A 56,473-nucleotide genomic window follows, 5' to 3' on the forward strand; every position below is an offset into this window, starting at 1 on the left:
GTGAGAACATTCCCTTGTCCCTCGCACAGTGCTGCGACGCCGTCAGATCGCTAAGGATCTGGCGGAAAAAATCTTTAAAAACTCATGATCTCGGCCAGCAGCGCTGGCCGAGACGGTACAACCATCAGCTGCGATTAAACGACTGGAGCACGCCAGTCATCGGAACCCGAAGTACCGGAGACTTCGTGGGTCCAGGTGATTTTGCGGTAGGTGAACTGCACTTCTTCCAGGTGGGTGAAGTGGGCGTTCGATGGATCCTGGCAGTTGTGCATCTTGTTGTTGATGGCGACGATAATCGCGTCTTCCAGTTTGGTGGTGTAGTAGTGCTCTTGGGTACCTTGAGCCGAAGTGCGGTACCACTGGATAACGATTTCGCTCATGCGCTCGCCGGAAGTCAGAGCGGCTTGCAGCAGCGGCGAAGCCTTGTCGTAGACCTTGGTGATCACGACTGGCTTGTGCACGCGCTGACCGGTTGGCTGACCGGATTGCGGGTCACGCGGGATGATCACGTCGTGGGTGAACGCCTGAACCATGACCTGGTCTTCATGACCTTCCTGGTAGGTGTTGCCAACGGAGTCGGCGGTGAAAGCGCCGGCAGTGATCAGGCCTTGTTTTTCGCCGGTAACCGACATGTACGCTGGTGTTGCCATGGGGTGTGCTCCTTGCTCAAAAGACAGGACCGGACGGCGTGATTGCCTGCCCAGGTGGCGAAGGAGTTATCAAAAGTCGTGCCAGCTATCACATGGCCATTACCCATCAAGGGTTTACCAAGTCCGCGTGGGATTTTTTCGATTTTTTCTGTAGGAAACAGCGAAAAAGTGCGCAAGAAGTTGCGCAGTGCTGTGCAACTTCTTGCGCACTTGGCTGGAGGCCTTGATCGGCAAGACCTCCAGCGTTTTTTACCGTGGTTTTATGACGGACTACTGCGCAACTTTTTGCGCAGTTCAGCCAATCCGATCAGAGCTTTGAAATCAGGCTTCCTGCAACGCCCGTGGACGTTGACTGCGCTGCTGCGCCGCCGCATCCGGCGCCTGCTGCAACTGGAAGTCGAACTTCAATTCGGCTCGACGTCCCGCTGCATCCTCCAGAAACTCGACCTCCCCGACCAACCCTTCACGGGTCGCATACGCAAAGTCATCCCACAGGTATTTGTCCCCCGACAGATTGATCTGCGTCGTCAGGTGCCGATGCCCCGGTGCGCAAATGAAGAAGTGAATATGAGCCGGGCGCTGGCCGTGGCGACCGAGCAGGTCGAGGCATTCCTGGGTCGGGCCTTGCGGGTCGCAGCCATAACCGGAGGGCACGATGCTGCGGGCGCGGTAGCGGCCTTCGGCGTCGGTGATGATCCGGCGGCGCAGGTTGTATTCGGACTGGCTCTGGTCGAAGAACGAGTACGTGCCCTTGGTGTTGGCGTGCCACAGGTCGACCGTGGCGCCAGCGAGCGGTTGACCCTGCGGATCGAACACCTGGCCTTCGAGCAACATCAGCGTGGCGACGCCCTCCTCGCTGCCGTCGTCCATCCGGCATTCACCTTCGTACAACGGCGCGCCGGCCACGTACAACGGGCCCTCGATGGTGCGCGGCGTGCCGCCGGTCAAGCCGATCTGCGCATCCTTGGCGTCTTGCAGCAGGTCGAGGAAATGCTCAAGGCCGAGGCCGGCCACCAGCAACCCGGCTTCCGAGCGGCCACCCAGGCGATTGAGGTAATCGACGGCTTTCCAGAATTCGTCTTCGCTGATCTCAAGGTCTTCGATGATCCGGGCGGTGTCCTGCAACACTCGCAGGACGATGGTTTTCAAGCGCGAGCTGCCGCCATCGTTGGCGAAACCGGCGGCTTCTTCGAAGAATTTTTGCAGTTCGGCAGTGTGGGCAATCTTCACGGTCATGGTGTTCACCTCATCTTGTTGTTGTGGGGTCGAGTCCGGGCTCAGCGGTCGTCGGCGTGGATCGACGAGGGGTGGCGGCAGAGGCCGTCGATCTCGATCTCCATGTAGGGAAACAGCGGCAACAGCATCAGGGTGTCGTGCAGCGCTTCGACGCTGGGCACGTCGAACACGCTGTAATTGGCGTAGTGCCCGGCGATGCGCCAGAGGTGGCGCCACTGTCCTTCGCGTTGCAGGCGCTGGGCGAGTTCCTTCTCGTCGGCCTTGAGCTTTGTGGCAACGGCCGGGTCCATGTCGGCGGGCAATTTCACGGTCATTTTTACGTGGAACAACATGGCGTTCTCCTTGGGGAATCAGTGCCGGCGAAAACGCGCCAGGCGCTCTTCATCCAGCGTCAGGCCCAGGCCCGGGGTGCGTGGAATGTGCAGGTGGAAGTCGCGGTACTGCGGGCGCTCGGTGACGATGTCTTCGGTCAGCAACAGCGGGCCGAACAGCTCGGTGTCCCAGGTCAGTTGCCTGAGCGTGAGGAACGCATGGGCCGAGGCCAGAGTGCCGACGGAGCCTTCGAGCATGGTGCCGCCGTACAGGGCGATGCCGGCGGCTTCGGCGATTTGCGCGGTGCGCAACACGGCGCGCGGGCCGCCGTTCTTGGCGATTTTCAGGGCGAATACGCTGGCGGCGCCGTCGGCGGCGAGACTGAACGCGTCCTCGACGCTTTCAATGGATTCATCGGCCATGATCGGCGCCGGGCTGCGCTGGTTCAGGCGAATCTGCCCGGAACGATTGACCCGCGAGATCGGCTGCTCGATCAGGTCGATACCATTGTCGCCGAGCACATGACAGCCGCGAATCGCCTGGGATTCGTCCCAGTACTGGTTGACGTCGACCCGCACACTGGCGCGCTCGCCCAGGGCTTTTTTGATCGCCACCACGTGTTTCAGATCTTGCTCCAGCGGGTTGGCGCCGATCTTCAGTTTGAAGATCCGGTGCCGCCGCGCTTCCAGCATTTGCTCGGCTTCGGCGATGTCGCGGGCGGTGTCGCCGCTGGCCAGGGTCCAGGCCACTTCGAGGCTGTCGCGGACCCGGCCACCGAGCAGTTCGCTCACGGGCAGGCTGAGGCGTTTGCCTTGGGCGTCGAGCAATGCGCTCTCGATGCCGGACTTGGCGAAGGTGTTGCCCTTGGCAATCTTGTCGAGCCTCTGCATCGCGGCGTTGATGTTGTCCGCGCCCAGGCCGATCAGCGCCGGTGCCAGGTGCGCGTCGATGTTGGCCTTGATGCTTTCCGGGCTTTCATAGCCGTAGGCCAGGCCGCCGATGGTGGTGGCTTCGCCAATGCCTTCGATACCGTCGCTGCAACGCAGGCGCAGGATCACCAGCGTCTGGTTCTGCATCGTGTGCATCGCCAGTTTGTGCGGGCGAATGGTCGGCAAGTCGACGATGATCGCCGACAGGTTTTCAATCAGGATCCGGTTCATTTCAGTGTCCATTCAAGCGTGATCAACCGAGGTCACCGCCACCGACCGGCAGGGTCACGCCGGTGATGTAGGAGGCGTCGTCCGAGGCGAGAAACAGGATCGCGCCGACCTGTTCGTCAATGGTTCCGTAGCGTTTCATCAGGCTGCTATCGAGGGTTTGCGCGACGATTTCCTGATACCAGGCCTGCTCCTGCGCGGACTGTTCGGCGGTGTTGCGCGGGATGCGCCGGGGCGGCGCTTCGGTGCCGCCGGGTGCGGTGGCGTTGACCCGGATCCCGCGCTCGGCGTTTTCAAAGGCCAGGCAGGCGGTCAGCGCGTTGATGCCGCCCTTCGCCGCGCCATACGGAACGCGGTTCAGGCTGCGGGTCGCAATCGACGACACATTGACGATCGCGCCGCGCCCCTGCTTGAGCATGTACGGCAATGCGGCGTGACAGCACCACAGCGTCGGGAACAACGAACGGCGCACTTCGGCCTCGATCTGCTCGATTTCGTAGTGTTCGAACGGCTTGGCCCAAATGGTGCCGCCGACGTTGTTGACCAGCACATCCAAGCGCCCGAACGTATCGACGGCGGCGCTCATCACCCGGGCGCAATCGGCGTATTGCTCAAGGTCAGCGGTCAGCGACAGCACACCCTCGCCTTGCAGCTCGTGAACCAGTTCGGAGCGGTCGACGGCAATGACCTGCGCGCCCTCCTCCAGCAATCGCTCACACACCCGGCGACCGATGCCCTGCGCCGCGCCGGTGACCAGCGCGACCTTGTTGGCGAATCTGTTGTTCATGACAACCTCGCAATTCAAAAAGAAGACTCAGGCCGCCGCGAATTTCTCGTAGTAGAAGTTCGCCGGCGTGATGCCCTGCTCGCGGATGTACTGACTGACCGCCTCGACCATCGGCGGCGGACCGCACAGGTACACGTCGACATCACCTTCATTGAGGTGGCACGGCTCGATGTGCTGGGTGACGTAGCCCTTGAGCGGGTGCTGGCTCTGCGGATTGGCCACGCAGGCGCCGAAGCTGAAATTCGGAATGCGCGCGGCGAAGGCTTCGAGGCGGTCGAGTTCCACCAGATCGAAATCGTTGGTCACGCCGTAGATCAGGTGAACCGGATGCTCGCTGCCCTGCTCGGCGAGCATCTCCAGCATCGCCGTGAACGGCGCCAGCCCGGTGCCGCCTGCTAACAAAAGCAGCGGACGCTTGATCTCGCGCAGGTAAAAACTGCCCAGCGGCCCGGCCAGATTCAGGCTGTCGCCAGCCTTGGCCAGCCCGGTGAGGAAGCTGCTCATCAAGCCGCCGGGAACATTGCGGATCAGGAAACTGACCTCGCCGTTCTTCTGCAGCGAGCTGAAGGAATAGGCGCGGGATTGCTCGCTGCCCGGTACTTGCAGGTTGACGTACTGCCCCGGCAGGAACGCCAGTTTGCTCAGGGATTCACCCTTGAGCGACAGCGCAATGGTGCTCTCGGAGAGCTGACGAACATCGCTGATCGACGCCTGATAACTCGCCTGTTCGGTCTTGCACACCTGCGAGCCCACCGGCACCCGCACCACGCAATCGCTTTCGGCGCGCATCTGGCAGGTCAGGACGTAACCCTGGGCCAGCTCGTCTTCACTCAAGGCGTCTTCGATGAAGTTGTCACCCATGTCGAAACGCCCGGCCTCGGCGAAACATTTGCAGGTGCCGCAGGCGCCATCGCGGCAGTCCAGCGGGATGTTGATGCCCTGGCGATATGCCGCGTCAGCAACGGTTTCTTGGCCCGAGGCCTCGATGAAACGGGTGACCCCGTCTTCGAAATTCAGTGCGATCTGGAAACTCATGGTGCACCTCGCTCACAGCGTCGAGCCCGGCTCGCCGCCGTCTCGATCAGATGTGGTAGATGTCGATGACCTGACGGACGTAATCGTTCTTCAGCACCACTTTCTTGGCCTTGATCAACGGCTGTTCGCCGCGCAGGTCAAGGGTGTAGAAACTCGTGCCGAAGTAACTGTCGGTGACCTGATAGCGAAAGCTCAGGGTGTGCCAGTTGAAGCGCACCCGGCATTGCCCTTCGCCCTGCTCGACGATCTCGATGTTGCTGAGGTTGTGCGAGGTGCGGGTGTCGGGAATGGTTGCGCTGGAGCGCTCGGTCTTGATCCGGAACACCCGGTCTTCGAGGCCGCCACGGTTGCCGTACCAGATCAGCGAGATTTCGCTTTGCGGGTCTTCGGTCAGGGTGTCGTGGTCGTCCCAGGCCGGCATCCAGAAACTGGCGTCGGCGGCGTAGAGTTCCAGCCACTGATCCCACTGGCCGTCATCCAGATAGCGCGCTTCGCGGTAGAGGAAATCGCGCACGGTGTCGTAGAGGTTGCTCATCACACGGCCTCCACGGGGATCAGGTTTTTATCGCTGACGGCGGCCTTGAGCATGGTTTCCTGCCAGTACTTGTGTTGCAGCACGAACAGGCCTTCGTCTTCGGTACGCATGCCGGACAACAAGGGTTTGAGGTCGATTTCCTCGGCCGCCGCGTCCGCGCCTTCGACCCAATGGGTCGCGCCACGGGACATGTCGTTCCAGCCGCGCCCGGCGCCGTACCCGGTCTGGCATGAGCGGAATTCTTCGAGGTCATCCGGGGTGGCCATGCCGCTGACGTTGAAGAAGTCTTCGTATTGGCGAATGCGTTTGGCCCGGGCCTCCGCGCTTTCGCCTTTGGGGGCGATGCAGTAGATGGTGATCTCGGTCTTGTCGACAGAGATCGGCCGGGCGATGCGGATCTGCGAGCTGAACTGATCCATCAGGTACACGTTGGGGTACAGGCACAGGTTGCGCGAGTTCTCGATCATCCAGTCGGCGCGGGCCTGGCCGAAGTCCCGGGCCAGTTCATCGCGTCGCTCGTAGGCCGGACGATCCTCGGGGTTGGCCCAGCGGGTCCAGAGCAGCAAGTGGCCGTGGTCGAACGAGTAGAAACCGCCGCCCTTCTTCGCCCAGCTGCCGGCGCTCATGGTCTTGATTTCTTCGCCGGCATCGCGCTGCTGACGCTGGTTCTGGGTGGCGGCGTAGTTCCAGTGCACGGAGCTGACGTGATAGCCGTCGGCGCCATTTTCGGCGGTGAGTTTCCAGTTGCCTTCATAAATGTAGGAGCTGGAACCGCGCAGCACTTCCAGGCCTTCGGGGGACTGATCGACGATCATGTCGATGATCTTGGCCGACTCGCCCAGATGCTCGGCGAGAGATTTCACATCGGCATTCAGGCTGCCGAACAGAAAGCCGCGATAGGACTCGAAACGCGCGACTTTGGTCAGGTCGTGGGAGCCTTCGCAGTTGAAGCCTTCGGGATAGCCGGCCTCGCTCGGGTCTTTGACCTTGAGCAGTTTGCCGCTGTTGTTGAACGTCCAGCCGTGGAACGGGCAGGTATAGCTGGAACGGTTGCCGGATTTGTGCCGGCAGAGCATGGCGCCGCGATGGCTGCACGCATTGAGAAAGGCATTGAGTTCACCGGCCTTGTTGCGGGCGATGAACACGGGCTGGCGACCCATGGTGAGGGTCAGAAAATCGTTGGCGTTGGGGATCTGGCTTTCGTGGGCGAGGTAGATCCAGTTGCCTTCGAAGATGTGCGCCATCTCCAGTTCGAACAGCCGCGGATCGGTAAACATCTCCCGCTTGCAGCGGTAGGCACCCTTTTCGGGGTCCTCTTCAAGCATGGCATTGAGGTAGTCGATTCCCAGGGACATGGCCGGGGCCTCCATTGTTATTGTTCAGGCCAGGTCAGATTAGGGAGGCAACGCGGGCGGCAATATCCGAATCCTGCAGAGCGCTATCCGTTTTGTGCAGGACGGCGCGGCAGGTGCTTCAGATTGTTTCGGGGCGGGAATTCAGTGACGGCGTTTGAAGGTCACGGACGGCAATTCGCCGAACTGCTGGCGATAGCTTTCGGAGAAACGCCCGAGGTGCAGGAAGCCGTAGTCCAGCGCCAGTTCGGTGAGGTTGCGCACCGGGCAGCTCGGATCGTTGAGACAGGCATGAATGCGTTCCAGCTTGCGCTGGCGGATGTACTGCATCGGGGTCACGCCGAGCTGGCGTTCGAACAGGGCGTACAGGGAGCGCGGGCTCATGTTCGCCTGGGCCGCCAGGTGTTCGGCGGGCAGATCCAGCTTCAGGTTGCGCTCTACATAGTCGAGGATCCGCTCGAAACTGACGCTCGGCGAACTCAGACATTCACGGCTGACGTTGGTGTTCATCAGCGAGATCAGTTTGCTGCCGACGATCTGCGCGTAATGCTCCTGCACCCGCAGCAACGGATCGCTGGCTTCGGCTTCCTGGCAGATCATGCCCAGCAGGTTGGTAAACCCTTCCAGTTCGTCGAGCCGGTAATGATTGCGCAGAAAACGGATGCCCCCGGCAGGATGCAGCCAGCGCTGCTCGTCGCACACCGACTCCAGCACGCTGACCGGCACTTTGAGGATGAATTTCTCGCAATCGTCGGAATAGGTCAGGTCGACCGGATCGTCCGGGTTGATCAACAGCAATTCGCCCGGCACCAGATGATGCTCGCGCTTGTGCCCGCGCCACAGGCAGTTGCCTTGCAGCAGGACTTGCAGGTGATACACGGTTTCCAGCGCCAGCGACGTGACGCGAACGCTGCCGCCATAGCTGATGCGGCACAGATCGAGGTCGGCGAGTTTGCGGTGGTTGAGGCTGGCTTGCGGGTGGGCGGTTTTGGACAGTCCGATGAAATGCTGACCGACGTGCTGGTTCACATAGTCGGAGACGGCATACGGGTCAGCGTGGCGAAACACGCTGCTGCGGTCGCTCAGCAGGCGGCTGTCCATGGGCAAGGCACTCGATCTTGTCGTTATGGTGATGGTCACGGTTTGCGCCATCACCGGTCACAGTACGCCGGCGTGCCGGATCGGGCAATTGGACGAAGGTTTGGCTGTCCGGTGACCGAACGGTTTCTTCGAGCAGATATGTTCAGGCCAATGTATGCCAGTAGAAATGAACGAATTCGTCTTCATATTCGGCGAAAAGCGAGACGATGAAATCCGTTTTCATCGAGTACATCAATAACGCACCGATGAAACCGGAAGGCTCGTGCAGTGGTTGTTTGAGCGGCACGATCAGTTCGACCGCCCGTTCTGCCACCAACTGGTTGAAAACCTCTTCGGAAATCGGTTCAAACTGCGCGCCGCCAACGTATTCCGGGAAGCTGTGATCCCCACCTGGTTGACGTTCGTGCCACTCGGCATTCAGCCACACATTCAAGCCGTTCGTATGATGCGATTTGCTCACACGGGTGATTCGAATGTACTCCTGACCGCAGGGGACGAGGAAGGCGCTCGATGGATACGTCAGGTAGTAAAGACCGGGACAATCGTTGTGACAGGGCCAAAAAAGCAGTTGTTGTCGCGTGAGTTGGTCAAAGTCGTTTCTGTCGAACATGGGAACCTTAGGCTGATAAAGGGAGCATACATTTGCAGCGCCAGAATGTTTTTCAGGTGGCAGGACAATGCAACTCTGCAAGGTGAACCCTGCCCCTGCCCCTCAAAGCAGACTCCACGACACCCCGACATACATCGCCATGCCCTCACCCGGCGTGGAGCGTGCGGCGTCCAGTCCTTTATCGTCATAGCCCGGTGTAACGGTAGCGGCGTAGTGCTTGTCGGTCAGGTTGCGCATGTCCAGCCAGGTCTGCCAGTCGCCCTTGGGTGCGTTGTAGCCCAGCGTGGCGCCGAAGGTGGCGTAAGGATCGGCGTAGTAGCTGTTGGCGTAATCCACTGCCGTTTTCGAGACCAGTTGCGTGTTGACTGCCGCGAAGAAGCCCTGCGGGAAGTCGTAGCGCAGTTCGCCCTGGTAGTAATGCATCGGCAAGCCCGGCAGGCGGTTGTCGCCGAAGCGGTCGTCGTCGCGGTAGTGAAAATCGCTGAAGGTGTAGGCCTGACGCAGGCTCAACTTGCCGCCATCGTTCGCTGACCACAGATTGCTGTTCAGGCTGGCTTCGACACCTTGGTGCACGGTCGGGCTGGCGTTGAGTTCGTAAGGCGTGGTCGCGTTGGCGTCCGGCAACACCGAAAGCAATTCGTGTCGCACCTGAGCGTAGTACCACGCCAGACTCCATTCGCCGAGCGCGCTGTCGCCTCGGCCGCCGAGTTCCAGGGTGGTGGCGGTCTGGTTTTGCAGTTTGACCGGATCACGCTGGGTGCCGGTGGCGGCGCCGCTGCCGGCCGGGAAGCGTACGTTGGAGCTGTAGATCAGCGACCACGGATGCGGCGCTTCGACCGAGCGGCTCAGGTTGCCGAACAGTTGCAGGTCCGGCGTCACCTGATAACGCAGGCCCAGACGTGGCGCGTAATCCCAGTCACCGAGGCTGGTCTTGCCGCCACCTACCGGGTAGGTCACCGCGCTTTCGCGGCGGGTGTAGATCGCGGCGAGGCCGGTGGTCAGCCACAGGTTGTCGGCGATTTCCAGGTCGTTGCCCACGTGCAGGACAGAATCCGAACCCTGATAAGTGAAGTTGCGCATGTGCGTGCCCGGCGCATAACCGGCGGTATTGCCGGTGGGAATCCGCACCCGTTCGCTGGCACCGTCGTTGGGCAGGTGTTTGGTCACTCGCAGGCCCACGGTGCTGTTGCTCTCCATTCCCCAGAGCGTGTCGCGGCGCTTGTAGTCGAACGTGCCGCTGACATCGGTGTAAGCGACCTTCAGGCGGTTGGGGCCTTCGCGCAAGTCCATCGGATAATCGTGATAGACCAGACCGGTCTGGATGCTCGAATCGTCATCGATGTAGTACGTGGTCTTGTTGCCGATGAAGGTGCTGCCAGGCTGATCGCGGCTGTCGTTGCGCGTCACGTAGGCCGGGTTGGCCGCGCGCGGATCGTGCTCGATGGAGTGCTTGGTCACCCGCCCGGCGAGGTCGTTGTCGGTCTCGCGGTGACGGATGTAGAAGCGGGTTTCCAGATTCGGATTGAAGCGATAACCGAAGTTGGCGATCACGCCCTGGCTCTTGCTGGCGGTGTGATCCTGATAACCGTCGGAATGCGCGTCGGTCATCGACAGGTAGTAATCGAAGTCGCCCAGCACCTGACCCGAGCTGACTTGCCGCTGGGCATAGCCGTGGCTGCCCATGACGTAACGCACATTCAACAGCGGCGCGTTATAGCCGGTGTGGCTGACGTAATCGACGGCGCCGCCAAGGGCCAGCGCACCACGATCAAAACCGTTGGCACCGCGCAGTACTTCCACATGGTCGAGCCACAGCGGCTCCAGTAATTCGTAAGGCGTGCCGCCGGGACCGGTCAGCGGCAGGCCGTCGAGCATCGTGTACAGCCCCGACGCGTGGGCGCCGGGAGCACGGTTGATGCCCGAGCCACGGATCGAGATTTTCGTCCCTTCGTTGCCCGCCGACTGGGCATAGACACCGGGCTGATACGCCAACACGTCCTGATTGCTCGCGACCCGGCCCTGCAACGGGCGGCGCATATCGACCACATTGGTGCCGCCGGGCACCTGCGCAAGCCGCGCCTCGGCCTCTTCAACCGACGCATCCTCCCCGCTCCGGTCCTCGGCGCCGATCAGCACCTGCCCCAACTCCAGGCGCTGGCTTTCAGCCAGGGCCGGACAGGCCAGGGCCAGCCCCAGCAAGGCAGTGGGCAGGGTTTTGAACGCGGGCATCGAGAGCACTCCAGACATACGGGAACGGGCAGTGAGAACTGCGACGTATGAATGGACGAATGGAGCACATGGGGATTTGGGGTTTTGCCCGCCAGGACTCAGTAATATCGCCGCGGATCCGAATCGATCAGGCTCGCCAGTTTGGTCAGGGCGAAGCGCAGTTCTTCCTGACTGGTCGGCGACATCAGCACCAGCCGCACGCAACGGGTGATCCCCGAGCGTTCCGCCTGGAACTGCGTACCACTGAGCACCAATACGCCGTTGGCCCGGGCGAGCATGGTGAATTCGTCGGCGGTCCAGGGTTCGGGCAGCGTCAGCCAGACGTGGTACGAGTACGGCTGGGTCTTGAGTCCGAAACCGGCGAAGATTTCCTGAGCAATCGCCTGACGGCCGGCGGCCTCGTTACGCTGGATGCGGATCAGTTTCTTGTCCAGGCCCTCGGTGATCACATTGCTGGCCAATTGCGCGGTCAGCGGCGACGGCATCCACACGCTGCTGCGCACCATCGAAGTCAGGCGCGACAGCAGTTTCGGCGGGCTATAGAGATAGCCGACACGCAACGCCGGCATGACCGATTTGGACAGACTGGTGAGGTACACCGAACGGTCCGGCGCGAACGCCGACAGCGGTTTGATCGACGGATCGGTGGCCAGAAAACCGTAGATGTCATCGTCGAGAATGATGAAGTCGAACTCCTCGGCCAGCGCCGCAATCTGCGCCCGACGCTTTTGCGACATGATCGACGCCGTCGGGTTCTGACAGGTCGCCACGCACACCAGCATCGCCGGTTTCTCCCGCAGGCACAGCTCGCGCAATGCTTCGGGAATGATCCCTTCGTCGTCCATGGCCACGCCACGCAAACGGCGCTCGAGGCCATGGGCCAGGGAAATGATGCCGGGGTAACAAAGCTCTTCGCAGAGCACCAGGTCGCCGGCATTGGTCAGGGCGCTCATCGCGACCATCAGGCCATGCTGGGCGCCGGCGGTGATCACCACTTGCTGCCATTGCGCGTCGGGCAATGAATGACGCAACCACTGTGCGCCCGCCTCGCGATGAGCCGGATGACCGCCGTCCGGTGCGTAATCCAGGGCCCGGGCGAAATCCGTGCTTTTGGCCATGCCCACCAGCGCGCCGCGCAGCCAGTACTCCAGGGTCTCGCTGTAGGGCTTGATGATCGACAGATCAAGCAGCTCCGACTGCCCCAGATTCAGCGGCGCGGCACTGTTGCTCGCCGGCAGTTCCAGCTGGCTCTGGCTCAGCACATACGTCCCGCGCCCTACCTCGCCCTGCACCAGACGCCGCCGATGGGCTTCGCTGTACGCCCGGCTGATCGTGCCCGGCGTGACATTCAGGGTGGTGGCCAGCTCCCGCAGGGTCGGCAGGCGATCGCCTTCGTTCAACACGCCGTTACTGATATCGCGCGCCAACGCATCGGCAATCGACAAATACATCGGCTGGCTGAACTCGCTTAGCTGGGGAACCCACATGAATGATCACTGCCCATCGTAGAAATGATGAATATCCGAGCATATCACACGGAGGTTAGGCAACTAATAAATCAACCCAATCGATCAATTGAGTCGATTGACGCCACGATTGAATCGATACGCACCGTGGCGATGAAATAATTGCTAAATAATTTATCGGCTTATTAATCAAATACTTAATCTGCTAATAGCGGAAAAACAGGGACTGATAGCAAAAAAACATCTCGTAACAACCTGGCGGACTATTGAATCAACTCAATTCATTCAAATACACTCATCTCGAATCGAATCAATCGACTCAATTCTCCTGACCACTGCGCGACTCCGCCGCGCCAAGCCGAGACATCATGGACACAATCAGAAAGGACCTATCCCTCTCAGCCGTCATTGCGGGCTTCATTGCCGTGATCATTTCCTATGCCGGCCCGCTCATCATCGTGTTCCAGGCCGCCAAGGAATCGCACCTGCCCAACGACGTGGTGTCATCGTGGATCTGGGCCATTTCCATTGGCAGCGGGATTACCGGTCTGCTGTTGAGCTGGCGTTTGCGGATCCCGGTGATCACGGCGTGGTCGACCCCGGGCGCGGCGTTGCTGGTGTCGATGCTGCCGACCGTCACCCTGCCCCAGGCCATTGGCGCTTATATAGTGGCCTCGCTGATCATTGCCATCGTGGGTCTGTCCGGCGCCTTCGACAAATTGATGAGCCGTCTGCCCAAAGCCATCGCCGCCGCCATGCTCGCGGGCATTCTGTTTCGCTTCGGCGCCGAGCTGTTCACCTCGATCAAGCTGCAGCCGGAGCTGGTGCTGTCGATGATCGCGGCGTACCTGATCTTCAAACGCGTCTCGCCGCGCTACGCCATTCTGTCGGTGCTGATTGTCGGCTGCGCCGTCGCCGCCTCGTTCGGCACCCTCAACAGCGGCTCGATCACCATCGCCGTGGCCCAACCGGTGTTCATCGCCCCGGAATGGAGCTGGCACGCGATCATCAACATCGGCCTGCCGCTGGCACTGGTGACTCTGACCGGCCAATACGTGCCGGGCATGGCGGTGTTGCGCACCTCGGGCTACAACACCCCGGCCCGCTCGATCATTTCGGTCACTGCAATCGGCTCGGTCCTGATGGCGCCGTTCGCCTCCCACGGTTTCAACCTGGCGGCCATCACCGCCGCAATCTGCACCGGCCGCGAAGCCCACGAAGACCGTGACAAGCGCTACATCGCCGGGATCGCCTGCGGGGTGTTCTATATCCTGATGGGCACCTTCGGCGCGACCCTGGCGTCGGTGTTTTCCGCCCTGCCCAAAGAACTGATTGCCTCCCTCGCCGGCCTCGCCCTGTTCGGCGCAATCAGCGCCGGCCTGACTGGCGCCATGGCTGACGAGAAACAGCGCGAAGCCGCCTTGATCACCTTCCTGGTGACGGCTTCCGGCATGAGCTTCCTCGGCCTGGCCGCCGCGTTCTGGGGCTTGATCTTCGGCCTTGTAGCTCACTTCGTGCTGACCTGGACCAGGGAAAGCAAAGCCGCCGCCATTGCCGAGGGCAGCCGTCCATGACCGCTCGTTACGATTTCATTGTGGTGGGCGGCGGCATTGCTGGTGTCTCGGCCGCTTATGAGCTGGCCGCTCATGGCAGCGTCTGCCTGCTCGAACAGGAACAGCAACTGGCCTATCACACCACCGGCCGTTCGGCGGCAATCTCGATGGAAAGCTACGGCAATCAGCAGATCCGCTCGCTGACCTGCGCCTCTCGGCGCTTCTTCGAAAACCCGCCGGAAGGTCTGGCTGAGCACCCACTGTGGGCGCCTCGGGGTGCCTTGATCGTGGCTCAGGCTGCGCGGGTGGACAAACTGGCCACGCGGTTCAATGCGGTACTGGCGCAAGTGCCAAGCGCCAGGTTCCTCGATGCCAAGCAGGTGCTGGAACTGGTGCCCTACCTCGCCGAAGGCGCCTGGAGCGCCGGAATCTACGAGCCCAGCGCCTTCGATCTGGATGTGCACGGTATCCATGGCGCCTACCTCGGCGGCCTGCGCGCCCGGGGCGGCGTGATCAAACGCGAGACCGAAGTGCTGCGCGGTGAAAGACGCGCCGGGCACTGGACCCTGCACACCGCTGACGGCCAGCAACTGCAAGCCGCCATCGTGGTCAACGCGGCCGGTGCCTGGGCCGATGAACTGGCCGAGCGCTGCGGCGTGCCCAAGGTCGGCGTGCGACCGTTGCGGCGTACCGTGCTGGCAGTCGATCCGCAGTGCGATGTGCACCACACGCCGTATCTGGGCACGGTCGACGAAGACATTTTCATCAAGCCCGAGGCCGGACGGCTGATCGTTTCGCCCTGCGACGAAAGCCCTTCTCTGCCCTGCGATGCGTTGCCGGAAGAACTGGATCTGGCGATCACCATGGATCGCCTGCAGAACACCACACGCCTGCGCCCACGCTCGATCATCAATAAATGGGCCGGCCTGCGCACGTTTGTCGCCGACCGCTCGCCGGTGCTCGGCCAGGATCCCGAAGAAGAAAGCTTCATCTGGCTGGCCGCCCTCGGTGGCTACGGCATTCAGGCCGCGCCGGCCATTGCCCGGCTGTGCGCCCACGCTGCGCTGGGTGTCGCCATGCCGGCGGATCTGGCGGCGCTGCAACTCAATTACCAGCACTTTTCCCCGGCTCGCTGCCGCGACGAGGCATTTGCCCGTCTGGCCGTGAAACAGGTTGCCGATTTGCACTAACCCACCACCCACCCAACAAGGATCGTCACCATGCAAACCAACGCTCAAATCCAGTCCGCCGCCAAACCATTCCTGGGCGAAGAGAACGTGATTTTCACCGACAAGGCCCCTCTGCCACTGGGCACCTATTCCCAGGGGATCAAGGTCAGCCACGGCCAGACCATCTACCTGTCGGCCCAGACGCCCGTATCGGCGCTGAACAACGAAGTGTTGGCCAAGGATTTCGAAGGCCAGCTGCGCCAGACCCTCGACAACCTGGCGCAGATGGCCGAGGCCGCCGGTGGCAGCCTGGCGAACGTGGTCAAGGTGACGGCGTTCATCACTGACCTGAGCGAGTTCCCGACCCTGAACCGGGTCATGGAGGAATACTTCACCCCGCCGTATCCGGCCCGCACCACCGCCGGCGCCAGCGCCCTGGCGCGCAATACCCTGGTCGCCATCGACGCCATCATGGTGGTCTGAAACACCGTCTGTCAGCAGTGCCCGCCGGTCCGTTTTTCGGGCCGGCGTCGGCAGGGAATGCACCCGCACAGCGTACTTCCAGGGGATGGCCATGAAGAGTTCGTACAGAGAGTATGTGTTGCAGTGCCTGGTGTGCGACCGCAGCTACCAGCCGCACGAGGTCAGTTATTTCTGCCCTCATTGCAAAGTCGATGGTGCCCTTGACGCGCTTTACGATTACCCGACGCTCAGACGCGAATGGCCCAAAGAAAGCCTGGCCCATCATCAGGCCCGTGGCATGTGGCGCTATGACCGACTGATGCCGTTGAGCTCGACGCAGTTCATTCCGCCGCTACTGGTGGGCAATACGCCGCTGTACGCGCCGACCGACCTGCTCGGCAAAGGCTCGCGGATCAAGGTCTTGATCAAGGATGAATCGCGCCAGCCCACCGGTTCGCTGAAGGATCGCGCCAGCGCCTTGGCCGTGGCTCACGCCATGCAGTCCGGTGCGCGCACCGTGGCGGTGGCCAGCACCGGCAACGCGGCCTCGGCACTGGCCGGAATGAGTGCCAGCCTGGGCCTGCACAACGTGATTTACCTGCCCCGAAGCGCGCCCCGTGAAAAACGCGCGCAGATGCAGGGCTACGGCGCCGAGATCGTGCTGGTCGACGGTCAATACGACGAAGCCTTCGAGCAGTGCCTCAACGCCTGTGAACGCTACGGCTGGTACAACCGCACCACCGGCATCAATTCGTACATGAGCGAAGGCAAGAAAACCGTCGCCTTCGAGATCTGCGAGCAACTGCACTGGCAGGTGCCGGACCTGGTGTTCGTGCCCGTCGGCAATGGCTGCATTCTGGGTTCGGTCTACAAGGGATTCTTCGACCTGCTGCAACTGGGCTGGATCGAGCGCATCCCGCGCCTGATCGGTGTGCAGGCCGAGCAGAGCAACTTCATGTATCGGGCGTGGCGCAGCGATCAGCCGATGCAGCAGACCGAACGCATCGCCCCCACCAGCCTGGCCAGCAGCATCAACGTGGCGCTGCCCCGCGACCGGCTCAAGGCCATGCGCGCGGTGACCGCCAGCGAGGGCGAATTCATCTGCGTCAGCGACGCGAGCATCGTCGCCGCCGCATCGAAGCTTGCCGCCAGCACCGGCGTGTTTCCCGAAGCCGGCGCCGCCAGTGCCTTCGCCGGCCTGCTGAAGTACGCCGAACAACACCCCGACACCGCGCAAACCGCCGTGATCCTGATCACCGGCAGCGGCTTGAAAGACACCTCCATTTTTCTCTCCGACACGGCCGCGAGCCCGTCACGTGTGTTCCCTCATCACGTGCCGGTCACGCTGACCGAAACGCTTGCACAAGGAATCACCGCATGAGCCTGCAAAATTTCGACCCCGCCATTGCCCGCCTGATCGACCGCGAACGCAACCGCCAGGAAACCCACCTGGAACTGATCGCCTCGGAAAACTACGTCAGCGAAGAAGTGCTCCAGGCCCAGGGCTCGCTGCTTACCAACAAGTACGCCGAAGGCTATCCGGGCCGGCGCTATTACGGCGGCTGCAAGGTCGTCGACGAGATCGAAAACCTGGCCATCGAGCGCGCCCGCAAACTGTTCGGTTGCGAGTACGTCAACGTCCAGCCGCACTCCGGTTCACAGGCCAATCAGGCGGTGTTCCTGGCGGTGCTTGAGCCCGGCGACAAGATTCTGGGCATGTCCCTGGCCCACGGCGGGCACCTGACCCACGGCGCCTCGGTGAATTTTTCCGGGAAGTTTTTCCAGGCCTTCACCTACGGGCTGGAGAAGGACAGCGAAACCCTCGACTACGAAGCAATGGAAGCCCTGGCCCGCGAACACCGGCCGAAGATGATCATCGCCGGCGCGTCAGCGTATTCGCGCGTCATCGACTTTCCGCGCTTTCGCAAAATTTGCGATGAAATCGGCGCTTACCTGATGGTCGACATGGCCCACTACGCCGGACTGATCGCGGCGGGCGTGTACCCGTCGCCAGTGGGCATCGCCGACTTCATCACCTCGACCACCCACAAGACCCTGCGCGGCCCGCGCGGCGGCCTGATTCTGGCCAGGGCCGAATACGCCGCCGTGCTCGACAAGACGATCTTCCCGGTTTATCAGGGCGGCCCGCTGATGCACGTGATCGCCGCCAAGGCTGTGGCGTTCAACGAAGCCCTGGGCGACGAGTTCAAGCATTACCAGCAACGGGTGATCAACAACGCCCGGACCATGGCCGATGTGCTGACCCGGCGCGGATTGCGCGTGGTGTCCGGCGGTACCGACTGCCACATGTTCCTGCTCGACCTGCGCGCGATGAACATCACCGGCAAGGACGCCGAAGCCCTGCTGGAAAGCGCCCATATCACGCTGAACAAAAACGCGATCCCCGATGACCCGCAGAAACCGGCGATCACCAGCGGCATCCGCATCGGCACCCCGGCACTGACGACGCGCGGTTTCGGTGAAGCCGAATGCGCCGAGGTGGCCAACCTGATCGCCGACCTGCTGGAGCAACCGGACAATACCGCGCGGGTGGAAAACATCCGCCGCCGGGTGATGCACCTTTGCGAATGCTTTCCGGTGTACCTGCTGACGTGACGAAAACGCCGGCCGCTCAGTTCTTGCACTTGGCCAACACCACCTGACAGGTGTCGGGCGTGCCACCGGAGCGGCCGGCATAACGGATGCAGTTGTTCAGGGATTTCTGCCGGGCGATGTTCAAGGATGAACCCCAGGCCAGCCCGCCCTCGCCCACCGTGGGCAACGCCTTGGCATAACAGCTGTCGCCGACGCCGGACGCGGGATACCGGTTCTTGGCCGCCCGACTGGAACAGCCGGCGGTCAGCACCAGACTGACGGCAATCAGGCTCGACAGGATCCATGACGAGCATTGGCACAGCCGCTTTGTGCTCATCGCGTTTCCTCTGCCGCAAGGCCTTTCATGTGATGGAGGTGCATGTCCCTTTGAGTCTAGTCGTGACGAACCGAAAGCGACTCAACGTTCCGTCGCCTGCCGATACTGACGTGGGGTGAACCCGGTCGATGCCTTGAACTGCCGAGTGAATGCGCTGTGATCGGTGTAGCCGCATTGCAGCGCCACCTCGGTTATGGGCAGCTCGGTGTGCAACAAGCGATGGGCATGTTCCAGCCGCACTTTCTGGATCATCTGCCTCGGTGTCAGGTGGAAGACCCGTTTGCAGTAGCGCTCCAGTTGCGCCACCGAAATACCGGCGATCCGGGTCAGTTCGCCCAAGGTGACACGCCGATTGAAATGCGCGCGGATGTGTTCGTCGACCGCCGCCAGGCGCTGAAACGCCGGGTGGGTTTCGCTGGCCGATTGCAGGTCCACCGAAATCCCCGCGAGGCCGATGATCTCGCCGTCACGGTTGTACAGCGGACGCTTGTGAGTCAGGCACCAGCCCGGTTCGCGACTGCCGTACAGGTGCAGTTCCAGCTGATCCTCCAGCACAAATCCCTCTTCCAGCACCCGCCGATCCTGCTCGGTATAACCCGGCCCCAGTTGCGCCGGAAACACCTGCGCACTGGTTTTGCCGAGTAGCGGTTTCAGGTCTTTCAGCCCACAGCGCTGCACCAGCGTGCGATTGGCCAGGACGTACCGCGCCTGCACATCCTTGATGAAGATCGCCGCGTTCGGAATCACGTCGAGCATCGGCAACAGCGGTGCCACGCCGCCCAGCAGCGCGTCGAGGGTATGCGGCCGATGGCGCTCATCGCCCTGACAGAGGATCGCAAACGCGTTCTGCATGTAAAGGTCTTCCCCGGTGAGTGGATCGGCCTGAAAACGTACCCGCCCGGAGGCGTTCGCGTGCAGATTGCAGCAACGTTTGCGGCGTGTCGAGCGCCGCTGTCTTTCTTCGCAACTGTGCCGATTTCGTCATCCGCAGCTGCGCAAAACATCAATCGCCCGACGCCTGATGAGTTCACTGTTTAGCCGTTCCAGTGACTCACACCTGCCTATCCAATAACTCACAAGAAGGCGATGCCATGTCAGGCCAAGGCAAGTTCAAAAAACAACTTTCATTGATCGACCTCACCTTTATCGGGCTGGGGGCGATCTTCGGTTCCGGCTGGTTGTTCGCGGCCAGTCACGTCTCGGCAATTGCCGGGCCGGCGGGGATTTTTTCCTGGTTGCTGGGCGGGTTCGCCGTGTTGCTGCTGGGCATCGTCTACTGCGAACTGGGCGCGGCATTGCCCCGCGCCGGCGGTGTGGTGCGCTACCCGGTTTACAGCCACGGGCCGCTGCTCGGTTACCTGATGGGTTTCATCACGCTGATCGCGTTTTCCAGTCTGGTGGCGATCGAGGTAGTTGCTTCGCGCCAATACGCGGCGGCCTGGTTTCCGAGCCTGACCAAGGCCGGCAGCGGTGATCCGACCCTGCTCGGCTGGCTGGTGCAGTTCGGCCTGCTCTGCGTGTTCTTCCTGCTCAACTACCGCAGCGTGAAGACCTTCGCCAAAGCCAACAACCTCGTCAGCGTGTTCAAATTCATCGTGCCGCTGCTGGTGATCGGCGTGCTGTTCACCTTCTTCAAACCGGAAAACTTTCAGGTCCAGGGCTTCGCGCCTTTCGGGCTCTCGGGCATCGAGATGGCGGTCTCTGCCGGCGGCGTGATCTTCGCCTACCTCGGCCTGACCCCGATCATCTCGGTGGCCAGCGAAGTGAAAAATCCCCAGCGCACGATTCCGATTGCGCTGATCCTGTCGGTGCTGCTTTCCACCGCGATCTACGTGTTGCTGCAAACGGCCTTCCTCGGCGGCATCCCGACCGAACTGCTCGCCAATGGCTGGGCCGGGGTTTCCAAGGAATTCGCCCTGCCGTACCGCGACATCGCCCTGGCGCTGGGCGTGGGCTGGCTGGCGTATCTGGTGGTGGCGGACGCGGTGATCTCTCCTAGCGGTTGCGGCAACATTTACATGAACGCCACGCCTCGGGTGATCTACGGCTGGGCGCAGACCGGCACCTTTTTCAAGGTCTTCACCCACATCGACGCGAAGTCCGGCATCCCGCGTCCGGCACTGTGGCTGACCTTCGCCCTGTCGGTGTTCTGGACCCTGCCGTTCCCGTCCTGGGAAGCGCTGATCAACGTGGTGTCCGCCGCGCTGGTGCTGAGCTATGCCGTCGCCCCGGTGACCGTCGCCGCGCTGCGCCGCAATGCTCCCGACATGCCGCGCCCGTTCCGGGTCAAGTGCATGGGCGTGCTGGGTCCGGTGTCGTTCATCATCGCTGCACTGATCGTTTACTGGTCGGGCTGGAACACCGTGTCCTGGCTGCTCGGCCTGCAAATCCTGATGTTCGTCGTCTATCTGCTCTGCGGCCGCTTCGTGCCGACCGCCCACCTCAGCCTGTCCCGCCAAGTGCGTTCATCCGCGTGGCTGATCGCCTTCTACGCCGTGACCATCGTCCTGTCGAAACTCGGCACCTTCGGCGGTCTGGGCATCCTCACCCATCCGTTCGACACCCTGGTCGTCGCAGCCTGTGCGATGGGCATTTATTACTGGGGCGCCGCCACCGGCGTGCCGGCGCATCTGCTGCGTCTGGAATCGGAAGAGGATGAAAGCGAAGTCGCTTCGCCGTCACCCGCCTCCGCCGCCAACCCGCGCACTGCCGGCGCTTACTGAAATCACTTAACGGGACCTGTCCATGAAACGAGTACACGTCATTGATTCCCACACCGGCGGCGAACCTACGCGTCTGGTGATGAAAGGTTTTCCCGACTTGCCCGGTCGCACCATGACCGAGAAGCGCGACGCCCTGCGCAACCAGCACGACCAATGGCGCCGCGCCTGTCTGCTGGAGCCGCGCGGCAACGATGTGCTGGTGGGCGCGCTGTATTGCGAGCCGGTGTCGCCGGACGCCACCTGCGGCGTGATCTTCTTCAACAACGCCGGTTACCTCGGCATGTGCGGCCACGGCACCATCGGCCTCGTTGCATCGCTGCAACACCTGGGGCTGATCGCACCGGGTGTGCACAAGATCGACACGCCGGTCGGCCCGGTCAGCGCAACGTTGCATGAAGACGGCGCCGTGACCTTGGGCAACGTGCCCGCCTATCGCTCACGCAAACAGGTGGCGGTGGAAGTGCCGGGATACGGCCGTTTCCTCGGTGACGTGGCCTACGGCGGCAACTGGTTTTTCCTGGTCTCCGAACACGGCCAGACCCTCACAATGGACAACGTCGAAACCCTGATCGACCTCACCTGGAAAATGCTCAAGGCCCTCGAAGACCAAGGCATCCATGGCGAGGACGGCGCGCTCATCGACCACATCGAACTGTTCGCCGATGACGCCGAGGCCGACAGCCGCAACTTCGTCATGTGCCCCGGCAAAGCCTACGACCGCTCCCCTTGCGGCACCGGCACCAGCGCCAAACTCGCGTGCCTGGCCGCCGACGAAAAACTCGCGCCGGGCGAGCGCTGGGTGCAGGCGAGCATCACCGGCAGCCAGTTCGAAGGTTCCTTCGAATGGGAAGACGAGCGCATCCGCCCCTACATCACCGGCCGCGCCCACATGACCGCCGACAGCACGTTGCTGATCGACGAAACAGATCCGTTCGCGTGGGGCATCTGAGCCGCCGCGCTGTTTTTTCAAACCCCTCTGAATGACCGTTCCAAGGAGAACAATAATGAGCGACAACATCTTCACCGGCTGCATGCCCGCCCTGATGACCCCGTGCACCGCCGCGCGCAAACCGGACTTCGATGCGCTGGTGGCCAAGGGGCGCGAGCTGATCGACATCGGCATGAGCGCGGTCGTGTATTGCGGCTCCATGGGTGACTGGCCGCTGCTCACCGAAGCCGAGCGTCAGGAAGGCGTGGCGCGGCTGGTGGCGGCCGGGATTCCGACCATCGTCGGCACCGGCGCGGTCAACACCCGTGAAGCGGTGTCCCACGCGGCCCACGCGGCGAAAGTCGGCGCGCAGGGTTTGATGGTGATTCCTCGGGTGCTGTCCCGTGGTGCTTCGGCGGCGGCGCAAAAAGCCCACTTCGCGGCGATTCTGCAAGCCGCTCCGAACCTGCCGGCAGTGATCTACAACAGCCCTTACTACGGCTTCGCCACCCGCGCCGACCTGTTCTTCGAACTGCGCCGTGAATACCCGAACCTGATCGGCTTCAAGGAATTCGGCGGTGGCGCCGACCTGCGCTACGCCGCTGAAAACATCACCTCCAAGGATGATGCCGTGACCTTGATGGTCGGTGTCGACACCCAGGTCGTGCACGGTTTCGTCAACTGCAACGCCACCGGCGCCATCACCGGCATCGGCAACGCCCTGCCCCGCGAAGTGCTGCAGTTGGTAGCCCTGAGCAAGCAGGCGGCCAAGGGTGACGCCAAGGCCCGACGTCAGGCCCGCGAGCTGGAATCGGCGTTGGCGGTGCTGTCGTCCTTCGATGAGGGCACGGATCTGGTGCTGTATTACAAACACCTGATGGTGCTCAACGGCGACAAGGAATACACCCTGCATTTCAACGAAACCGATGCGCTCAGCGACTCGCAACGCCGTTACGCAGAAGCCCAGTACACGCTGTTCCGTCACTGGTACGAAAACTGGTCGGCGGAACAGAACTTCGCCTGACCTGCCGCTGCGCTCAAGCCCGCCGCCCCCACGGCGGCGGGCCTTATTCGTGACCTGCTTTATTGATAAGGAATGCGCCATGACTCTGACGGGCCAACTGCTGATCGGTCAGCAAACCCTCACCGGCGACCGCGACGTCATCCACGGGATCAATCCCGCCACCAACTCGCCTTTGGAACCGGCCTACGCCGGCGGCTCTGCCGAGCATGTCGAGCAGGCCTGCGCACTGGCCTGGGCGGCGCTCGACCGTTATCGCGAGACAGCGCTCAAGGCGCGGGCCGAATTCATTGAAACCATCGCGGGCGAAATCGAAGCGCTCGGTGATGAACTGATCGACCGCGCCATGGCCGAAACCGGCCTGCCGCGTCCGCGTCTGCTGGGTGAACGGGGCCGCACCTGCCAGCAGCTGCGCTTGTTTGCCCGCACCGTGCGGGCCGGTGAATGGCTGGATGTGCGAGTCGATACAGCGCAACCGCAACGCCAGCCAATGCCGCGTTCGGATCTGCGTCAGCGGCAGATTCCACTGGGCCCGGTGGCCGTGTTTGGCGCGAGCAACTTTCCACTGGCGTTCTCGGTGGCCGGTGGCGATACCGCTTCGGCGCTGGCTGCCGGTTGCCCGGTGATCGTCAAGGCCCACGGCGCCCATCCCGGCACCAGCGAACTGGTTGGCCGTGCAGTGGCGCGGGCGGTCAAGGCCTGTGGTTTGCCGGAAGGTGTGTTCTCGTTGTTGTACGGCTCCGGCCGTGAAGTGGGGATTGCGCTGGTCAGCGATCCACGGATCAAGGCAGTCGGTTTCACCGGTTCGCGCAGTGGCGGCCTCGCGCTGATCAAAGCGGCTCAGGCACGGCCCGAGCCAATTCCGGTGTACGCGGAAATGAGTTCGATCAACCCGGTGTTGCTGTTTCCGGCAGCGTTGCAGAATCGCGCCGAGGCGTTGGCCCAAGGTTTTGTGGCTTCGCTGACATTGGGCGCCGGTCAGTTCTGCACCAATCCTGGTCTGGTCATCGCCCGTAAGAGCCCGGCGCTGGACGCCTTCATTGGCGCCACCACCGAACTGATCCAGCGCAGCCCCGCGCAGACCATGCTGACGCCGGGGATCTTCAACGCCTATGAATCCAGCGTGAATGCCCTCGCGGAAAATGCCCGGGCGCGCATTGCCGCTGTCGGCCAGCGAGCAACGGATCCGAATCAGGGCCAGGCCCATGTATTCGTCACCGAAGCCGCCGATTTCCTCGCCGATCATTCGTTGCAGGCTGAAGCTTTCGGCGCCGCGTCCTTGATCGTGCAATGCGCCAGCGACGCTGAAATCCGTCAGGTGCTCGAACAGCTGGAAGGCCAACTGACCGCCACGCTGCATCTTGATGACGAGGATCTGGAACAGGCTCGCGCATTGCTGCCAACCCTGGAGCGCAAGGCCGGACGCCTGCTGATCAACGGCTGGCCGACCGGCGTCGAAGTTTGCGATGCAATGGTGCATGGCGGGCCGTTCCCGGCCACTTCCGATTCGCGCACCACGTCGGTGGGCACGGCGGCGATCCTGCGTTTCCTGCGCCCGGTCTGCTATCAGGATTTCCCCGACAGCCTGCTGCCGACCGCGCTCAAACACGCCAATCCACTGTCGCTGCGTCGCTTGCTCGATGGCCAAAGGGAAACCGCGAAAAATGCCGAATGACCCGCACGACATCGCCGTGGTCGGCGCCGGCATCATCGGCGTCGCCAGTGCCCTGCGCCTGGCACGTCAGGGCTTGCTGGTGGTGGTGATCGACCCTCACGAACCGGGCCACGGCGCCTCGTTCGGCAACGCCGGGCACCTGGCGACCGAGCAGGTGTTTCCGATTGCCGACCGCTCGATCCTCAAACGTCTGCCGGCCATGCTCATGGACCCGATGGGCCCGCTGCGCCTGGACTGGAAATACCTGCCCCGGGCCCTGCCCTGGTTTGCGCGGCTGTTGCTGAACCTGCGCTCGGCGCCGTTCCAGCGCACCGTCGCCGGGTTACGGGCCCTCAATGAAAGCTCGCTCGACGCTTGGCACCGCTTGCTCAACGACATCCAGCGGCCCGACCTGCTGAAGATGGAAGGTTCGCTGCTGGTGTTCGAACGCCCCGACTCGCGCCCGGCCCTCGAAGCATTGCAGCGACGCATGCAACAGCAACAGGTGCCGGTCGATTGGTGGCAGGCCGGTGCGGTACGCGAGACCGCGCCGCAACTGAGCGAACAGATTCAGGGCGGACTGTTTTTCCCGAACACCGGGCATTTCATCGACCCCTACCGCGTCGTGCGTGAGTTGGTGGAAGCGGCGAAAGCCAGCGGCGTGCAGTTTCTGAAACAGGCGGTTCAGGGTGGGCAATTGCACGAACATGGCGTCAACCTGATGACCGGAACCGGCACCCTGTCCGCTCGCCAGGTGCTGATCGCCTGCGGCGCCCACTCGGCAAAACTCACCGCTGCACTGACTGGCAAAAAAGTCCCGCTGGACACCGAGCGCGGCTATCACCTGATGCTGCCTCACGAACACAACCGACTGCCCTTCCCCGTCACCTCGCTGGAACGCAAATTCATCATGACCCCGATGTCCGAAGGCCTGCGCCTGGCCGGCACCGTCGAATTCGCCGGCCTCGACGCCCCGCCGACCATGGCCCGAGCCTGGCAGTTGCATCGGTTGAGCAAGGGGTTGTTTCGTGATGAGTTGAGTGTCGAGGCAGCCACACCTTGGATGGGGTTTCGGCCGTCACTGCCGGATTCGTTGCCGGTGATCGATCGGGTGTGTGACGGGAAGGTGTTGCTTGCGTTTGGGCATCAGCACCTGGGGCTGACGCAGGCGGCGGTGACGGCGGAGATAGTTGGGGGGATGGCCTTGCCATCGATGCAGGACACGACTCGTATTCTTCCGTCGAGCGAGCCTTATCGGCTGGATCGCTTTTGAGTGGCCGTCTATCTGGCGCCCTGCTGATATTCACGGGGCGTACACCCGAACTCTCGGCGAAACACCGTGTGCAGATACTGCGCGGATTTGAAGCCGCACGTGCGGGCAACGTCCGCAATCGCCGTGTCGGTTTTTTCCAGCCCGCGAGTGGCCGCCGCCAGTTTGAAACGCAGAATCTCGTCATGCACGCTGCAACCACGCACCGCGCGAAAGTGCGACTCCAGCGAGGAACGCGACACGCCGACATAAGCCGCCACTTGCGCGGTCTTGATGCCCTGGCAGGCATATTGGCGGATGAACAGCAGCGCCTGCATGACGTAAGGATTGCCCAAAGGTTGATGCAAGCTCGACACCTGCACGTTGATCGCTTCAGGCGGGATCAGGAAATGCGCACCCGTTGACGGTTTGCCATGCAGCATCTGGTGCAGCAGTTGCGCGGCGGTGCGGCCCATGGTTTCGGTGCCCTGGATCACCGAACTCAGCGGGACCCGGGTCAGGCTGCGGGTCAGCGGGTCGTTGTCGATGCCGATCAACGCCACCTGCTCCGGAACCGCGATTCCGGCGGTCAGGCAAGCTTGCAGCAACTGCCGGGCGCGGGCGTCACTGACCGCGATGATGCCAATCGGCTTGGGCAGGCTCTGAAGCCAGGCGATCAGTTGTTCGACGGCGCTGTCCCACAGCGGCGCGCTGGTCCCCATGCCGCGATAGACCTCGGCGTGCAAGCCGTCCCGCTGCATCAATTTTAGAAAAGCCTTTTCGCGCTCCTGGGCCCATCGGTTCGCCTGCGCTTCGGGCAGGCTGAAGCAGGCAAACCGTTGCAGCCCGGCCTCGATCAGGTGCTCATAAGCCATAGTGATCAGCGCGTTGTTGTCGGTCGCGACGTACGGGATGCCTTTGGGATAGGCCCGCTCATCCTGATAAGAACCGCCCACCGCCACCACGGGCATCTTGATGTCGGCCAGCGCCTCGCCAATCAGCGGATCGTCGAAGTCGGCGATGATCCCGTCACCTTGCCAACGCTCGATGCCTTTCAAGCGGCAGAGAAAATCCTCTTCCAGGAACAGATCCCAGGACGCGCGCGTGCTGCTCAGGTAGTTGCCGATGCCGCTGATGATGCCGCGGTCATAGATCTTGCTCCCGTTGAACAACAGGGCGATGCGGTGAACAGGCGGTACGGTTTTCATTGTTTTTATGCTTGTTCCGGGCCCCTTGCCGTAGAGGCGGTCTGCACAGACTAGGCGCGCAGAGGGCGAATCTCAATACGCAAAATCGCACTCCGTGTTGGTGATTTTCGTAATCGGCAGGCACGGGGCCGTTGCTAGTATCGGGACACGCCCCAAGAACAACAACCGAGAACAACAACCAAGAACAACAAGGACATTGCCAATGCCGTACTTCCCCGATGTCGACCGGATTCGCTACGAAGGTCCTGCCAGCGATTCTCCCCTTGCCTTCCGTCACTACGACGCCGACAAGATCATCCTCGGCAAGCCGATGCGCGAACACCTGCGCATGGCCGCCTGTTATTGGCACACCTTTGTCTGGCCGGGCTCCGACGTGTTCGGTGCAGGGACGTTCAAGCGCCCGTGGCAACACGCCGGTGACCCGATGGAGCTGGCCATCGGCAAGGCGGAGGCCGCGTTCGAGTTTTTCTCCAAGCTGGGTATCGACTACTACTGCTTTCACGACACGGATGTCGCCCCCGAAGGCCACTCGCTGAAGGAGTACCGCAACCACTTCGCCCAAATGGTCGATCACCTGGAACGCCATCAGGAAGAAAGCGGAATCAAGCTACTGTGGGGCACCGCCAACTGTTTCAGCAATCCGCGCTTTGCCGCCGGTGCCGCCAGCAACCCGGATCCTGAAGTGTTCGCCTGCGCCGCCGCCCAGGTCTTCAGCGCCATGAACGCGACTCAACGCCTCAAGGGCTCCAACTATGTGTTGTGGGGCGGTCGCGAAGGTTACGAAACCCTGCTCAACACCGACTTGAAACGCGAGCGCGAACAACTGGGTCGCTTCATGCGCATGGTGGTCGAGCACAAGTACAAAATCGGCTTCAAAGGTGACCTGCTGATCGAACCCAAACCGCAGGAGCCAACCAAGCACCAGTACGATTACGACAGCGCCACGGTGTTCGGTTTTCTCCAGCAGTTCGGTCTGGAAAAGGAAATCAAGGTCAACATCGAGGCCAACCACGCGACCCTGGCCGGCCATAGTTTTCATCACGAAGTGGCGACGGCCGTCTCGCTGGGGATTTTCGGCAGCATCGACGCCAACCGGGGCGATCCGCAAAACGGCTGGGACACCGATCAGTTCCCCAACAGCGTCGAGGAAATGACCCTCGTCACTTATGAAATCCTCAAGGCCGGCGGGTTCGGCAATGGCGGATTCAACTTCGACTCCAAGGTGCGCCGCCAGAGCCTCGATGAGACCGATCTGTTTCACGGTCACGTCGGCGCCATGGACGTACTCGCCCTGTCACTCGAGCGGGCCGCCGCCATGGTCCAGAACGATCAGCTTCAGCGGCTCAAGGACCAACGCTACGCCGGTTGGCAGCAGCCGTTCGGCCAGGCGGTTCTGGAAGGTGAGTTCAATCTCCAGTCACTGGCCGAGCACGCCTTCACCAACGAACTGAATCCGCAGGCCGTCAGCGGCCGGCAGGAAATGCTCGAAAACGTCGTCAACCGTTTCATCTATCGCTGATCGCCAACGAGGACTGCGGGCGCTGTGACATTTGCGCGACAAATCTGTAGTCCGTTGCGTCAGCTGATTCTCTACAGTTCCACCAGCCCGATATTCATCGTCAGGCCGTGTCTTTCAAACAAAAATAAAAGGACGCACCACCATGAAGAACGTAAAACGCACGCTGTTTGCCGGCGCCTTGGCGTTGCTTTCGCTGCCGGTTATGGCCGACGCTGCCCACCCGAAAATCGGTTTCTCTATTGACGACCTGCGGCTGGAACGCTGGTCCCGTGACCGCGATTACTTCGTTGCAGCGGCGGAAAAAATGGACGCCAAGGTCTTCGTGCAGTCGGCGGATGCCAACGAGCAGAAGCAGATTTCGCAAATCGAAAACCTCATTTCCCGTGGCGTCGATGTCATCGTCATTGTGCCGTTCAACGCTACCGTGCTGACCAATGCGGTGGCCGAAGCGAAGAAAGCCGGGATCAAGGTCGTGTCCTATGACCGCCTGATACTCAACGCCGATATCGACGCCTACATCTCCTTCGATAACGAAAAGGTCGGCGAAATGCAGGCCAGCGGCGTGCTGCACGCAGCGCCCAAGGGCAATTACTTCCTGCTGGGTGGCGCGCCCACCGACAACAACGCGAAAGTCCTGCGCGAAGGTCAGATGAAAGTGCTGCAACCGGCCATCGACAAGGGGGACATCAAGATCGTCGGCCAGCAATGGGTGAAGGAATGGAACCCTACCGAGGCGCTGAGCATTGTTGAAAACGCCTTGACCCGCAACGACAACAAAATCGACGGCATCGTCGCCTCCAACGACGCCACGGCCGGCGGCGCCATTCAGGCTCTGGCCGCTCAGCAACTGGCCGGCAAGGTGCCGATCTCCGGACAGGACGCGGACCTGGCAGCGGTCAAGCGGGTGATCTCCGGCACTCAAACCATGACGGTCTACAAACCGCTGAAACTGATTGCCTCCGAAGCCGCCAAACTCTCGGTGCAACTGGCGCGCAACGAGAAACCCGCCTACAGCTCGCAGTACGACAACGGCAGCAAAAAAGTCGACACCATCCTGCTCACCCCGACTCCGTTGACCAAGGACAACATCGACCTGCTGGAACAGGACGGCTTCTATACCAAGGCGCAGCTCGCCGGAAAGTGACACTCAGTGAGTGATGCCCCCGCAGGCGTTCTGCGCCTGCGGGATCAGTCCAGTATCTGTCGCTTATGAGTCTCTGCCATGTCCGACTTTCTGCTGCAAATGAACGGCATCGTCAAAACCTTCGGCGGTGTCAAAGCGCTCAACGGCATCGACCTCAAGGTCCGGCCGGGCGAGTGCGTCGGGCTGTGCGGCGAGAATGGCGCCGGCAAGTCCACGCTGATGAAAATCCTGTCTGCGGTTTATCCCCATGGCACCTGGGACGGTGAAATCCTGTGGGACGGTCAACCGCTCAAGGCGCAATCGATCAGCGAAACAGAAGCCGCCGGCATCGTCATCATTCACCAGGAACTCACGCTGGTTCCCGACCTCTCGGTGGCCGAAAACATCTTCATGGGCCATGAGCTGACGCTGCCGGGTGGGCGGATGAATTACCCGGCGATGATCCACCGCGCCGAAGCCCTGATGCGTGAACTGAAAGTGCCGGACATGAACGTGTCACTGCCGGTTTCGCAGTACGGCGGCGGTTATCAGCAACTGGTGGAAATCGCCAAGGCCCTGAACAAACAGGCGCGCCTGCTGATCCTCGACGAGCCGTCATCAGCCCTGACCCGTTCGGAAATCGAGGTGTTGCTGGACATCATCCGCGACCTCAAGGCCAAGGGTGTTGCCTGCGTTTACATCTCGCACAAGCTCGATGAAGTGGCCGCTGTCTGTGACACCATTTCGGTCATCCGCGACGGAAAACACATCGCCACGACCGCCATGGAGAACATGGATATTCCACAGATCATCACCCAGATGGTCGGCCGGGAAATGAGCAACCTCTACCCCACCGAACCACACGACATCGGCGAGGTGATTTTCGAGGCGCGCCACATCACGTGCTACGACGTCGACAACCCCAAACGCAAACGGGTCGACGACATTTCGTTCAGCCTCAAACGCGGGGAAATCCTCGGCATCGCCGGGCTGGTCGGTGCTGGTCGCACGGAGCTTGTGACCGCGCTGTTCGGCGCCTACCCCGGTCGCCACGAAGGTGAAGTCTGGCTGGACGGTCACCCCATAGACACCCGCACGCCGCTCAAATCAATTCGCGCCGGCGTGTGCCTGGTGCCTGAAGACCGCAAGCGTCAGGGGATCATTCCCGACCTGGGTGTCGGCCAGAACATCACCCTGGCCGTGCTGGACAGCTTCTCGAAGCTGACCCGCATCGACGCCGAAGCCGAACTGGGCAGCATCGATCGGGAAATTTCGCGCCTGCACCTGAAGACCGCGAGCCCGTTCCTGCCGATCACCAGCCTGTCCGGAGGCAATCAACAGAAAGCCGTGTTGGCGAAGATGCTGCTGACCAGGCCCCGGGTGCTGATTCTCGACGAGCCGACCCGAGGGGTGGATGTCGGCGCGAAGTACGAGATTTACAAACTGATGGGGATGCTGGCCGCCGAAGGCGTGTCGATCATCATGGTGTCTTCGGAGCTGGCCGAAGTGCTCGGCGTTTCCGACCGCGTACTGGTGATCGGCGAAGGCCGGTTGCAGGGCGATTTCCTCAACCATGAACTCACCCAGGAACAGGTGCTCGCGGCGGCACTCAGCCAGCCTGACAGCCATAACAATAAAGATCGGAAATCCGCGTAAATGAATCAGGTCAAACAACTTTTCACCCGCTACAAGATGCTCGCACTGGTGTTTGCCGTGGCGCTGATCTGGCTGTTCTTCAGCTGGCAGACCGAGGGCGGATTCCTGACACCGCGCAACCTCTCCAACCTGCTGCGCCAGATGTCCATCACCGGGATCCTCGCCTGCGGAATGGTGCTGGTCATCATCAGCGGCGAGATCGATCTGTCGGTCGGCTCATTGCTGGGCCTGCTCGGTGGCGTGGCAGCCATTCTCGATGTTGTCTATCACATACCGCTGCTGGCGAACCTGAGCCTTGTGGTGGTGTGCGGATTGCTGATCGGCCTCGCCAACGGTTATATGGCTGCATACCTGCGCATTCCGTCATTCATCGTGGGGCTGGGGGGCATGCTGGCTTTCCGGGGGATTTTGCTGGGAATCACCGGCGGCACCACCATCGCTCCGGTGTCGCCGGAACTCGTCTACATTGGCCAGGGTTATCTGCCACATGCGATCGGCGCGGGCCTGGGCGTCCTGCTGTTCGCACTGACGTTGTTCCTGACCTGGAAACAGCGGCGCAATCGCGCCCTTCACGGCCTCGCGGCGCACTCACTGGTCCGTGACGTGGCACGCGTTTTGTTGATCGGCGCGGTGCTGGCCGGGTTTGTCCAGACGCTCAACAGCTATGACGGGATTCCCGTGCCGGTCCTGCTCCTGCTGATCCTGCTGGGCGGATTCAGCTACGTGACCAGCCAGACCGTGTTCGGCCGACGTGTCTATTCGGTGGGCAGCAACATGGAAGCGACGCGCCTGTCCGGTATCAATGTGCAGGCCGTGAAACTCTGGATTTTCGGAATCATGGGCGTGATGTGCGCCCTCGCCGGCGTGGTCAACACTGCGCGCCTGGCCGCCGGCTCGCCCTCGGCCGGCAGCATGGGCGAACTCGACGCCATCGCCGCCTGCTTCATCGGTGGCACCTCGATGCGCGGCGGTTCCGGCACGGTCTATGGCGCCCTCCTCGGCGCCCTGGTCATCACCAGCCTGGACAACGGCATGTCCATGCTCGACGTCGACAGTTACTGGCAGATGATCGTCAAGGGCAGCATTCTGGTGTTAGCGGTTTGGGTGGATGTGAGTACGCGGACCGGGCGGCGTTGATCGGGTGGTATCTACCCGAACGCCCCCCGCACGAAATCGATAAAGCTCCGCAGTTTGGGTGTCAGCCTCGGATCCGGCGCATACAAAAGATTCATCGGCGAAACCGGCACCTTGTACTGCGGCAGCAAACTCACCAGCGTCCCGCTTCGCAGCGAATCCTTGACCAGCTCCAGCGGCAACATCACCACCCCCAGCCCCGCCACGGCCCCGGACAGTAGCGGATCGCCCTGATTAATCGTCAATCGGCTTTTAATCGGCACGTCGATGCAGCCTTCCGGGCCTTCGAATCGCAGGTGTGAGCGGCCGTCCGAATAGGCGAACGCCAGGCATTCGTGTTCCTGAAGATCCCAAGGTGTCGTGATCGGTGGGCGGCGTGCGAGGTAGGACGGCGCTGCGCACAGCACCATTTGATAGGGCATCAGCGGCAGTGCCTTCAGGCTGCAGTCGGCGAGTTCGCCGATGCGGAATACCGCGTCGTAGCCGCCGTCCACCAGGTCGACCAGTTCGTTCGACAGCGTCAGATCCACCGATACCTGCGGATAACGAACCATGTACTCCAGCAGCTTCGGCGACAGCGAGCTGACGCCGAACGTGACGGGCGCATTGATCCGCAACCGACCGCTGGGCACGCCCCGGGTCACGGCGGCCATTTCTTCGGCGGCGTCCATGTCGGCGAGAATCAGCTTCGCCCGCTGATAGAACGTGCGGCCGAAATCCGTGAGGCTCTGCTTGCGGGTGGTGCGGTTGAGCAGCGAAACGCCCAGATGCTGCTCGAGCATTTTCACCTGTTTGCCGACCATTTGCGGGGACAGGTTAAGTTCGTCCGCCACCGCGCTGAAGGAGCCCAGCTCCACCGCTTTGACGAAGGTGGCCATGAGTGTGAGGCGATCCATTGGAAACTCGTTGTTTCTAGTGTTGCGCCATCCTAGGCCTTTATCCGGAGCAGGCCAAAGCCTAAATTGGCGTCCATGGCACCGGATCACGCCGGTGCAAATTCATCGATAACCGAGGAAATACAGATGGCACGCATTGTCAGGATTCATGAATACGGTGACGCGAGCGTCCTGAAACTGGAAAACGTCGACGTCCCGGCACCCGCTGCGGACGAAGTGCAGATCGAGGTCAAAGCCTTTGGCCTGAATCGCGCCGAAGTAATGTTCCGCAACCATGCCTATCTACAGGAAGCGGAGTTTCCCAGCCGCCTCGGCTACGAAGCCGCCGGCGTGGTGGTCGCAGTCGGCGCCAACGCCAGCGAGTTCAAGATCGGTGATGCCGTCAGCCTGATTCCGCCGCTGGACATCGCACGCTGGGGCACCTACGGCGAACTGGCCAACGTGCCCGCCCACCTCACCGTCAAACACCCACAGAACCTGTCGTTTGAACAAGCGGCGGCGTCCTGGATGCAATACGTCACCGCGTGGGGTGCGCTGGTCGAACAGGCCAAACTGCAAAAGGACGATTTCGTGATCGTCACTGCCGCCTCCAGCAGCGTCGGCCTGGCAGCTTTCCAGCTCGCCAAAATGGTCGGCGCCACCTCGATTGCCGTCACTCGAACCCGCGCCAAGAAACAGGCCTTGCTCGACGCCGGCGCGGCGCACGTGATCGTCAGCGACGAAGAAGACATGGTTGCAGCGGTCATGGCGCTGACCGACGGCAAAGGCGCCCGGGTGGTGTTCGATCCGGTGGGTGGCCCGTCGTTCGAACCGCTGACCCAAAGCATGGCGCGCGGCGGCATCCTGCTGGAGTACGGCGCACTGAGCCCGGAGCCGACACCATTCCCGCTGTTCACCGTGCTCGGCAAATGCCTGACCCTCAAGGGTTACCTCTACACAGAGATCGTCTCCGACCCGGCCATCCTGGCGCGCGCCAAGGCTTTCATCGGCGAAGGGCTGGCATCGGGTGCGCTGCAACCGATCATTGCCCGGACATTTGCCCTGGATGATATTCAGGAAGCGCATCGCTTTCTGGAGGCCAATCAGCAGGTCGGGAAGATTGTCGTCACGGTTTGAGGTGACGAGTCCCCTGCGCTTCTGTTTGCGGTAGAAACGACGAAAGCCTGCTTTTTTCAAAGCAGGCTTTCGTCTATTTGTAAGCATTGGTTTTTGGATGGCTGCGAGCTTGCGTAGCCGTTCATCAGGCTGTGGCTGTTCGGGACGCGCCGGCTGGAAAATCTGCGGAAGCGGCGTCATGCTATGCTCAGAGCAAGTGAACAAGGGCTTTCATAATGACTAAACCAGCCACTGACAGCGTCGCAACCGAGGTTCGTCGGCTTGCCAAGGCACATCACGTTACCGCAGACCGTGACAGCATGAGCTGCATGGCGGTTACCATCACTCGTCTGGCAGGAGATGTAGTTGAATTGGACGGTGTTGAGCAATTGCTCGTCAACCTCAAAAAGAAAGGTGTGCTGAACAAGTCCGAAATCATGTCGTACCAAGGACGCTACCTTGAGGAAAAGAGGCGTTCGAAAAAGAAGCTTAGTGCATGATATTTGATCCTTTCGGCGATTTCGAAACAGCGGGTTACCTTCAAAACTCGCTCAAGCTCAAAGACCCCACTGAAGTAAAAGAGTCCGAGCATCTCGCCTTCGAAGCGAGTATCGAAGACGCTCTGGCCTATCTGGCAAAGAGAAAAACCATCGATTTCAAATCCGTTCTAAAGACACATGAAATCCTGTTCTCCGGTTTCTATCCCTGGGCGGGAAAAGACAGGAACGAACTCGTCCCCCACCTCGCTGTTTTCAAGGGATCAAAAGAAGATCCTCACCACACAGTCTTTGAACGTCCCGACCTCATTAAAAGGTCCGTCGAGTACGCTCTTGAACTTGCAGCAAACAAGAAACGCTTCAGAGATCGTCCAGGGGAAGTGATGGGGCAGCTCGCCTCTGCTCACCCGTTTCTGGATGGCAATGGCCGCACAATACTGCTCGTGTACATGGAGCTGTGCTATCGGACGAGGTTTGCCATCGATTGGTCAGAAACCAACAAGGACGAGTATCTCCGCGCACTCAGTAATGAAATTCAAGATCCGTTCAAAGGGCATCTCGACACCTACCTGTTACCGTTCGTCATCGACATCTCCAGCCGTGACGAATGGCCGGAGATGATCGGCGGCATAAAAGGATTGGATGGTCTGGACAAAGAAGGCATTACGTACGGGAGCCTTGACGACCCAGAAATTCAGCAGCTCTATAAAACCTATAGGGCTCAGCCAATCGAATGACGGGCGCGTCCGGAGTAACGCAATAAAAACGAAAGCCTGCTTTTTTCAAAGCAGGCTTTCGTCTATCCGGCATCCGGTTATTTCTGATGCGCCGTCAGCGCTGCATAACCGTTCATCAAGTTGCGGTAGTTCGGGATGCGCTGGGACAGCAGGTTGCCCAGGCCTTCGATGTCGTTGCGCCAGTCGCGGTGCAGTTCGCAGGCTACCGAGAACCAGTTCATCATCTGCGCGCCGGCCTGGGTCATACGGTTCCACGCGGCTTGTTGCACGGTGGTGTTGAAGGTGCCGGAGGCGTCGGTCACCACGAACACGTCAAACCCTTCCGCCAGCGCCGACAGGGTCGGGAACGCTACGCACACGTCGGTCACGACACCGGCAATGATGATCTGCTTGCGGCCGGTGGCCTTGATCGCCTTGACGAAGTCTTCGTTGTCCCAAGCGTTGATCTGGCCTGGGCGGGCGATGTACGGCGCGTCCGGGAACATTTCCTTGAGCTCCGGCACCAGCGGGCCGTTCGGGCCTTGTTCGAAGCTGGTGGTGAGGATGGTCGGCAACTCGAAGAATTTGGCCAGATCAGCCAGCGCCAGTACGTTGTTCTTGAACTCGTTTGGCGAGAAGTCCTGAACCAGAGAAATCAGACCGGTCTGGTGGTCGACCAGCAGAACTACGGCGTCGTCTTTGTTCAGGCGGTTGTAGGTTGGAGTGCTCATGTTTGAATCCCTTTTTAGTTGTGGAAGTGCGTTTGCGTTCAAGATGGGCACAGATTACTGACTCGCCTGAAAGCGATAAATCGGCTGAAAAGCGTTTCACCGTCAACTCAAAACGGACAATCCACTCAAACTGCCAGGCAGTTCACACAGCCACCCCAACCTTCGCGCCTATCCTTGTCATAATGCTGACCCGCTCAGAACGACGACCTCCAGGGAAATGTTGATGCCCGGACGCAATACGCAAGCGCCCACTCCAGATGAAACACCGCGCGCGCCCCGCAAAGGCGTGAAGGCCGGCTCGACCTTTCGGCTGACCGTCAGTTTCATGCTGATGGTGGTCGTGGCCTTTCTGGCGGTAGAGAGCTGGCGGACGTGGCGTGACTATCGTTCGGTCTTCGCTTCCGCGCGTGACTCGGTAACCAACCTCGCCCGCGCCACGGCGCAACATGCCGAGGACACCATCCGCCAGGTCGATGTGCTGACTGCGGGGCTGGCAGAGCGGGTCGAAGGCGATGGGCTGCAAAACCTGGATGTGGCACGGATTCACAAGCTGCTCATCCAGCAATCGAAAATCATGCCGCAGTTGCACGGCCTGTTCATCTACGGCCCGGACGGCCATTGGATCGTGACCGACAAGGAGGTCACGCCCGAGACCGCCAACAACGCCGACCGCGACTATTTCCAGTACCACCGCACCCATGAAGACCGGCGCGTGCGCATCGGTCAGGTGGTGGAAAGCCGTTCCACCCATGACCTGATCATTCCGATCTCGCGGCGTTTGAATAACCCCGACGGCTCGTTCGCCGGCGTACTGCTGGGGACGGTCAAGGTCAGTTATTTCGTCGACTATTACGGTGACTTCCGCATCGATGACAAAGGCGCGCTGGTGCTGGCGATGCGCGACGGCACGATTCTCGTGCGCCGGCCGTTCATTGCCTCGGTGGTCGGCAAAAGCCTGGCGAACAGCGAGATCTTCAAGACCTACCTGCCCAGCTCCAATCAGGGCATCGCCCAGATCAGGGCCGTGGTCGACGACACCGAGCGCCTTTACGGCTATCGCGCCCTGACCACCTACCCGCTGGTGGTCGAGGCCGGTTTATCCCGGGACTCCATCATTGCGCCGTGGCGCCAGGACCTGCTGAAAAACGGCTTCGTGCTGGTGTTCCTGATTCTGGTGCTGGCCTGTTTCGGGCTCATCGTGCTGAGCCAATTGCGCCAGCGGATCGCGATGGAACGGGAGATCCGCTCCGCGCACAAAACCATGCGCGACATGGCGCTGACTGACAGCCTCACTGGTCTGGGCAACCGCCGTCGTCTGGACGCCGCACTGGCGGACGAGATTCGTTTGGCCCGGCGTCAAGGTTCGTCACTGTCGTTGATCATGCTCGATGTCGACTACTTCAAGCGCTACAACGACCAGTACGGCCACGCCGCCGGCGATGACTGCCTGATCGCGGTCGGCGACGGCATCCGCAAAGCGGTCAAGCGGCCTTCGGATCTGGCCGTGCGCTACGGCGGCGAGGAGTTCACCGTGCTGCTGCCCAACACCGACAGCGCCGGGGCGATTCAGGTGGCAGAAGATATTCTGCAGACCATTCGTTCGCTGGAGCTTGAACATGCCGGGCATCCGCTGGGCTATGTCACTGCGAGTGCGGGGATCACCACGCGATATCCGGTGGACGATGCGGTGACCCCGGCCAGTTTGCTCAAGTCCGCCGATACTTGTCTGTATCAGGCCAAGCAGCAAGGGCGGAATCGCTGGTGTTCAGCGCAGGCATCCCGGCAAATCCAGCCGATTGCGGCGATGCCGCGCACGGATCGCTGAGTGCAATTACAAGGAGTTGGGATCATCAACGCACGCTATTTCAAAGGGGCGGGAAAGCCCCCGGCGCATCTGGCTTCGATCAGTTACGAAGGTGCTGAATCGGGAAGCTTGGTACTCACCGACAACACCGGCGCGACGCATCGGCAGCCCTTCACTTCTCACGCTGCGTTGCTTTCAATGCTGGGTCGCCTGATGCATGAACGCGTGCCCTTTGCGGTGGGCGGCATGTGTCCGGGGCCGGCGGATCAAGTGGCGTTGTTGATTGAGCAAGGAGAACTTGAGGGGGATTGGGTCGAGCTGTCGTGGTCGGGCGCGCAGGAGTGGACGCTGCGCGAGATCAAGGCCTCAACGAGCGAATGGGAGATACAGGCTGCTCCCGATTTGATCGTTAATACATCATTCGATCCGGGCCAATTCCAGCGTCCTTCACGCACATAAGCAGCGTCCTACAGCAGCCGTCCCTCACGCCTGATTACGTGGGCACCCTCGCCTTCGATACCGTCTTCTGCCTGATCCGGACAGAACACAGACGATGCGAAGAAAAGGCAAAGGTACCGAACTCCGAAACCAAACGCTCAAATCAGAAGCCCGCAAACTTGCGCATGAAACACTTTCCATGGATCCAGGAGCTCTGGCAGCCGGGATTGATGCTCGGTTGCTCAGGATCGACCCGATCACGCCCTTGGCAATCAACGCATATCATCAGTGGAGCGGGCCCATTGGGTACCCATGGGATGATGTACTTGAGTGGAAAACAAAAGATGCAAAAGGTCTGGACTTGGCTTTCTGGTACGAAGATGAGCTGTGCGGTTTGTGCTATGCAACGCCACGAAAAAGCACAATCTGCATAAAAATCGTTCTTTTGCAGGGTCACACCAGCAAGGCCCATACCCTGCGAGGCTGGATCGCACCAATGGCACTACTGACAACAGAGTTCTATGCCCGAAAGCTGGGATGTACCGAAATTGAAGTACAAGAACCTGACTCAGGTGCTATCTCCTACTACCAAACGCTTGGATTTTATTTTGACACGACTGACCGCCTTGTCTTTCCACTGGACCACCCATAAGATCGACTCAAGCAACCTGGCACGAGAGGTGTCCATGAAACACAAGAAGCCAAAAGCCCAACCAGCGCTTGCTTCCAGACTTCGTGCCGAAGAACCCGGTTTGCCCATCAGGGTTTCCGCCAGTCAGCGGCATTTTTTGAAAGTAGCCGCAACGTGTGGCAAAGAAATGGAGCCTGATGGTTGGCTCGCCGGTGGCAGAACCTGAATCCCGCTTTGAAAAAACCGCCTGATTGGCGGTTTTTTTTTCGCTTCAATATTGGCTTGCCCGGCGGCGGGCGCTCCAAAGACAGTGGCGTGAAGCAAAAGCAAGAGAACACCGTACACCCGCGCTTCACGATTTATTTACCGGCTCAACCTTGGAATCGGCCCACACTCCCTCATATCAAGGAACATCTGCGACCCATTCGAGAGGAAGGACATGCCATGACCACTCAAACCGAAACTGCGATTCTCGCCGGCGGCTGCTTCTGGGGCATGCAGGACCTGCTGCGCCGCTACCCCGGCGTGCTGCAGACGCGGGTCGGTTATTCCGGCGGTGACGTGCCAAACGCCACTTACCGCAACCATGGCAATCACGCCGAGGCCATCGAAATCGTCTTCGACCCTGCCGTGATCAGCTATCGGCAGATCCTCGAGTTTTTCTTTCAGATCCACGATCCGAGCACGCCTAACCGCCAGGGCAACGACCTCGGTCCGAGCTATCGTTCGGCGATCTATTACCTGAACGAGCAGCAACGCGATATCGCCGAAGACACTGCGGCTGATGTCGAAGCATCAGGCCTGTGGCCAGGCCGGGTGGTCACCGAAATTGAACCGGCCGGGCCATTCTGGGAAGCGGAGCCGGAGCATCAGGATTACCTCGAGCGCATTCCGAATGGCTACACCTGCCACTTCATTCGCCCGAACTGGAAGCTGCCGAAACGCGGTTGAGGTGCAGCGGGATCAGGCGCAACGCGGTGTTCATCGCGTTGCGCCTGATCCCTTTCTTTGGTGCGGCCTTACGATCGAATAGCGCCCATGCCCTCCACTCTCCTCAGCCTCGTCACCTGGCTTGCCCTTGTAGCGCCCGCCCAGGCCGACACCTGCCCCGCCGGCGAAAAACAAGTATGCCTCGACAGCTGCATTTGCCTGCCGGACCCGGGGCGCCTGTCTGAAGACCTGTTCCGGATCGCGGCCCCAGCTTTGGCAATGGGATTGACCCAGGCCCGCGCCGAAGCCGCCAGCACCGACATCAAACCGATTCCCCCGCACATCCGGGAGCAACTGCTGCGCTGGTATGACCCCGGTGTCCTCGATGCCGTGCACTACAAAATCACCGACGACGGCCAATACAACGCCGCCACGGCCATCCTGCAAAACCCGGATGTCGGTGCAGTGACGCTGATCGACATCATCCTGTTCCGAGACGCTGAGACCGCAGAGCAGAACGTGGCGCTTTGGGCGCACGAACTGAAGCACGTGCAGCAGTTTCAGGAATGGGGAGTCGACGGTTTTGCTCAGCGCTACACGCAGGATTTCAATGCGGTCGAGGCACCAGCCTATGCGATTCAGGGCGAGGTCAGGCGATGGTTGCGAGCAGGTGCTGAAAAATGATCGAGCATTCTCTGGTCAAAGCGCCTTGCGCATGAACACCCGGGCAAACCCATCTTCAGTGGCGCGATGGGTTTCGAGATAGCCGAGTTTTTTGTAGATCTCGATGTTTTCGGTCATCCGTTCATGGGTGTACAACCGCACCGCTGCCAGCCCCTTGCCACGTGCGTGTTCTTCGCAGAACGCCATCAGCACTTTTCCCAGGCCCTTGCCTTTGTGCCGAGCTGAAACGGCGACGTTGACCAGAAGCAGCTCGGTGTCTTCAGGGCTCATCACCAGCACGCCGACAACCTCGTCACGGTCGGTCAGGACAAACGTCTCGTTGTCCTGCAGCACCTGCCGGTAATCCTCCAGCATCGGCGCAGGTTTCTTGCCGATTCTGGCGATGTACGGGGTGTAGGCCTCAGTGACGAGTGCGGTGATGCACTCGGCATCCTGAGGTAGAGCGCGGCGGATGGTCTGCACGATGGGGCTCCGATCGAATGTCAGGCGTGCTGGCGATAGTCCCACAGTTCACGCCTGCGACACACCTAGGCCTCGCCCGCCGAAACCGCCGCCCTCGCCTGCCCATGCTGCCGCGTGGTCACCAGCCCGATAAAGGAAATCGCAAGCGCCAGGCCAATGGTCGACGTCACTTCCAGACGATGTTCAGGCGTCACCATCATCACCGCCAGCGCGGCGCAGATGAACGCGATCACCAGCCACGTCAGCCATGGAAACAGCCACATACGAAACGTCAGCTCGACGTTCTGCCGACGCAGCATCCGACGCATGCGCAATTGCGAAACCGCGATCACCAGATACACCAGCAACGCAATCGCGCCGGAGCTGGCGAGCAAAAACTGAAACAGCCCGGCCGGCATGAAATAGCTGAACAGCGTCACCCCGGCGCCGATCACGGTGCTGGCAATCACCGCCGCCCTCGGCACGCCCGCAGCGGAGGTCACCTTCAGCGGTTGCGGAGCGTCACCGCGTCGGCCCAGCGAGAACAGCATCCGCGAGGAAATGTAGATCGAGGAGTTCATGCAACTGGCCACCGCGATCAGCACGACCACATCGACCAGGAATTTGGCGTTGGGAACGTTCATCAGCTCCAGCGCGCGCTGGTAAGAGCCGACGGACGCCAGCAGCGGATCGTTCCAGGGCACCACGGAAATCACCACGAAAATCGACAGCAGATAAAACACGCCGATGCGCCAGATCACCGAGCGCGTCGCCTTGGCGATGTTCTGCGCCGGATTGCTCGATTCGGCGGCCGCGATGGTCACCGCTTCCGTGCCGATGAAACTGAACATGATGGTGATGAAAGCCCCGACCACCGCCGACAAGCCATTGGGCGCAAACCCACCATGCTCTTCCATCAACCGGCTCAAACCGCTGGCCTCGCGCTCCGGAATCCAGCCCATCAACACCGCAAAACCCAGACCGATGAACCCGATGATCGCCACCACTTTGGCCATCGCAAACCAGAACTCAAACTCGCCGTATTTGGACACGCTGAACAGGTTGGTCACCACCAGCAAAATAATCGACAACAGCGCGAACAACCACGCATCGACCTGGGGAAACCACTGATTCAAGACATGCCCGGCGGCCAGCGCTTCGATCGGAATGACCAGCACCCAGAACCACCAATACAACCAACCGATGGTGAACCCCGCCCAGCGCCCGATGGCCTGATCGGCATAGGTGGAAAACGATCCCGTGTCCGGATGGGCGACGGCCATTTCGCCGAGCATGCGCATGACCAGCACGACCAGCAGACCGGAGAAGAGATAAGCGAGCAAGACGGCCGGGCCGGCGGCGGCAATGGCGTGGCCGGAGCCGACAAACAGCCCCGCACCGATGATGCCGGCAATGGAAAGCATAGTGACATGACGCGGCTTGAAGCCCTGCGCCAACTGACCGTTCGAGTCCTTCGAGTTCAGGCTATTCATTGTTTTTGTTGTTCTCTGGTGATCGACGTTTGGGCGTACTGACGACGTGTCAGGCGATCATCATTTCTTCCTCTTGCCCTGCTCCAGAGCGGCGCACCTCAAGCGCTGCAGCGTTACAAATCGGTCGGACGACGACGCAGGGCGATGAAATGATGCGTCACCTTACGTGCCTGGAGTTGATCGCAAATAGCCTGGGAGCGGCATGGGGGCGTCTGATTTCGACATGGTGAATGGCGTTCGCACTGCTGTCGGACTGACATTCGACCTGAGTCTGCCTCGCGCAAAAAACAAAGGCAGCACCCGCTTTCGCGAGTGCCACCTCTATCAACTGCCCGCTGATCAAGCTTTCTTGGCTGCCTCCTCAAGAGCCTTTTCAGCATTGAACCCGTCGAAGTTCTCGAACACGCCCATAAAACCCGGCACGGTCACCTCTCGCGCCCAGTCACGCTGCAGTTCGCAGTACATCTGCACGCGGCTGATGAGCTTCGCGCCCGCCTGTTCCATTCTGCGCAACGCCGCCTCGTGTGCGGCGAGCGATGTGCCGCCAACCGCATCGACCGGCACATACACTTCATAACCTTCCTGAATGGCGTCGAGCACCGGGAAAGTCAGACAGGCTTCGGTCCAGAGCGCAGTCATGATGAGTTTCTTGCGTCCAAGCGCCTTGACCGCCTGTTTGAATTCCGTGTCCTCCCAACTGTTGATCGAGGTGCGGTCATAGGTCGGCAGGTGACCGAGCACCTGTTGCAATTCCTGAATCGGCGGCTTGTTGCGGCCGGTCGCGACATTGACAGTCGAGTGGATGATTGGAAGGTTGTAGTTGATTGCCGCCTTGGCGACGCTGGTGATGTTGAAGACGAGTTCGTCACGCGGCATCGAGCGGATCGAGGAAACCTGAACAGGCTGATAATCGATGATGATCAACGCCGAGTTTTCCGGGGTCAGCAACTGATCGGTGTGGGCGTTGCGGAGCGTTTCGCTTGCCATGGGCAAATCCTTTTTATGGGTGACGCACATTTGTGAAAGGGCCGAAGCCCGTGCGGAAAATCAATTCCAGACACACAAAAAGCGTGATTTGCCTGGAAAATCCATTGTGCTGTTCCCATGTTCGACGCAGTAGTAGCATTGCGCGACGTGCTGTGTCGCACAAAGGGGAACGCAAGCATGGATATCGAAGAACTACAGACCTTCGTGGAAGTGGCTGATGCCGAGGGCATTTCGCAGGCTGCACTGCGTCTTGGCGTATCGAAGTCGATCGTCAGTCGCCGCCTGGCCCGCCTTGAAACAGAACTGGGAGTGCAACTGCTGGCACGCTCGACGCGCGGATCGGCACTCACGGAGGCAGGCGCGATCTTCCGGGACTACGCCGCCAGAGTCTGCACCGAGATCAACGTCGCCAAGGAAACGATCCTGCCCGCCGGCGCCCTTCGCGGCCGCCTGCGCGTGGCCGTTCCGCTGTCGTTCGGCCCGACTCACTTCGCACCGGTGCTGGCGGAAATGGCGCGCCGTCACCCTCAGTTGCATATGCAGACTTGCTACAGTGATCGCTTCGTGGATCTCATCACCGAGGGTTACGATTGCGCCATTCGAGTGGGGTATCTGAAGGACTCCAATCTGATCGCAAGGCGTATTGGCCCGGTCTACACCAAGCTCGTCGCGAGCGCGGACTACATCAAGGTGCACGGCGCCCCAGAGAAGCCGGACGACCTGGTCAACCATCAGGCGCTCATGCAGGGCACCGAAGCCTGGCAGTTCATGGACGGCGACAAGACCGTCACGGTTCGTCCGCAAGGACGCTTCAAGGCCGACAACGGCACCGCCCTCGCCGCTGCCGCAGTCGCCGGCCTGGGCGTCGCCTATCTGCCCGACTGCCTCACCCATGAGCACCTGGCAACGGGCGCACTGTTGCAGATCATGACAAACCATCCCCCACCGCCAGCCGGTGCCTACCTCCTCCGCCCGCCGGGGCCGCATCCCGCCCGGAAAATACGCGTGCTCACCGAACTGCTGATCGAGTTCTTCGGCGAAACTCCGCACTTGGCGGTGCAGCCGCTGTCACATCAGGAGGATGCGCTGGCACCTACCTGAACCAGGACAGGAGATGTGATTTGCTTCAACGCCTGCAACAGTCAATGCGCCGTACTGCATTCATTGCAGACACAACGGCGCTGATCCTGTTTTTCACCACCACCGGCATCATCAATGAACGATTCATTGCCGGCATGACGTGGGATCAGGTTCTTCATGCGCGCCTTGTGGGCGCCGTATTGATGGTGCCCGTCGCAAGACCCTACGGCCTGTGGCGGGACTGGGTGATGAAGCGAGCCAGCCCGCTTCGAGTTTCCAGATTGCTGTGGGACAGCTTCGCCCTCGTCAGTTTCCAGGTCCCCCTCTATGCAGCGATCATTGCCTCGAGTGGTGCATCGGGAGGTGAACTGGTGCGCGGCACGCTCGGTGCGGCGTTGATGATGCTTGCGCTGGGGCGACCCTACGGGGCATTTCTCAACAGGGTACGCAAGGTGTTCGGCTTGCCTCCGGGTGGCGACAAGCCGATGTCGCTGAACAGTTGAGCGACCGCCGGTGTCAGCCCTTGGTCAGATCAACCAACGGTGTCTGCCGCACCTCGGTCTCCCGGCCGCCCTGAATGTCGCTCACCTGCTTCAAGGCCTTATCCACCGCCGCCTTATCCGCCAACAAGCTGTAGCTGATGCGGAACTGTTTGTGTTCCTTCGGCCCGATGGTGGGTACCAGGTTCAGTGGGCGCTGATAACGGCGGTTGTAGGAAAAGCTCGTCCCCGGCTCCAACCCGGTGACATAACCCTGACCTTGGGTATCGGTGTTCTTCCACAGGGAAAACACCGGCAATGTCTGCGTATTGAAGCCGACCGAAACGCCCAGGCTGCCGGCCTTGTTATGCAACACGGTCAACGTATCGCCCTTGGCATCGGCATACGGCACCACGTTGTACACCGTTTCGTCGTAGTCCTTGGTCGGTGCGCGGTAGGTTTGCCATTCAGCCAAATCGCCCTTGGCCTTGTCGTTGAACGGCGACACCTGTTTCACCGGCGCGGCGAAACGAGCGCCCTGCTCCAGGAACGGGGTGCTGAAGTTACTGTGGTACAGCGCCTGATATTCCTTCGGATAGTCGCCGTTGTTGGTCAGGGTGTCGTTGAGGGCGAACACTACGCTGCCGGGTTCGGTGACCAGTTCGGTGGCAACGGAGAAGTCGACTTTCTTGAACGCCTGCTCTTTCAGTTCACCGCGCAGGGTGATGGCGTACGGTGGCGTTTCATCGATGTGCAGGGTGACTTTGTTCGCAGGAATGTTGGCGGCCCGGCCGTGCAGGGTCAGCAGTTCGCCGTTGTCGACGCCGGGGTGGCCGACCCATTCGTATCCGCAGCGGGTCACCAGCTCATTGAAACCTTCGAGCCAGCCCAGACCACCGCGGCCATTGAGTTCGATGAAGGACGGATTGACCACCTCCTTGACCGGCGAATCCCAACCCATACGCACATTGCCGACCGAGGCCTGCAAGACGTTCATTCCCCGCGTCGGCACCACCGAGAGTTTCATCGTGCCGTTATCGATGTCGACAATGCTGACGCCCTCCTGCCGACCGCCATGCAACGTGCGCAGGCTGACGCTGAAGGGTTTGTCGGTTTTCACGCCGAGTTGCTGGCTGGTGATCTGCCAGTTCTGAGCGGCTTTGTCGGTGTCGAGTAGAACGTAATCCCAGGCCATGGCGTGGGAGGCAGCGGACAGTGCGCTGAGGGCAACAACGAGTTTGAGCGGGGTCATGGGAGCAGCCTTTCTTGGAGTTGTGCCGTTTTTATAAACCTGCTGAAACGTTTCATCAAGCTTAAAAAGTGGAGTGTGTTGGTAGATGCCGAGAAAGAATGGGTACGGACTGGAAAACTGAAATCGATGGGATCGCGGTATCTCGCAGACGGGAGTCCGCTTTTTTTCAGGAGCGACATGGACGACTGATTTCGACATGGCGAGGGCGGCGTGTTTAAGCGTTTTTCGAATGGTGTTTAGAAACGCCCGGCATTACTTCCCCACGGCTACAGCGTCTTGCGTCATTGCCTACGACTACGCCAGAATCCGCCGGCTTGTGCGTCTGGGGTGCGGGTTTTATCGTTTCCGGGTCACTGAAAAACAGTGATCGGGTTTGGTAGCCCGGATTACCTGTCGCATCGCAACGCCGGATTGCAGGGACTCTTTCGTCCGCTGTTTTATGGTGGCCATGCGTAGGGCGTCTTCGGACGCGCCGGGTATCCAGGTGACCGGTCTACCAACCTCCGTATGGCCACCACCCTCGTTTGGTAGCGAGGCTGATGGCTCCACTTTTTCACCCTGGAGTTACATCTATGTTCAAACCAACACCGAACCCACCGGAAACCGATCCGGTTTCTCCCTACAAATTCCCCGATTCCCGAACGCTCAACGAAGCGGCCGAACGCGCGCTCGATCACTACCTCACCCCGCAGCAACGGATCATGGGCAGCCATCACAAACACGATCCCATGTACATGGCCAACCCGGCGTACAACACCGAATCCCTCTTGGCCAACGCCAGCGAATCATTGGGATCGGCGAGCGAAATGCTCAACAACTTCGCTGCCACGCTGGAGCCTGCCCATCGCAAGACTGCGATCGGGATTGCGCAGTTGGTGATGTTGAGCGAGTTGGCGGTGAATCAGGCGTTGGATCATGTTGAGGTGAAGACCTAACAGCTTGCCCTCTGTCCCGACTGATTAGTAAGGACACCTGAGCAAATAACCGAAGCTGCCATAGTGAATGGCAGCTATCGGCCAGGAGTGGTCATAGGGCGTCTCCAAAAAACGAGGCGAGTCCCCCGCCTCACCGCGCGCACAAAATTGGCCAGCCGAAGTGCAAGCGCCACATGGTTTCTAGCCGCTCCGCAAGAGACAAATACTGAATGCTCTCCTTGTGTTCAATTTCTGACCATAAGACATATGAGTAACGCCACTTGGTGAGATCGTTCAACGACGTGTCGCAGATTGCCAGTGAACCCGTTCCATTCCCGCCTCGGAACTCTTGAAGAATTCGCTCTCTAAGCCCGCCATGCCCCTTGAGACCGATACCGCCTATCCCGTTGTAGACGACCCGGAAGTCACCCACCCTGCGATCGCAGATCATTCCTAAGTTCTCACGATGTGCAGCAAGAATATTGATAGCCACTGATCCCCTCTTCTGGCTTGGAGAGGCTGACCGGATTTCCGCATCCGAATAGCTGGTATAAAGCCAGTACAAACCATTCGATTTCGAAGGTGGCCCACCTCCCATCTGGAGTCGATTGGAGGCCTTCGTGACGCAGCTGAGGCGGCGCTCCTGCAGGAGGTTTAGTGCTTCCAGTGTAAGGTGAAACATATCTGTTCTGTGTCCTAGCGTCGATATTGAGGCCGTTTTTGGCCGATCTCATCCTTCGCGAACAGCTACTTCCAATTCAGCACATTGAAAATATCTGGGCGCGCTACCAATGCCTTCTTATAGGCATGAGAGCCGACTGCTTACTGATCAGATTCATCTCGATACCAGCTTCGCGCATCCTGAACCTGATACTTTGGCTGAGGGCGACGTGATGCCGGGCACATTCAGCAGCAGTGAGAGGAAGATAAACGACGATGAGTAAAGACGTGGCAAAGCGGCGCAGGCAAACGTAATTGTGCTTTGTGCAGCCACGAGAATACTATCGGCATACCAATTGGCTACTACTCAAGGAAAGCGCAATGCCGAAGGAAACACTATTCAAGGTTGGGGATCTGGTGAAGATTAAATCTGGTGGCCCAGTAATGACAGTCCGAGGCAACTATGGTAGCGACATTAAAAATTTCGAGTGCCAGTGGTTCGCGGGCAAGAAACTTGAAATGGGCCGTTTCCCCAGCGACTCGCTGGTGCCGGTCGAGGACGAGCCGAAGTGACTACTGATGCCAAGTCGGTTTCCGACTGGATGTTGGCGCAGATCGAAAAGGACGGGTGCCTTTACCAGGACGACGTTGTGGACCACATCGTCAGGGCCAAGAGCGAGGTACTGCTGCGCGAAAATACCGAAGGCAACCTCGTGCTGGGCACCACTGTGCTGAACGCCTTTAAGAAACTGACACCTGACTCTATCGTATGGGTCGGACCAGACAAGTATTGGCGGTGGCGGGTTACTGAGGATGAGCCAGGGCGCAACGCACGCGGCTGAGTCCATAAATGGGCACCGATCATGGCGCCCATTGTCCACTTCACAAAGTTTCTTTCATTTCATGCCGCAGCTATCATCGCTGACCATGTGTCGCGGATTGAAGCTTAGGGGTTGTGATGGCGGAACTGTGGAAACCAGTGGGCGGTGTGTTCTGGCGCGTGCCACCGCCTGTAGTAGTGCCAGATGAAGGATGGCCGCTCTCAACGACCATCATGGCGGGGATGGTAGCGGCGCTTGTGGCTACCGTTGCGCTGAATTACTTCTCGCAAAAAGTCAGACCGCAGGGCTGGGGACTGCGCAAGCACCTGGGTGCGATCGGCGTTGCGATGACTTTGGCATATCTGGCTTTCATCCTGCCGATAATAGGCGGGCGAGCAGACACGCTACTGACTATGCCCCTCAACGAAGTGGGTGACTTCCTTGCGGGTGCGATTGGCACTGTAAGTTTGTTCTGGCTGGTCCTCGGTTTCATGCAGCAGGGTGAGGGATTGAGGCTGAGCACGGAGGCACTGAAGATTCAGGCAACAGAATTACAACAGAGCACCGAGGCGCTGAAGCTTCAGGCTCAGGAGTTGAAAAATTCAGTAGATCAGCAAAAAATCATGGCGACAGTGGCCACGAAGCAAATCGAGGCACAACTTCGGGCTTTGGAGTTGGCAATGGAAGAGCGCGATAAGTCGTATTTGGCAGTGTTCTCGTTCACCTCAGTTCCTCTTCCAACGGAAACCGAGGAAGAGGTGATGGTTCACCGATGTACTCTCAATAATCATGGCAAGGACGCCTACCGCGTCAGAGTTGAATACGATCCAGCGTTGATGGGCACAACAGAGCAGTTTTTTGGAACCATAAAGTCAAACACATCCAAGAGCTACACCCTAAGATTTCCGATATCGGGAAGCGGTGTGTCAGGACAGTTCAGGGTTGTCTATGAAGATAGCCAAGGAACTATTCGATCCCAAAGCTTTGGATACTCTTGCCGTGAACCAGAATATAGAGTTTTCGCGGAAAAGCTCAGGACTCCACATCTCTATCCTGCGCACTCGATAACCGCAGAATGCGTCGAACCATGAAGGCCGGGAATTCTCGTTCAAATAAAAATATGGACGGATTTATTTTCCAGCGAATCATTGGGATCGACCAATGAAATGGTGAATAACTTTGCTGCCACGCTGGAGTCCGCACATCGCAAAACTGCGATTGGGATTGCCCAGTTGGTGATGTGGAGTGAGCTGGCGCTGAATCAGGCGTTGAATCATGTTGAGGTTAAGAGCTAACCCCCCTGCCCTCTGTTGCGACCGGATAGTACGCACCGAGAGAGGAAATGAGCGTTGGCTGTAGCTGCCATGGTAAATGGCAGCTATTGGCCAAGAAGAGACAGTGGACATTACCTACGCCAAGGCGCTAGCGTCAGCCCCTTCAATGTGAGGGCTACACCATGGATGCTATTGCCGACTACTCAAATGAACACCATCGCCGTTGCGTCGTCGAACTCTGGCAAACCGTTTTCGGCTACGAAACCGCACACAACACTCCCAGCCTTGCCATCGACAAAAAACTGGCCGCAGAGAATGGCCTTTTCTTTGTTGCCCTGTCAGGAAATGAAGTTGTTGGCACCGTTCTCGCCGGATACGACGGCCATCGTGGATGGTTGTACTCGGTGGCGGTGCACCCGTCGCACCGCAGAAAAGGCATAGGGATGAATCTGGTCCGTCATGCAGAGGGGGCTTTGACGGCGCGAGGATGCATGAAAATCAATCTGCAAATCGTCAGCTCAAATGAAAGTGTCAAAACCTTTTATGAATCTCTGGACTACTCGACCGAACCCCGCATCAGCATGGGGAAGAAGATCGAGTCGAATATAGTGGTGCCAGAAGAGAAGCCCTTTTTCGGTAAGGGATAATAAAAGGGGACTGCTAGCCTATGTGAGGCTCGTACTCATCATCGTAGTGTGCGTACTCCGAGCACCTATCACATAGAGCCCCATTCTCCGCTTCGTAGCCCTCTAGGGAGGTGTGGCACCCGGAGCACTTCGGCGGCTGATAAGTGTAGCCACAGAGATGGCAATGCCCTTCGGATAGATCGAACATCGGAGCGCCGCAACTACCGCAGTCCGTGATGATTTCCTCGTCGTCGAACGGGTTCTCTCGGGTGGTTCGTAACTCCTCTTCCATCAACTCAATGAACGAATCTGACTGGTTGCATGCGAGGCAGTTGTATCGGAACTCCGAGTAGTCGAAGGGCACACCAGCCTGGAGGTCTTCCCGGTTAGGCTCAAGCAGCGGGGAACCACAGGCAGGGCATGAACAAGCCTTGAACAACTCGCGGGTATGCGCCATGACGCCCAAGTCTTCCCACTGGCGCTGTACCTCCTCCAGATTGTGGGCAAAGAACTGGTGATTTCTCAGCATGACTTCCCAGGTCTCGCCTAGCAAGGCTGCCGGATTCTCCGATAGCTCGTGTGTAATGAAGTCCCGCAGGAGTGGGAACAGATCGAGCAAGAATTTATTGATCTCCTCCAGGGGATGCTTGGGGTGGAGGTGTTCCAGATCGTTCCGGCACCGTTGCAGGGTATTCACGGCTGTCCAATCAGTGCGGATGCCAAGACCCTCAAAGTGCAGTTCAATGTCTGCTACGTCGATTGTCTTGTTTCGTTCAAGCTCGGGACGCCACTCGATTACGCCATCTTGGTCACGGCAGGGTTTGAATTTCCTTGCCTTGTAGATGAGGCTGGCCGCATGTTCGGGAGAGTCCGCGAGCATTGCAATCCTGTACTTGAACAGCAGCAAAACCCCTGCGAAGAGGTTACGAGCGGATGAAACGGCTCGGAGGGGGGTCCCGTCATCACCCTGCGTGAGCTGGTAATCCTCAATCCCTAGCTGAATGGACGTTACAGCATTTTCCAGAACCTTCGCTCTATCCAGCGTAGGTACGCCCTTACCCGACATCGACCTTTTCTCCCTGAGCACCTCTTGGCGCGATAGGGGACGCACAATACCCTAATCCCATTACAACAAAAATAGGTGCCCCCAAGCGCGCACTGGGCTGCCCAATGGCTGTGCCTTAGCTCGCTCCTGCGTGGGCCAAAGGAGTTACTTTGCCGCATGGCTGACCGCGTTAACGTCCACCCCGCCCAGGAGGATTTTCGAAAGTTCATCTACCTGGTGTGGAAACAACTCAACCTACCCGAACCCAGGCATGCTGGGAACAGAGCCGCTGCGCGAATTGGCCAGCGGCTCTGCGTGCCATCGCCGAGAGATCCGAGGGAAGCAGGGTTACACGGATCGCATGACTGCTACTCATCCGAGCCATCTGTCTCGGCGAACAAGAATTTTCCGATGTACCAAACAGACCGCCCAACGTTGTGGATAAGCTGTTCTCCTTGCCGTAAGGGCGAGTTTTCTTCATCGATGCCTGCCAGCTTGATCGCGTCAGTGACCTTTGAGCCAGTCGGGTGTGCATCTCCCAATCGCATATCATAAGCACCGGCAATCTCAGCAAACACTCGCTTGGCTTTGGCGTCTCCAATTTTCTCCGCTAAAATACTTTGGAGTAATTTATTTGAGCCGAGCTTGGCTTTTTCTTCGTGTGTAGAAAGTTTGCGTAGCTCGGTTATGTTGAGCCTGTCCGAGAATACGCGAATGATGTCCTTGGCTAGCCTGAGCAGGGACGCTCTGTCTTTGCTGGCAAACCTGGATATTTGCTGACCTGCTTCGAAGTCATCAATGTCGTGGCTGAACAGAGAAATATTATATTTATCTCTAAAGCTGTCTTCCAGAAGTCTCATGCTTCCAAAAAACATTTCTTCAACAGCATGTGTAGATGCTGGTTGCGCTTTCATCTGTGCTTCAAGCAACTCACTTGATACTTTACCTTCAGGAGCTAAATTATGCGCTGCCCAAACATGCTGCTCCCAAGAGGCGAGGCGAGCGATGTCATAAGCATATACGGTGATCAGATCAGAGCTGTTGATTCCAAAATGAGTTTTATATCCTGACGTGGATTGAATAGCTCCAGTTTCAGCGGTGTACCATGCCAGCTTGAATCCTCGATTGTTCAGAAGCTCGGTAACAACGCTGGACCGAAACCACAGCCAGCGACCCACGTCCTCGTTATCAAGCTCTGCTGACCTCATTCGCGTTCCATCTGTTTCCACGATGAATTGCGGTAGATTTGGATCCGCATCTCCACGAACGCGCTGACTTTTGGATTGGTGGTCTATCCACTCCTCACGCCAAAACTCCCCCTCTACCCTTACACCTTCATAGCCTCCACGGTGCCCCTTTGAGCTCTCATGGTCAGTGTTCGAGTCATTCTCAGGCCCCATCACAGGGGCGTCTTCATCCTCATCTACGTCAGTTCGCCAGGCTCGAAACATCGCCCAACCTCCCCCAAAGACGTCATCAAGCTTGCGAATGATTAGGGTGAATTTGCCATTATCTCTTTCCTCATTGTGAGGCTGAAGATTCGAATATGCGCTGTCTTCTAGTACAGGGACGTTTTCTACCCTCTGTCGGTAGTATGCAAGGCGAAGCGAAAGGTTCCTGGCTGCTAGATAATCAAGTAGAAACTCCCTTTTGATTTCTATCTGACAGTATTCACCATCTTCACTCACGGTCTCGCGGGCCACTACAACGAAATTTTCTTCAGGTCTAACCCAATTGTCACCTTCTTTGATCAGGCGCAGCGCAACTACCAAGTCAGGGCTCAAAATCCATTTTCTACCACCGACAACAAGTTGCGGGTGTTCATAAATTAAGTTAATGCCTATTGGTTCTTTATCGTTGTATTGATACTGATCTATGGACGCATAATACCCATCTTCGTATGCATATGGCGCGACAGTGTGCCCAATGCCTATGTCGCTCCATCCAAGACGTTCTTCAACCAGCTGGCGATGCTCTGGCGGGAATGCAACGGAGCCGCAGCCGAAATATTCACTGACATGACCTACGTCTTTTACATCCCTTTCCTTGCTCTCAACTGACGCTCTCAAAGGAATCCACGCCGCGTTAGAAAAGGCCCTACGGGTTTCCTTGGTTTGCAGAATCCACTCTTCACTCATGGTTGAATTTCCGTTTTTAGTGATAGCACATTGTGAGTAAACAGCGGCCTTCGCCCTGGCCTCACGACAGTATGGTCTGCGCAGTCCCTCGCTCGCTTACCTTAGCTCGGTTTACCAACCACATTGGGTGGTTTTTCGAATGTCGCCACCGTCAACTTTGGGTCGAAATCGGACCAAGACGAGCGTCCGCTTCTGGCCGAAAGCAGTCACTCTCAAGTACCGTCACTCCCGCTCAAACCGCCCCACCGAAAACAACGAAAGATCCAGCTCACTCTCCCCCCGCAAACACCACTGCGCAAACGCCTCCCCCAGCGCCGCCGAGTGTTTGAACCCATGCCCGGAGCACGCCGACACCACCAACGTGTGCTGCAACCGTGGATGCTCATCAATGATGAAATGCCGATCCGGCGTGACGGTGTAGGCGCAAACCGCTGACTTCACCACCCGATCCGTTAGACCGGCAATGCGCCCCTGGACTTGCTGCTCGTACATCTCGCGCTCTTCCTCGGCCGAGACTGTGCGATCCAGTGTCTCAGGCGTAGATGTGCTGTGATACTGCGCCGTCGCCACCTTCAAACTGCCCTCCCCCGGCAACGCGGGAAAGCCATAGAAGTCGTCGTCCGGGCCGTGAGTGAAGATGAACGTGGGTGAGTGGCCGACCAGTTCCGCGTCAGGCTCGGTTTCGAACCAGAACAGTTTTTGCCGATAGACACTGAGCAGACTGTCGAACGGCGCGCCGAGCAAGCCGCCCGCCCAGTTGCCGGCGGTGACCACCAGTTTGTTCGCCCGCACGGTGCGCTGGTCGGTGGTGACGGTGACGCCCTGTTCGTCCGAGCTGATGTGGGTCACGGTCTCGCCCTTGTACAGCGTGGCCCCGTGTTGTTCGGCCAATCTCAGTTGCACGTCGATGCAGCGTTCGGGCCGTACAAAACCGCCTTCGGGCTCGAAGTAGCCAATGGCGTCGTCGCGCACCTGGGCAAACTGCGCAAAGCGCTGGCGGATCTGGGCAGCGTCGAGGACTTCGTGTTCGATGCCGTAGGTCTGTGCCAGGGCGATGGTGCGCAGGGTGAAGTCGGTTTCGTCGGCGGGATCGAAGTCGGGGCTGGAGGTCAGCACCAGCAGGCCGGACTGTTCGAACAGGGACTCGCCCGACAGCGCTTCCAGCTCGCGCCAGATGCGGTGGGAGTTGCGCACGATGGGCACGTATTGCGCGCCCTCGCCCACGGACAGCCGGGTGATGCGGGTGTCGCCATGGCTGGAGCCGAACGTGTGCGGCGGATGGTGACGGTCGATGCCGACCACGTTGACCCCTGCCTTCGCCAGTTGATACACCGTGGCCGCGCCCATGGCGCCGAGCCCGATGACCAGTGCTTCGCATCGTTCCATGATTGATTTCCGCTGAGGCAAAAGAGCCACAGTGAAGCGGATCAGGCGCTGGAAAACAATCCGCTGAAAGCCGCGCACTGGCAAAAACGCGAAAAACCAAAAGCCGTGCGATTACCGGCCAGACTCGTTTGTCCCGCCTTGCATCGCGGCATACCCTCTGACGCCAATAAAAACCATAAGAGAGAGTCCCGCCTTGATCCGTTTCTGCAAAACCTCGTTGTGCCTCGCCGTTCTGTCCTCGTTCGTTGCCACTGCCAGCCATGCCGCCGATGCGCCTTGGGTCGATGGCGCCGTGAGCGCGGTCAATCAAGAAGTTGTCGATCTGCGCCACACGATTCATCAGCATCCAGAGCTGGGTAATCTTGAGTTCAAGACCGCCGCGCTGGTGGCCGAGCGGCTGAAGGCGTCGAATATTGAAGTGCGCACCGGGGTCGGCAAGACGGGTGTTGTGGGGGTGCTGAAAGGTGGATTGCCGGGGTCGGTCGTGGCGTTGCGCGCCGACATGGACGCATTGCCGGTCAAGGAGATGACGAACCTGCCGTTCGCCAGCCAGGCCACCAGCACGCGGCTGGGCAAGAGCGTGCCGGTGATGCACGCCTGTGGGCACGACACCCACACCGCCATGTTGCTGGGCGCCGCGAAGGTGCTGGCCGA

Annotated in this window: 55 protein-coding genes and 1 pseudogene (1 of these 56 cut by a window edge); 31 read left to right on the top strand and 25 right to left on the bottom strand. The window is 59.9% G+C overall.

Translation table 11 applies throughout. The annotated features are described in order from the left end of the window. Nucleotides 1–134: 134 nt before the first annotated feature. The 12 genes from PMI24_RS22645 to PMI24_RS22700 form a co-directional block, all read right to left on the bottom strand. Nucleotides 135–650, bottom strand: a complete 516-nt coding sequence (locus PMI24_RS22645; RefSeq protein WP_007958075.1) for an Hcp family type VI secretion system effector — start codon at nt 648–650, stop codon at nt 135–137. A gap of 321 nt (nt 651–971) precedes the next feature. Then, on the bottom strand, nt 972–1,886 hold the full coding sequence (gene catA, locus PMI24_RS22650; RefSeq protein ID WP_007958077.1) for a catechol 1,2-dioxygenase: 915 nt from the start codon (nt 1,884–1,886) through the stop codon (nt 972–974). 41 nt (nt 1,887–1,927) lie between these two features. Next, entirely contained in the window at nt 1,928–2,218 is a 291-nt protein-coding gene (catC, locus tag PMI24_RS22655; RefSeq protein WP_007958078.1) for a muconolactone Delta-isomerase, read from the bottom strand. Nucleotides 2,219–2,236: 18 nt separating this feature from the next. Beyond that, nucleotides 2,237–3,358 (bottom strand): muconate cycloisomerase family protein, encoded by a 1,122-nt coding sequence (locus tag PMI24_RS22660; RefSeq protein WP_007958079.1) that lies wholly within the window; start codon nt 3,356–3,358, stop codon nt 2,237–2,239. 22 nt (nt 3,359–3,380) lie between these two features. Further along, a complete protein-coding gene (locus tag PMI24_RS22665) occupies nt 3,381–4,142 on the bottom strand; it encodes a 1,6-dihydroxycyclohexa-2,4-diene-1-carboxylate dehydrogenase (RefSeq protein ID WP_007958080.1) in 762 nt (253 codons plus the stop codon). 27 nt (nt 4,143–4,169) lie between these two features. Further along, nucleotides 4,170–5,177, bottom strand: a complete 1,008-nt coding sequence (gene benC / locus PMI24_RS22670; protein ID WP_007958081.1) for a benzoate 1,2-dioxygenase electron transfer component BenC — start codon at nt 5,175–5,177, stop codon at nt 4,170–4,172. A 46-nt stretch (nt 5,178–5,223) separates the two neighbouring features. Beyond that, nucleotides 5,224–5,712, bottom strand: a complete 489-nt coding sequence (gene benB, locus PMI24_RS22675; protein WP_007958097.1) for a benzoate 1,2-dioxygenase small subunit — start codon at nt 5,710–5,712, stop codon at nt 5,224–5,226. Continuing rightward, complete coding sequence (gene benA / locus PMI24_RS22680) at nt 5,712–7,067, bottom strand: benzoate 1,2-dioxygenase large subunit (RefSeq protein ID WP_007958099.1); 1,356 nt, start codon at nt 7,065–7,067, stop codon at nt 5,712–5,714. Before benA ends, benB begins: the two co-directional genes overlap by 1 nt. 141 nt (nt 7,068–7,208) lie before the next feature. Then, nucleotides 7,209–8,165 carry an AraC family transcriptional regulator gene (locus PMI24_RS22685; protein WP_007958100.1) on the bottom strand — a complete coding sequence of 319 codons (957 nt, stop codon included), beginning with the start codon at nt 8,163–8,165 and terminating at the stop codon, nt 7,209–7,211. Between the two features lie 142 nt (nt 8,166–8,307). Continuing rightward, nucleotides 8,308–8,775: a hypothetical protein gene (locus PMI24_RS22690; RefSeq protein ID WP_007958101.1), complete on the bottom strand. Its 468-nt coding sequence runs from the start codon at nt 8,773–8,775 to the stop codon at nt 8,308–8,310. Nucleotides 8,776–8,877: 102 nt separating this feature from the next. After that, a complete protein-coding gene (locus tag PMI24_RS22695; protein ID WP_007958102.1) occupies nt 8,878–11,004 on the bottom strand; it encodes a TonB-dependent receptor family protein in 2,127 nt (708 codons plus the stop codon). Nucleotides 11,005–11,102: 98 nt separating this feature from the next. Next, nucleotides 11,103–12,491, bottom strand: a complete 1,389-nt coding sequence (locus PMI24_RS22700; protein ID WP_007958105.1) for an aminotransferase-like domain-containing protein — start codon at nt 12,489–12,491, stop codon at nt 11,103–11,105. Nucleotides 12,492–12,838: 347 nt separating this feature from the next. Between PMI24_RS22700 and PMI24_RS22705 the strand changes: the two genes are divergently transcribed. The 5 genes from PMI24_RS22705 to glyA all read left to right on the top strand — a co-directional run bounded on the left by PMI24_RS22705 (nt 12,839) and on the right by glyA (nt 18,270). Beyond that, on the top strand, nt 12,839–14,044 hold the full coding sequence (locus tag PMI24_RS22705) for a benzoate/H(+) symporter BenE family transporter (RefSeq protein ID WP_007958107.1): 1,206 nt from the start codon (nt 12,839–12,841) through the stop codon (nt 14,042–14,044). Beyond that, nucleotides 14,041–15,213 (top strand): NAD(P)/FAD-dependent oxidoreductase, encoded by a 1,173-nt coding sequence (locus PMI24_RS22710; protein WP_007958110.1) that lies wholly within the window; start codon nt 14,041–14,043, stop codon nt 15,211–15,213. The genes PMI24_RS22705 and PMI24_RS22710 overlap by 4 nt, the downstream gene beginning before the upstream one ends. Nucleotides 15,214–15,243: 30 nt before the next feature. Continuing rightward, the gene (locus tag PMI24_RS22715; protein ID WP_007958112.1) at nt 15,244–15,675 is read left to right on the top strand and encodes a Rid family detoxifying hydrolase; all 432 of its coding nucleotides are present in this window, start codon (nt 15,244–15,246) and stop codon (nt 15,673–15,675) included. A gap of 91 nt (nt 15,676–15,766) precedes the next feature. Further along, nucleotides 15,767–17,035 (top strand): threonine synthase, encoded by a 1,269-nt coding sequence (locus PMI24_RS22720; protein ID WP_007958115.1) that lies wholly within the window; start codon nt 15,767–15,769, stop codon nt 17,033–17,035. Next, the gene (gene glyA / locus PMI24_RS22725) at nt 17,032–18,270 is read left to right on the top strand and encodes a serine hydroxymethyltransferase (RefSeq protein WP_007958117.1); all 1,239 of its coding nucleotides are present in this window, start codon (nt 17,032–17,034) and stop codon (nt 18,268–18,270) included. Before PMI24_RS22720 ends, glyA begins: the two co-directional genes overlap by 4 nt. Before the next feature lie 16 nt (nt 18,271–18,286). Here glyA and PMI24_RS22730 read toward each other — a convergent pair whose 3' ends face one another. Further along, on the bottom strand, nt 18,287–18,586 hold the full coding sequence (locus PMI24_RS22730; protein WP_007958119.1) for a hypothetical protein: 300 nt from the start codon (nt 18,584–18,586) through the stop codon (nt 18,287–18,289). A gap of 81 nt (nt 18,587–18,667) precedes the next feature. After that, nucleotides 18,668–19,438, bottom strand: coding sequence for an AraC family transcriptional regulator (locus PMI24_RS22735; RefSeq protein WP_007958120.1), 771 nt, complete (start codon nt 19,436–19,438; stop codon nt 18,668–18,670). Nucleotides 19,439–19,677: 239 nt separating this feature from the next. Between PMI24_RS22735 and PMI24_RS22740 the strand changes: the two genes are divergently transcribed. The 5 genes from PMI24_RS22740 to PMI24_RS22760 all read left to right on the top strand — a co-directional run bounded on the left by PMI24_RS22740 (nt 19,678) and on the right by PMI24_RS22760 (nt 26,185). Beyond that, nucleotides 19,678–21,309, top strand: coding sequence for an APC family permease (locus tag PMI24_RS22740; RefSeq protein WP_007958121.1), 1,632 nt, complete (start codon nt 19,678–19,680; stop codon nt 21,307–21,309). A gap of 22 nt (nt 21,310–21,331) precedes the next feature. Next, a complete protein-coding gene (locus PMI24_RS22745) occupies nt 21,332–22,258 on the top strand; it encodes a 4-hydroxyproline epimerase (RefSeq protein WP_007958122.1) in 927 nt (308 codons plus the stop codon). 55 nt (nt 22,259–22,313) lie between these two features. Then, entirely contained in the window at nt 22,314–23,261 is a 948-nt protein-coding gene (locus PMI24_RS22750; protein WP_007958123.1) for a dihydrodipicolinate synthase family protein, read from the top strand. A 79-nt stretch (nt 23,262–23,340) separates the two neighbouring features. Beyond that, nucleotides 23,341–24,933 (top strand): aldehyde dehydrogenase (NADP(+)), encoded by a 1,593-nt coding sequence (locus tag PMI24_RS22755; RefSeq protein ID WP_007958124.1) that lies wholly within the window; start codon nt 23,341–23,343, stop codon nt 24,931–24,933. Continuing rightward, nucleotides 24,923–26,185, top strand: coding sequence for an NAD(P)/FAD-dependent oxidoreductase (locus PMI24_RS22760; RefSeq protein ID WP_007958125.1), 1,263 nt, complete (start codon nt 24,923–24,925; stop codon nt 26,183–26,185). Before PMI24_RS22755 ends, PMI24_RS22760 begins: the two co-directional genes overlap by 11 nt. 8 nt (nt 26,186–26,193) lie before the next feature. Here the strand turns inward: PMI24_RS22760 and PMI24_RS22765 are convergent, their stop codons facing one another. Further along, a complete protein-coding gene (locus PMI24_RS22765; RefSeq protein ID WP_007958127.1) occupies nt 26,194–27,369 on the bottom strand; it encodes a XylR family transcriptional regulator in 1,176 nt (391 codons plus the stop codon). Between the two features lie 202 nt (nt 27,370–27,571). Between PMI24_RS22765 and xylA the strand changes: the two genes are divergently transcribed. From xylA to PMI24_RS22785, 4 genes are all read left to right on the top strand, one after another. After that, nucleotides 27,572–28,888, top strand: a complete 1,317-nt coding sequence (gene xylA, locus PMI24_RS22770) for a xylose isomerase (protein WP_007958129.1) — start codon at nt 27,572–27,574, stop codon at nt 28,886–28,888. A gap of 142 nt (nt 28,889–29,030) precedes the next feature. Continuing rightward, entirely contained in the window at nt 29,031–30,032 is a 1,002-nt protein-coding gene (gene xylF / locus PMI24_RS22775) for a D-xylose ABC transporter substrate-binding protein (RefSeq protein ID WP_007958130.1), read from the top strand. A 78-nt stretch (nt 30,033–30,110) separates the two neighbouring features. Further along, nucleotides 30,111–31,667 (top strand): D-xylose ABC transporter ATP-binding protein, encoded by a 1,557-nt coding sequence (gene xylG, locus PMI24_RS22780; RefSeq protein ID WP_007958132.1) that lies wholly within the window; start codon nt 30,111–30,113, stop codon nt 31,665–31,667. Continuing rightward, entirely contained in the window at nt 31,668–32,804 is a 1,137-nt protein-coding gene (locus PMI24_RS22785; RefSeq protein WP_007958133.1) for a sugar ABC transporter permease, read from the top strand. Between the two features lie 11 nt (nt 32,805–32,815). Here the strand turns inward: PMI24_RS22785 and PMI24_RS22790 are convergent, their stop codons facing one another. Then, nucleotides 32,816–33,697 (bottom strand): LysR family transcriptional regulator, encoded by an 882-nt coding sequence (locus tag PMI24_RS22790; protein ID WP_007958134.1) that lies wholly within the window; start codon nt 33,695–33,697, stop codon nt 32,816–32,818. 126 nt (nt 33,698–33,823) lie between these two features. Between PMI24_RS22790 and PMI24_RS22795 the strand changes: the two genes are divergently transcribed. The 3 genes from PMI24_RS22795 (at nt 33,824) to PMI24_RS22805 (ending at nt 36,026) form a co-directional block, all read left to right on the top strand. Then, a complete protein-coding gene (locus PMI24_RS22795) occupies nt 33,824–34,813 on the top strand; it encodes a zinc-dependent alcohol dehydrogenase family protein (RefSeq protein WP_007958135.1) in 990 nt (329 codons plus the stop codon). A gap of 215 nt (nt 34,814–35,028) precedes the next feature. Continuing rightward, nucleotides 35,029–35,292 carry a hypothetical protein gene (locus tag PMI24_RS22800; protein ID WP_007958136.1) on the top strand — a complete coding sequence of 88 codons (264 nt, stop codon included), beginning with the start codon at nt 35,029–35,031 and terminating at the stop codon, nt 35,290–35,292. Next, nucleotides 35,289–36,026 carry a Fic family protein gene (locus tag PMI24_RS22805; protein WP_007958137.1) on the top strand — a complete coding sequence of 246 codons (738 nt, stop codon included), beginning with the start codon at nt 35,289–35,291 and terminating at the stop codon, nt 36,024–36,026. The genes PMI24_RS22800 and PMI24_RS22805 overlap by 4 nt, the downstream gene beginning before the upstream one ends. Before the next feature lie 77 nt (nt 36,027–36,103). Here the strand turns inward: PMI24_RS22805 and ycaC are convergent, their stop codons facing one another. Then, on the bottom strand, nt 36,104–36,736 hold the full coding sequence (ycaC, locus tag PMI24_RS22810) for an isochorismate family cysteine hydrolase YcaC (protein ID WP_007958138.1): 633 nt from the start codon (nt 36,734–36,736) through the stop codon (nt 36,104–36,106). A gap of 223 nt (nt 36,737–36,959) precedes the next feature. Between ycaC and PMI24_RS22815 the strand changes: the two genes are divergently transcribed. From PMI24_RS22815 to PMI24_RS22835, 5 genes are all read left to right on the top strand, one after another. Continuing rightward, nucleotides 36,960–38,561, top strand: coding sequence for a sensor domain-containing diguanylate cyclase (locus PMI24_RS22815; protein WP_007958139.1), 1,602 nt, complete (start codon nt 36,960–36,962; stop codon nt 38,559–38,561). Continuing rightward, a complete protein-coding gene (locus tag PMI24_RS29545) occupies nt 38,562–38,999 on the top strand; it encodes a hypothetical protein (protein ID WP_238553864.1) in 438 nt (145 codons plus the stop codon). 94 nt (nt 39,000–39,093) lie between these two features. Beyond that, nucleotides 39,094–39,630, top strand: a complete 537-nt coding sequence (locus PMI24_RS22825) for a GNAT family N-acetyltransferase (protein WP_007958143.1) — start codon at nt 39,094–39,096, stop codon at nt 39,628–39,630. 423 nt (nt 39,631–40,053) lie between these two features. Continuing rightward, a complete protein-coding gene (gene msrA, locus PMI24_RS22830; RefSeq protein WP_007958144.1) occupies nt 40,054–40,560 on the top strand; it encodes a peptide-methionine (S)-S-oxide reductase MsrA in 507 nt (168 codons plus the stop codon). 87 nt (nt 40,561–40,647) lie between these two features. After that, entirely contained in the window at nt 40,648–41,223 is a 576-nt protein-coding gene (locus PMI24_RS22835; RefSeq protein WP_007958146.1) for an eCIS core domain-containing protein, read from the top strand. Between the two features lie 15 nt (nt 41,224–41,238). Here PMI24_RS22835 and PMI24_RS22840 read toward each other — a convergent pair whose 3' ends face one another. The 3 genes from PMI24_RS22840 to PMI24_RS22850 form a co-directional block, all read right to left on the bottom strand. After that, nucleotides 41,239–41,685, bottom strand: coding sequence for a GNAT family N-acetyltransferase (locus tag PMI24_RS22840; RefSeq protein WP_007958147.1), 447 nt, complete (start codon nt 41,683–41,685; stop codon nt 41,239–41,241). 65 nt (nt 41,686–41,750) lie between these two features. After that, nucleotides 41,751–43,157 carry a GABA permease gene (gene gabP, locus PMI24_RS22845; protein WP_007958149.1) on the bottom strand — a complete coding sequence of 469 codons (1,407 nt, stop codon included), beginning with the start codon at nt 43,155–43,157 and terminating at the stop codon, nt 41,751–41,753. A 339-nt stretch (nt 43,158–43,496) separates the two neighbouring features. Then, nucleotides 43,497–44,144, bottom strand: a complete 648-nt coding sequence (locus PMI24_RS22850) for a hydrolase (protein ID WP_007958151.1) — start codon at nt 44,142–44,144, stop codon at nt 43,497–43,499. Between the two features lie 177 nt (nt 44,145–44,321). Here PMI24_RS22850 and PMI24_RS22855 point away from each other — a divergent pair, with 177 nt between their 5' ends. Together PMI24_RS22855 and alaE are read left to right on the top strand one after the other, a co-directional pair. Next, nucleotides 44,322–45,245: a LysR family transcriptional regulator gene (locus tag PMI24_RS22855; protein ID WP_007958153.1), complete on the top strand. Its 924-nt coding sequence runs from the start codon at nt 44,322–44,324 to the stop codon at nt 45,243–45,245. A 20-nt stretch (nt 45,246–45,265) separates the two neighbouring features. Then, on the top strand, nt 45,266–45,727 hold the full coding sequence (gene alaE / locus PMI24_RS22860) for an L-alanine exporter AlaE (protein WP_007958155.1): 462 nt from the start codon (nt 45,266–45,268) through the stop codon (nt 45,725–45,727). Between the two features lie 13 nt (nt 45,728–45,740). On the opposite strand, the gene PMI24_RS22865 is transcribed toward alaE, so the two are convergent. Continuing rightward, a complete protein-coding gene (locus PMI24_RS22865) occupies nt 45,741–46,955 on the bottom strand; it encodes an aldose 1-epimerase family protein (protein WP_007958156.1) in 1,215 nt (404 codons plus the stop codon). A gap of 572 nt (nt 46,956–47,527) precedes the next feature. On the opposite strand from PMI24_RS22865, the gene PMI24_RS22870 reads away from it, so the two are divergent. Beyond that, complete coding sequence (locus PMI24_RS22870; RefSeq protein ID WP_007958158.1) at nt 47,528–47,890, top strand: DUF6124 family protein; 363 nt, start codon at nt 47,528–47,530, stop codon at nt 47,888–47,890. Nucleotides 47,891–48,020: 130 nt separating this feature from the next. On the opposite strand, the gene PMI24_RS29550 is transcribed toward PMI24_RS22870, so the two are convergent. Continuing rightward, entirely contained in the window at nt 48,021–48,362 is a 342-nt protein-coding gene (locus PMI24_RS29550) for a hypothetical protein (protein ID WP_238553866.1), read from the bottom strand. A gap of 548 nt (nt 48,363–48,910) precedes the next feature. Between PMI24_RS29550 and PMI24_RS22880 the strand changes: the two genes are divergently transcribed. The 5 genes and pseudogenes from PMI24_RS22880 to PMI24_RS22895 all read left to right on the top strand — a co-directional run bounded on the left by PMI24_RS22880 (nt 48,911) and on the right by PMI24_RS22895 (nt 51,271). After that, nucleotides 48,911–49,102 carry a YodC family protein gene (locus PMI24_RS22880; protein ID WP_007958160.1) on the top strand — a complete coding sequence of 64 codons (192 nt, stop codon included), beginning with the start codon at nt 48,911–48,913 and terminating at the stop codon, nt 49,100–49,102. After that, nucleotides 49,099–49,371 (top strand): DUF6953 family protein, encoded by a 273-nt coding sequence (locus PMI24_RS22885; protein WP_007958161.1) that lies wholly within the window; start codon nt 49,099–49,101, stop codon nt 49,369–49,371. Before PMI24_RS22880 ends, PMI24_RS22885 begins: the two co-directional genes overlap by 4 nt. Before the next feature lie 116 nt (nt 49,372–49,487). Further along, nucleotides 49,488–50,441, top strand: a complete 954-nt coding sequence (locus PMI24_RS29160; protein ID WP_007958162.1) for a hypothetical protein — start codon at nt 49,488–49,490, stop codon at nt 50,439–50,441. A 45-nt stretch (nt 50,442–50,486) separates the two neighbouring features. Continuing rightward, nucleotides 50,487–50,645, top strand: a pseudogene (locus PMI24_RS29835) (DUF6124 family protein); the annotation flags it as partial. A 161-nt stretch (nt 50,646–50,806) separates the two neighbouring features. Then, nucleotides 50,807–51,271 (top strand): GNAT family acetyltransferase, encoded by a 465-nt coding sequence (locus tag PMI24_RS22895; protein ID WP_007958164.1) that lies wholly within the window; start codon nt 50,807–50,809, stop codon nt 51,269–51,271. A 13-nt stretch (nt 51,272–51,284) separates the two neighbouring features. Here the strand turns inward: PMI24_RS22895 and PMI24_RS22900 are convergent, their stop codons facing one another. The 3 genes from PMI24_RS22900 to solA all read right to left on the bottom strand — a co-directional run bounded on the left by PMI24_RS22900 (nt 51,285) and on the right by solA (nt 55,819). After that, on the bottom strand, nt 51,285–52,316 hold the full coding sequence (locus tag PMI24_RS22900) for a hypothetical protein (RefSeq protein ID WP_007958165.1): 1,032 nt from the start codon (nt 52,314–52,316) through the stop codon (nt 51,285–51,287). A gap of 347 nt (nt 52,317–52,663) precedes the next feature. Then, a complete protein-coding gene (locus tag PMI24_RS22905; RefSeq protein ID WP_007958166.1) occupies nt 52,664–54,433 on the bottom strand; it encodes a hypothetical protein in 1,770 nt (589 codons plus the stop codon). Nucleotides 54,434–54,655: 222 nt separating this feature from the next. Next, entirely contained in the window at nt 54,656–55,819 is a 1,164-nt protein-coding gene (solA, locus tag PMI24_RS22910) for an N-methyl-L-tryptophan oxidase (RefSeq protein ID WP_007958168.1), read from the bottom strand. A 193-nt stretch (nt 55,820–56,012) separates the two neighbouring features. On the opposite strand from solA, the gene PMI24_RS22915 reads away from it, so the two are divergent. Next, nucleotides 56,013–56,473 carry the beginning of an amidohydrolase gene (locus PMI24_RS22915; RefSeq protein WP_007958169.1) on the top strand. Its footprint extends 871 nt past the window's final position, so the window shows 461 of its 1,332 coding nt (coding positions 1–461); its start codon is at nt 56,013–56,015; the stop codon falls past the right edge of the window.

Origin of the sequence: Pseudomonas sp. GM25 (genome assembly GCF_000282255.1) — a bacterium.
Classification (GTDB): Bacteria; Pseudomonadota; Gammaproteobacteria; order Pseudomonadales; family Pseudomonadaceae; genus Aquipseudomonas; species Aquipseudomonas aphyarum.

What these genes read in the sequence shown, in the direction of transcription:
- PMI24_RS22645 (WP_007958075.1), bottom strand. Translation starts at nt 650, where the DNA reads ATGGCAACACCAGCGTACATGTCGGTTACCGGCGAAAAACAAGGCCTG.
- catA (WP_007958077.1), bottom strand. Translation starts at nt 1,886, where the DNA reads ATGACCGTGAAGATTGCCCACACTGCCGAACTGCAAAAATTCTTCGAA.
- catC (WP_007958078.1), bottom strand. Translation starts at nt 2,218, where the DNA reads ATGTTGTTCCACGTAAAAATGACCGTGAAATTGCCCGCCGACATGGAC.
- PMI24_RS22660 (WP_007958079.1), bottom strand. Translation starts at nt 3,358, where the DNA reads ATGAACCGGATCCTGATTGAAAACCTGTCGGCGATCATCGTCGACTTG.
- PMI24_RS22665 (WP_007958080.1), bottom strand. Translation starts at nt 4,142, where the DNA reads ATGAACAACAGATTCGCCAACAAGGTCGCGCTGGTCACCGGCGCGGCG.
- benC (WP_007958081.1), bottom strand. Translation starts at nt 5,177, where the DNA reads ATGAGTTTCCAGATCGCACTGAATTTCGAAGACGGGGTCACCCGTTTC.
- benB (WP_007958097.1), bottom strand. Translation starts at nt 5,712, where the DNA reads ATGAGCAACCTCTACGACACCGTGCGCGATTTCCTCTACCGCGAAGCG.
- benA (WP_007958099.1), bottom strand. Translation starts at nt 7,067, where the DNA reads ATGTCCCTGGGAATCGACTACCTCAATGCCATGCTTGAAGAGGACCCC.
- PMI24_RS22685 (WP_007958100.1), bottom strand. Translation starts at nt 8,165, where the DNA reads ATGGACAGCCGCCTGCTGAGCGACCGCAGCAGCGTGTTTCGCCACGCT.
- PMI24_RS22690 (WP_007958101.1), bottom strand. Translation starts at nt 8,775, where the DNA reads ATGTTCGACAGAAACGACTTTGACCAACTCACGCGACAACAACTGCTT.
- PMI24_RS22695 (WP_007958102.1), bottom strand. Translation starts at nt 11,004, where the DNA reads ATGCCCGCGTTCAAAACCCTGCCCACTGCCTTGCTGGGGCTGGCCCTG.
- PMI24_RS22700 (WP_007958105.1), bottom strand. Translation starts at nt 12,491, where the DNA reads ATGTGGGTTCCCCAGCTAAGCGAGTTCAGCCAGCCGATGTATTTGTCG.
- PMI24_RS22705 (WP_007958107.1), top strand. Translation starts at nt 12,839, where the DNA reads ATGGACACAATCAGAAAGGACCTATCCCTCTCAGCCGTCATTGCGGGC.
- PMI24_RS22710 (WP_007958110.1), top strand. Translation starts at nt 14,041, where the DNA reads ATGACCGCTCGTTACGATTTCATTGTGGTGGGCGGCGGCATTGCTGGT.
- PMI24_RS22715 (WP_007958112.1), top strand. Translation starts at nt 15,244, where the DNA reads ATGCAAACCAACGCTCAAATCCAGTCCGCCGCCAAACCATTCCTGGGC.
- PMI24_RS22720 (WP_007958115.1), top strand. Translation starts at nt 15,767, where the DNA reads ATGAAGAGTTCGTACAGAGAGTATGTGTTGCAGTGCCTGGTGTGCGAC.
- glyA (WP_007958117.1), top strand. Translation starts at nt 17,032, where the DNA reads ATGAGCCTGCAAAATTTCGACCCCGCCATTGCCCGCCTGATCGACCGC.
- PMI24_RS22730 (WP_007958119.1), bottom strand. Translation starts at nt 18,586, where the DNA reads ATGAGCACAAAGCGGCTGTGCCAATGCTCGTCATGGATCCTGTCGAGC.
- PMI24_RS22735 (WP_007958120.1), bottom strand. Translation starts at nt 19,438, where the DNA reads ATGCAGAACGCGTTTGCGATCCTCTGTCAGGGCGATGAGCGCCATCGG.
- PMI24_RS22740 (WP_007958121.1), top strand. Translation starts at nt 19,678, where the DNA reads ATGTCAGGCCAAGGCAAGTTCAAAAAACAACTTTCATTGATCGACCTC.
- PMI24_RS22745 (WP_007958122.1), top strand. Translation starts at nt 21,332, where the DNA reads ATGAAACGAGTACACGTCATTGATTCCCACACCGGCGGCGAACCTACG.
- PMI24_RS22750 (WP_007958123.1), top strand. Translation starts at nt 22,314, where the DNA reads ATGAGCGACAACATCTTCACCGGCTGCATGCCCGCCCTGATGACCCCG.
- PMI24_RS22755 (WP_007958124.1), top strand. Translation starts at nt 23,341, where the DNA reads ATGACTCTGACGGGCCAACTGCTGATCGGTCAGCAAACCCTCACCGGC.
- PMI24_RS22760 (WP_007958125.1), top strand. Translation starts at nt 24,923, where the DNA reads ATGCCGAATGACCCGCACGACATCGCCGTGGTCGGCGCCGGCATCATC.
- PMI24_RS22765 (WP_007958127.1), bottom strand. Translation starts at nt 27,369, where the DNA reads ATGAAAACCGTACCGCCTGTTCACCGCATCGCCCTGTTGTTCAACGGG.
- xylA (WP_007958129.1), top strand. Translation starts at nt 27,572, where the DNA reads ATGCCGTACTTCCCCGATGTCGACCGGATTCGCTACGAAGGTCCTGCC.
- xylF (WP_007958130.1), top strand. Translation starts at nt 29,031, where the DNA reads ATGAAGAACGTAAAACGCACGCTGTTTGCCGGCGCCTTGGCGTTGCTT.
- xylG (WP_007958132.1), top strand. Translation starts at nt 30,111, where the DNA reads ATGTCCGACTTTCTGCTGCAAATGAACGGCATCGTCAAAACCTTCGGC.
- PMI24_RS22785 (WP_007958133.1), top strand. Translation starts at nt 31,668, where the DNA reads ATGAATCAGGTCAAACAACTTTTCACCCGCTACAAGATGCTCGCACTG.
- PMI24_RS22790 (WP_007958134.1), bottom strand. Translation starts at nt 33,697, where the DNA reads ATGGATCGCCTCACACTCATGGCCACCTTCGTCAAAGCGGTGGAGCTG.
- PMI24_RS22795 (WP_007958135.1), top strand. Translation starts at nt 33,824, where the DNA reads ATGGCACGCATTGTCAGGATTCATGAATACGGTGACGCGAGCGTCCTG.
- PMI24_RS22800 (WP_007958136.1), top strand. Translation starts at nt 35,029, where the DNA reads ATGACTAAACCAGCCACTGACAGCGTCGCAACCGAGGTTCGTCGGCTT.
- PMI24_RS22805 (WP_007958137.1), top strand. Translation starts at nt 35,289, where the DNA reads ATGATATTTGATCCTTTCGGCGATTTCGAAACAGCGGGTTACCTTCAA.
- ycaC (WP_007958138.1), bottom strand. Translation starts at nt 36,736, where the DNA reads ATGAGCACTCCAACCTACAACCGCCTGAACAAAGACGACGCCGTAGTT.
- PMI24_RS22815 (WP_007958139.1), top strand. Translation starts at nt 36,960, where the DNA reads ATGCCCGGACGCAATACGCAAGCGCCCACTCCAGATGAAACACCGCGC.
- PMI24_RS22825 (WP_007958143.1), top strand. Translation starts at nt 39,094, where the DNA reads ATGCGAAGAAAAGGCAAAGGTACCGAACTCCGAAACCAAACGCTCAAA.
- msrA (WP_007958144.1), top strand. Translation starts at nt 40,054, where the DNA reads ATGACCACTCAAACCGAAACTGCGATTCTCGCCGGCGGCTGCTTCTGG.
- PMI24_RS22835 (WP_007958146.1), top strand. Translation starts at nt 40,648, where the DNA reads ATGCCCTCCACTCTCCTCAGCCTCGTCACCTGGCTTGCCCTTGTAGCG.
- gabP (WP_007958149.1), bottom strand. Translation starts at nt 43,157, where the DNA reads ATGAATAGCCTGAACTCGAAGGACTCGAACGGTCAGTTGGCGCAGGGC.
- PMI24_RS22850 (WP_007958151.1), bottom strand. Translation starts at nt 44,144, where the DNA reads ATGGCAAGCGAAACGCTCCGCAACGCCCACACCGATCAGTTGCTGACC.
- PMI24_RS22855 (WP_007958153.1), top strand. Translation starts at nt 44,322, where the DNA reads ATGGATATCGAAGAACTACAGACCTTCGTGGAAGTGGCTGATGCCGAG.
- PMI24_RS22865 (WP_007958156.1), bottom strand. Translation starts at nt 46,955, where the DNA reads ATGACCCCGCTCAAACTCGTTGTTGCCCTCAGCGCACTGTCCGCTGCC.
- PMI24_RS22870 (WP_007958158.1), top strand. Translation starts at nt 47,528, where the DNA reads ATGTTCAAACCAACACCGAACCCACCGGAAACCGATCCGGTTTCTCCC.
- PMI24_RS22880 (WP_007958160.1), top strand. Translation starts at nt 48,911, where the DNA reads ATGCCGAAGGAAACACTATTCAAGGTTGGGGATCTGGTGAAGATTAAA.
- PMI24_RS29160 (WP_007958162.1), top strand. Translation starts at nt 49,488, where the DNA reads ATGGCGGAACTGTGGAAACCAGTGGGCGGTGTGTTCTGGCGCGTGCCA.
- PMI24_RS22895 (WP_007958164.1), top strand. Translation starts at nt 50,807, where the DNA reads ATGGATGCTATTGCCGACTACTCAAATGAACACCATCGCCGTTGCGTC.
- PMI24_RS22900 (WP_007958165.1), bottom strand. Translation starts at nt 52,316, where the DNA reads ATGTCGGGTAAGGGCGTACCTACGCTGGATAGAGCGAAGGTTCTGGAA.
- PMI24_RS22905 (WP_007958166.1), bottom strand. Translation starts at nt 54,433, where the DNA reads ATGAGTGAAGAGTGGATTCTGCAAACCAAGGAAACCCGTAGGGCCTTT.
- solA (WP_007958168.1), bottom strand. Translation starts at nt 55,819, where the DNA reads ATGGAACGATGCGAAGCACTGGTCATCGGGCTCGGCGCCATGGGCGCG.